Below are 55,951 nucleotides of genomic sequence, written 5' to 3'. Positions count from 1 at the left end.
CCGGAATGGTGGCCGGTGTTTGATCGGAATGGCGGCCGGCTTCACGTCGGAATCCGCAGGCGCATCTCGAGCGCAAGCTGCTGCTCGGCAACCGCAAGGCGGATAAACACGCTAGGTAGCGCCTGCCCAAGCCGAATTTACGCTGCCTCACCCCAGCCATTTCTCATAGTCGGCCACCAGCAGGTGCACCGGGGCGACATCCTCGTCGATGTTTGAGAAGCGGCCGATCGGCTCGCGGAAGACATTGTCGGTGAGATCGTCGTTGACGGTCGACACCTCGCCGATCAGCACGTCCTTGCCCTCGGCCCAGAAGGCATGCCAGACGCCGGGCAGCAGCGTGACGCTCTGGCCAGGGTCGAGCTTCAGCAGGCCGCCCGCCGGCAGCCTGTGGATGGTTCCATCGACCGGGACCGACACTTCGGCCCTGGGGTCGATGCCGCCGTCGCGGTCGTGCATGAACAGTTCCAGCACCAGCTTGCCGCCACCCCGGTTGATGATGTCCTCAGCCTTGATGTTGTGACGGTGCATCGGCGACAGCTGGTCCTTGCGCGAGATCATGATCTTCTCGGCATAGAGCATGCCCATGCCCTTCTTCATGTCCTCGTAGCGGCCGTTGCGCACGGTGAACAGGAAGAGGCCGAGCTCGTCGAATTTTTCCTGGCCATAGTCGGTGATGTCCCAGCCGAGCCGCGAGGTGAAAATCGCGGATGAATCAACCTGGCGCGCCTTCATCTCCTCGGGCGACCAATAGGCGAAGGGCGGCATGATGTAGCCGAACGAGCGGATGAAAGCGTCGGCTTCGCGGATGATGTCGTTGATGGCGGAGCGTTTCATGATCGTGACCCTTCGTATCAATTTTTTCGACAAATCGCATAGCCGAACGCCGCCGCGGTGTCGATCCATCTCGCCGTTCCCGTGCCTTGCGCCACGCGCCGATGGCCCACCGATCCGGTCCGCTGGCCGCGTGACATCACGCGCTTTCAGGCTCATAAACCCTGCGAATTCTCACAGGGATAGAAGATGCCGACCGTCCATGACCTTGATACGCCGTCGATCCTGATCGACGCCGCGCGCGCCGAAGCCAACATTGCCCGCGCACAGGCCCATGCCGACAGGAACGGGCTGAAGCTCAGGCCGCACATCAAGACGCATAAATTGCCCTATTGGGCAAAGAAGCAGGTCGCGGCGGGTGCCGTTGGCATAACCTGCCAGAAGATCGGCGAGGCCGAGGTGATGGCCGATGCCGGGCTGTCCGATATTTTCCTGCCCTACAACATTCTCGGCCGCGCCAAGCTGGAACGATTGAAGGCGCTGCACGGCCGTGTGACCCTGTCGGTGACAGCGGACAGCACCGACACGCTGGAAGGGCTCGCGGCCACTTTCACCGATGCCGGCCATCCTCTCCAGGTGCTGGTCGAATGCGACACTGGCATGGGCCGCTGCGGCGTGCAGACGGCTGATGAAGCTCTGGCGCTGGCAAGGCTGATCGACAAGGCCGGTAGCCTCGCTTTCGGCGGGCTGATGACCTACCCGGCCGCCGGCCGCGCGACCGAGGCCGAAGCCTGGCTCGCCAATGCCAAGCAGGCGCTGGCCGCTTCGGGTCTCGCCTGCGAGCGCATCTCCAGCGGCGGCACGCCGGATATGTGGCGCTCCAGCGATGCCTCGGTCGTCACAGAATATCGGCCAGGCACCTACATCTATCTCGACCGCTATCAGGTCGCCAAAGGCGTCGGCACATTGAACGATTGCGCGCTGACGGTGCTGTCGACGGTGGTCAGCCACCCGACACCAACACGCGCCATCCTCGACGCCGGCAGCAAGGCGCTGTCGAGCGACACGCTCGGGCTAAAGGATTTCGGCGAACTGCTCGGCGCTTCCGACGCAAGGGTCACCGGGCTCAGCGAAGAACATGGCACTGTCACGCTTTCCGGTAACGCGAAGCTGCGCATCGGCGAGCGCGTGCGCGTGGTGCCCGACCATTGCTGCGTCGTCACCAATCTGTTCAACTCGGTCAACCTGATCGACGGCGAGACCGTGCTCGAAACGCTGCCGGTGGCAGCGCGCGGACTGATGGCCTGAGCGCTACGGCCGGCAACAGATGGATCAGACCGGTTGCCGCTCCGCCTGCCGAGCCGCTACCCGCCGCATGGCGATCACCCGGCGACGGCGAATTTCGGTGCGCATCGCCATCAGGTGCAGCGCGAAGAACAGCGCCGTGAAGCCGACAGCCATGACCAGCAGCGGCCAGAGCAGGCTGGGGTCGATGGTCGGGCCGTCCAGCCGGAACACCGAGGCCGGCTGATGCAGCGTGTTCCACCAATCGACCGAGAATTTGATGATCGGTATGTTGATGAAGCCGACCAGCGTGATGATGGCGGCGGCCCAGGCGGCGCGGCTGGCATCGTCGAGCGCACGGGTCAGCGCGATGATGCCGAGATACATCAGGAACAACACGAAGACCGAGGTCAGGCGCGCGTCCCACACCCACCAGGTGCCCCACATCGGCTTGCCCCAGATCGAACCGGTGATCAGCGCCAGCGCGGTGAAGACGGCGCCTATGGGCGCGGCCGATTTCAGCGCGACATCGGCCAGAGGGTGCCGCCAGACCAGCGTGCCAAGGGCCGAGACCGCCATCAGCGAGTAACACATCATGGCGAGCCAGGCGAAAGGCACATGGATGTACATGATGCGCACGGTGATGCCTTGCTGGAAGTCCTCAGGCGCGGCGAAGCTCATATAGAGGCCGACGGCGAGGACGAGCGCGGCGATCGCCGCCAGCCATGGCACGATCTTGTCGGCCAGCCCAACGAAGCGCGTTGGGTTGGCGAGGTCCATCCAGCCGCTCAGGCGTGAAGTCGTGTCGCTCATGCGGCTTTACATAAACCGTCGGCGCGATCGGGGCAATCGAGGGGCGGTGTCGCAGGCTTGGTTACCATCCCCTTGCGGGGAGGGTCGCTGCGAAGCAGCGGAGTGGGGGGCGGCGCTGCCCCCACCCGGACCTTCGGTCCGACCTCCCCACAAGGGGGAGGTAAGGATGATATTTACGCGGCCTCGCCCTGCACGGAGCGGCTGAGGCGGCGGACTTCCTCGTCGTTGAGCAGGCCGCCGGCACGCAGCAGGCTGGCGAAGCGGCCGTTGCGCAGCGACAGTTCGGCGAAGCCGCCCATCTCGACCACCCTGCCCTTGTCCATGAACACGACCAGATCGGCGTCGCGAACGGTGGTCAGGCGGTGGGCGATGATGAAGGTTGTGCGGTCGCGACGCAATTCGTCGATCGCTTCCTTGACCCGGTCCTCGGTCTCGACGTCGAGCGCGCTGGTCGCCTCGTCGAGCACCAGGATCGGGGCGTCCTTGAGCACAGCGCGAGCGATGGCGATACGCTGGCGCTCGCCGCCCGAGAGCTGGCCGCCACGTTCGCCAACCACCGTGTCGTAACCGCTGCTCTTGGCCAGGATGAAGTCCTGCGCGGCAGCTGCGATGGCCGCGGCATGGATCTCGTCATTGCTCGCATCGGCACGACCGACGCGGATATTGTCCTCGATCGAGCGGTTGAGCAGCCCGGCATCCTGGAACACGGTGGCGATCGAATGGCGCAGCGACTTGCGGGTCACGGTCCGGGTATCGATGCCGTCGATCAGGATGCGGCCCGTAGATGGCGAGAAGACGCGCTGCAGCAAATTGATAAGCGTGGTCTTGCCGGCACCCGTCGGTCCGACGATGGCGACGGTCTGGCCGGCCTGCACCTCGAAGGACACGTCGCTGACGCCCTGCCCCGAATTGGCGAATTCGAAGCCGACATCCTCGAAGCGGACATGGCCGGTGACATTGGTGAGGTCGCGCAGGCCATCCGGCTCGGCGGCATCGGCGGCCGAGTCCTCGAGCTTGTAGAACTCCTCGAGCTTGGCGCGAGCCTCCGAAATCTGGTTGGCGAAAGCCGACATCTGGTCGAGCCGCGAGATCAGCAGCGTGGCGAAGCCGGTGAAGGCGATGACATCGCCAACGCGCAACTGGCCGTGGGTCACCAGATAGGCGCCGATCAGAAGCACCACCATCATCGAGATGGTAGACGACAGGCGATTGAGCGCATTGGCGATGGCCCACCAGTCGAGCACCGGGTTCTGCGCGTCGAGCAGGTTCTTGACGTATTGACGCAGAGTCTCGGCCTCATGGCCAAGGCGGTTGTAGCTCTGGAGAACGGCGACGTTGCTCACGGAGTCCGTCACATGGGCGAACACCTTGTGGTAGTGGCGCTCGACGGCTGCCTGGCCCGCCTTGGTGCGCTTCATCACCAGACGGCCGATGCCGACATAGAGCACGCCAAGCGCGAGCAGCACCATCGACATACGCACATCCATGCTGAGTGCGGTCGGCACGAGCAGGACGAGCGCGACAGCCGTGGACAGATGCTGGCGCATGAATTCGAGCCACAGGCTGAACAGCGTCTCGACGGCACGCAGCAAAGTGTGCAGGGCGTTGGACGTGCCGCGCTGATGATGCCAAGCGAGCGGCATGGTTATGACGCGCTCGAAGGACTGGCACAGCACTTCGCTGCGCCGGGCGTGAGCAAAGCGATCGGCGCCGCGCGCCACCAGGACGAAAGCGATGACGTTGAAGGCGCCCAAACCAGCCCACACGGCGAGCGTGGAGAATACCGAGCCATGCTCGGAAATGGCATCGATCACCCGGCCGAACATGATCGGTTCCAGGATGGCGATGGCGGCGAGCGCGACATTGGCGCCACAAATCAGCGCGACGCGCCTCTTGTCGGCGGCCAGATAGCCCAGCGCTCTCCAATAGATCTGCAGAAGTGACACTTCAGCTACTCCGCCAATTCTCTACTGTGCTCAATGCCGTATTGTGCACTGCACCATTGCTTGACACGTAACGGTTGACGCGTCGCAAAACAATGCCCGTCTATCGCTTCCGTTCCGATTTAGCGAACAAAAGATGACGACGATGCGAAATCTGACGTGATCACCTAACGGTTTGAGATAAAAGGTGAAATGTCAGCCTTGCGGCAAAATCATGGCAGCGGATGACCAGTGCCACATTTTTAATCACAGCAGGCTCGCATGACTGGCCAGGCGACGCCAGGCAGATGCCGTCAGCGATCGCGGGCAAGTAAACATTGGCGGCATCGCGCGTCCCGAAGGACGCGCGACCTGTTGAACTAAGATATTGATTTTACGCCGGTATCTTGACCACGACTTCGGTCTGGGTGCCAGCCTTGGGTTCGAAGGAAGCGGACTTTGTTTTCGAACCATCGACTTCAAGCGAGATCGTCTTGGTTTTTTTGTCGCGAACGACATGAACCTTGATTTCGGCGCCCAGCATCTTGAGCGAAGCCTGGTAGCCATCCCAATGGCTGGGCAATTTCGGCCGGAACGTGATCTGCTTGCCGCGCCGTTCGATGCCGAGGATGCCTTCCACCGCAGCCCGGTAGAGCCAGCCCGCCGAGCCGGTGTACCAGGTCCAGCCGCCGCGCCCGCCCTTGTCGTCTCCGGCATAGATATCGGCGGCCACGACGTACGGTTCGACGCGGTACTGCTCGGCCGAGGCCTCGTCGGATGCGTGGTTGACCGGGTTCAGCATCGAGAAGCAGCGATAGGCTTCGTCGGTCTGCCCCATCTCGGCCAGCGCGATGACGAACCACGTCGCCGCGTGCGTGTACTGGCCGCCATTCTCGCGCACGCCCGGCGGATAGCTCTTGATGTAGCCGGGGTCCTTTTGCGTCTTCGAGAAGGGTGGCGTGAACAGTTTGACGATCTTGAGCTTGTCGTCGACGAGCAGGCTGGTCGCCTGCTGCATCGCCGTCGTCGATCGTGCCGGGTCGCCCTCGCCTGAAAGCACGCTCCAGGACTGGGCGATGGAGTCGATCCTGCACTCTTCGGAGGTGCGCGACCCCAAAGGCGTGCCGTCGTCGAAACTGCCGCGCCGGTACCACTCGCCGTCCCATGCCGTGCTCTCAAGCGCCCGCTTCAGCGCCTCGGCATGCTTTGCCCAGGCCTGCGCGCGCTTGCTGTCGCCTTCGCTCTTGGCGACGGTGGCGAAGTCGCCAAGCGTCTTCAGCAGGAACCAGCCGAGCCACACGCTCTCGCCCTTGCCGTGCTCGCCGACACGGTTCATGCCGTCGTTCCAGTCGCCACCAAGGATCAGCGGCAGGCCGGCCGGACTGCTGCGCTTGATGGCAAGGTCGAGCGCTCGCGCGCAATGGTCGTAGAGCGACACGGTCTTCTTCGAGACTTCGGGAGTGAAGAAGGCGTCATGCTCGCCCTCGCCGAGCGCCTGCCCATCGATGAAGGGCAGTTGCTCCTTGAGGATGGCGGCGTCGCCGGTCACACTGAGATAGCGAGCCGTCGCGTGGGCCAGCCAAACCACGTCGTCGGAGATCATGGTGCGCACGCCAGCCCCGGTGCGCGGCAGCCACCAATGCTGCACGTCGCCCTCCGGGAACTGCCGACGCGCGGCGTTGAGGATCTGGTCACGCGCCAGTGTCGGATCATGCGCCAGCAGCGCCAGCGTGTCCTGCAACTGGTCGCGGAAGCCGAAAGCGCCGCTTGCCTGATAGAAAGCCGAGCGGGCGCGGATGCGGCAGGCAAGGCTCTGATAGGGCAGCCAGTGATTGACCATGGCATCGAGCGCCTTGTCCGGCGTCTCGACCTGGATGGTGTCGAGGAAGCCGCGCCACTCGCGCTCATTGTCGGCCAGGCGCAGGTCGAAATCCTTGCCTCGGTGCGCTTGCACCAGCGCGCTCGCCTGCGCGGGGGTTTCGGCATCGCCGAGCAGCCAGAGCAGCGTGACGTCGCCGCCGGCCGGGATCTCGACGTCGCGGGCGATCGCCGCGCAGGGATCGTCGCCGGCTTCGACACGGCCCGAGAGGGCCGCACCGGTCAGCACCGCCTGCGGCAGCTCGCTGGATCCGTGCCGGCCGAGGAACTCCGAACGATCCGTCGTCACCGAATGGACAGCGGCATCGGCGGCGAGGAAAGCCACCCGCTCGCTGAAGTCGAGCCCATAGGGGTTTTGCGCCAGCAACGCGCCAGTCGCCCCGTCGCGGGAGGGGACGATGGTAGCGGCCGTGCGCGACCGGTGTCCGCCCAGCACCCATTCGGCATAGGCGTAGACGCGCAGCCGCGCCGGCACCGAGCCTGAATTCTGGATGCGCAACCGCGTGATCTTCACCGGATCGACGGGGTCGACCACATGGGTCAGGTCCATCGACAGCGGCCCGCGCCTCGAGCGGAAGGTGGAGAAGCCCTGGCCGTGCCAGGCCTCGTAGGTCATCGAAGGATCGCGCACCACCGCGGCGATCGGCGAGAACGCCCTGCCGCTGGTCTGATCGTAGATGTAGATGCCCTCGCCCGGGCGGTTCGAGACCGGGTCATTCGACCACGGCGTCAACTGGTAGTCGCGGCTGTTGCGGCTCCAGGTGAAGGCAGCCCCCTCGGCGGAGGTGTGGAAGCCGAACGAGGCGTTCGCGACGACATTGATCCAGGGTTGCGGCGTGGTGCGCCGGCCAGCCAGGCGCACCACATAGTGCCGCCCGTCGCCGTCGAAACCGCCAAAGCCGTTCCATTGGCTGAGGCCCGAGCCATCGGCGCTGACATCCGCCACGTTTTGCGAGGCGAATGCGTGCGCAGTCGGCGCCGGGATTTCGCGCGGAGCCGGCAAGCCGGACGCCGGCAGTCCATCGCGCGCCTGCAAGGCAGCCGCCTCGGCCCGCTCGATCTGATCGAAGATGGTGCCGTTGCGCGTATGCAGCACCACCCGGGCGACGGCGAGCAGCGTCTTGTAGGTGGTCTCTTCCATCAAGTCGCGGCGCACCGCGAAAATGTGCTGGCGGGGGCCGAGTTCCTTGCCGCGCAGACGGCTGTTTTCACACAGCGTCTCGACCGCGCGCTGCAGGTCCTGGACATAGGACGAGGCCTGCTCGTTGACGACAACGAAGTCGATCATCATGCCGCGGGTGCGCATATATTCCTGGAAGCGCAGCGCCTGCGCCACGATTTCCAGATCGGCGACGTCGCCGATCCTGACCAGGAAGATCGGGAAATCGCCCGAAATGCTGGTCGGCCACAGGCTCGACTGCTTGCCGAGGCCCGAAGCGATGGATTCGGCCGGCAGGCGCAGGAACGCGTCGGGGTAGATCAGGTAGCGCGCCAGTTTCTGCACATTGGCGGCGTCGGTCAGGCTGAGGCTCATATGGCGGGTCTGAACCTGGCTGCGCGTCCAGGCAAGCATGGCCTGGCGGGCAAAGCTCTCCTGATGGTCGAGGCGGTTTATCGCCTCCTCCAGCTCGGTGCGGTTGGCCCCGACCACGGTCCAGAAGGTCAGCGATACCTTCTTGTTGGCGGGCACGCGCACCTGGCGGCGCAGCGAGGCGATGGGATCGAGCGTGAAGCCCGAATGACCGCCGAGCCTGGCGCCCGGATCGAAAGCGGCGGCATCGACGATCGAGCGGCCACGGCCGATAAAGGCGCGCCTGTCGGTCTCGGCCTCGGCGTCGCGCGCCGGTCCGGATGGATCGGTGACGAAATGCGCCAGGGTGATATCGGGCTCGCTGGTTTCACGCTTGCGGCGCGTGGCGAAGATCGCTCCGTTGTTGGCGGCGATCTCGGTCTCCACGAACATCTTCGAGAAGGCCGGATGCGCGTTGTCGGAGGCCTCCGAACCCAGCACCAGCTCGGCAAAGGACGTCACCTCGATGAAACGATCGGACGTGCTTTCATTGTAGAGCGTGATGCGACGGCCTTCGCCATTGCCTTCGGAAATGACGATGCATTCGACCTCGGAGCGCAACGTGCCGACCAATTTGACGAAGCTCGCCTTGTCGTCGGAGAACAGGGTCTGCACCTTCTCCTCGGCCGCGCGCTTTGGCTCCGCCGTTGCCGACCACCAGTCTCCAGTGCTGACGTCACGCAGGAAGATGTAGGAACCCAGACGGTCCTCGACCGGGTCCGGCTGCCAGCGCGTAACGGCAAGATCGCCCCAGCGGCTGTAGCCGGAGCCGGTTGCCGTCACCATCACCGAATAACGGCCGTTCGACATCACATTGGTCGAACGCAGCGCCCGCAAGGGATCGAGCACGATGCGGGTGTCGGGGCTCTCGGTTTCGGTCTCGTCCTTGGCGCGCTCGTCCGCCTCGGTCCTGACGGTCGCGGTCGGGATGTCGCGCGGCGCCCTTTCCTGCAGCAGGAGTTCAGCCGATTCAATGACCGGGTCGCTGTGGAAACGGTCGCGCAGGCGACCCTCGAAGATCGCGTCGGCGACCGCCGCGATCGACATGCCTGAATGGTGCGCATAGTAATTCAGCACGACCGCGTGGTTGGTGCCCTCAGGCACGCGCTGCGGCGTGAAATCGACCGCATCGTAGAAGCCATGCGGGCCAAGCGCACCGATGTCGCGCAGACGCGCCAGATTTTGCACGGCTTCGCGCGGGTTGAACTGCGCCGCCAATATGGTGGCGTATGGCGCGATCACCGTGTTCTGGCCAAGACCGCGCTTCAGCCCAAGCCCGGGCACGCCGAAATTGGTGTACTGGTAGGTCAGTTCGCGGTCGCGGGCGTTGTAGGCCGCTTCCGAAATGCCCCAGGGCACGTTTTTCTGGCGGCCGTACTGGATCTGGCGCTTGATGATCAGCTTGCTGGTCTGGTTCAGGATCGAGCCCTGCGCCTCCTTCATCACCAGCGGCGGCATCAGATATTCGAACATCGAGCCCGACCAGGACATCAGCGCGCCCTGGAAGCCGATCTCGACGATCGGGCGGCCGAGCCGGAACCAGTGCTCGGTCGGCAGGTCGCCCTTGGCGATGGCGAACAGGCTGGTCAGACGCGCCTCGGAGGCGAGAAGGTCGTAGCAGCTTTCGTCGAGCTGGTGCTCCTCGACCCGGTAGCCGATCGACAGCAGCTTGCGTTCCGGCCGCATCAGGAAGGCGAATTCCATCTCGAAGGCGAAACGACGGGTGCGCTCGCGCAAGGTCAGGAGCTTGGCGCGCAGCGCTTCGACGGCGTTGTCGTCGCTGTGGGCATCGTGGACATGCGCCTCGCAAGTGGCTTCCAGCCGCGCCGCCCAGTCGACGATGACGTCGCTCGGGGCCGAGGCCGCCTCGGTGTGGATGGCGGTCGCCAGCTTGCGGATCTCGCCCGCCAGCACGGCGAGGTTGATGGTGCGGATCGAGGCCATTTCCGGCTGCGCCTTGATCGTCTCGACGGCGCGCCGCATGCCGTCCAGGCGGTCGACGAGACGCTGGCGCAGAGGCCTGAGTTGACGGCGGTCGTCCGGCAACTCGTCAAGGCTTTCGCTCAGGATGGTCACCGTGTCGAGAATGCCTTCGAAATCACCCTGGAGGTGAACGGAAGGCGCTTCCGCCCATTCGGCGCAGGCCGCAGCCACCGCCACCAGGTGGCCGGCGAGATTGCCGCTGTCGACAGCCGAAATATAGAGCGGGTAGAGCGGCTTCAACGTCGTGGTGTCGTACCAGTTGAAGAGATGGCCGCGGTGGCGCGGCATACTCTCTATGGTCGTCATAGTGGCGTCGATGCGGGTGATGGCATCCGACAGGCTGATCCAGCCGAAATCGCGCGCCGAGACCACCGACAGGAGATAGACGCCGACATTGGTCGGCGACGTGCGCGGCGCCACGACCGGTGCCGGGCTTTCCTGGAAATTGTCCGGCGGCAGATTGTGATGCTCCGCCGTGACAAAGCTTTCGAAATAGTGCCAGGTGCGCCGCGCAATAGTGCGCAGCGTGTGGATATCGGCCTGTGATATGCGCAGCCGGTCCTCGGTTTCGGCCGAGCGGCTGATCCAGCTGGCGATCGCCGGCGAGCCGATCCAGAACAGGGCGAAGAAGAAGGCGACGAAGGCGCCGGTGGAATCGGCCAGCACCGGAATGGCCAGGCCGACGAAGCCGATGATCACGGCGCCGTACATCATGCCGTAATAGGAGCCGACATCGTTGTCGCCGGCCTTGTGCGCCTGGGAAGCAGTGCGCCATTCCAGAAGATTCTGGCGGCTGACGAACAAGCGGTAGAGCGTGCGCACGATGGCGTCGCCCATCATCCAGGCGTTGTGCGCCATCAGCACGATCTTCAGCGCCACCATGGCGGTGCCGAAGGCGACGTCGCGCGCCAGCGCCGAGAAATGGCCGCGCGGCGTCTGGTCGCCGCTCTTGGGCAGGATGGCGTTGACGACGTCGAAGGTCGGCGCCATGAACAGGCTGAGGATCAGCAAGGCCTGCCATTGCGCCGCCTGCGTGAAGGGCAGCAAGGTCCAGCCGGCGATCGCAGCCATCACCCAGAAGATCGGCGTCAGCGAGCGGCGCAGATTGTCGACCATCTTCCAGCGCGACAGGGCCGGAACGCCGGAGCGCGGGTCGAGGATAAAGCCCAGCAGCTGCCAGTCACCGCGTGCCCAGCGATGGTGGCGCGAGGCGTCGACCGAGTAGCGGGTCGGATAGTCCTCGACCAGTTCGACGTCGGTGACAAGTGCCGCGCGCGCCAGCGCGCCTTCGAGCAGATCGTGGCTGAGGACGGTGTTTTCCTCGATGCGGCCTTGCAGGGCGGCTTCGAAGGCATCGACGTGATAGAGGCCCTTGCCGGTGAAAGACCCGTCGCTGAAGACATCCTGATAGAGGTCGGAGACGGCGAAGACATAGGGGTCGAGGCCGCGATTGGCCGAGAACACACGCTGGAAGAACGAGGCCTCGTCGCCTGATGTCAGCGAAGCGGTGATGCGCGGCTGCAGGATCGTGTAGCCGGCGGTAACGACGCGCCTGGCGGCGTCGAAATGCGGGCGGTTGAGCGGATGGCAGAGCTTGCCGACGAGGCTTGCCACCGCATCGCGCGTGGTGCGCGTGTCGGCGTCGAGCGTCATCACGTGGACGACTTTTTCCGGCAGCGGCACATCGAGCGGCAGGAACGTGGTGTCGCTGTCGCCGCGCAGCAGAAGATCAAGCTCGTGCAGCTTGCCGCGTTTGCGCTCCCAGCCCATCCAGGCCCCTTGCGCGGCGTTGAAGAGGCGGCGGCGGTGCAGGATGTAAAAACGCGGCGCGCCTTCGCTGGGGTAGCGGGCGTTGAGACGGGCGATCTCGGCCCGGGCATATTCGAGAATCTCGGTGTCGGCCGCATCGATCTCGATCTTGCTGTCGGGCCAGTCCGACAGCAGCGCGAAATGAATCTCGTCCACCAGATTGGCAAGGTAATGCACTTCGAGGTTCCGGATGTTTTCCTCGACATCGTCGCGCGAGCCGATGAGCGAAGGCACAACCACCAGCGTGCGCGCCTCTGGCGGCACACCGTGCCTGTAATCGTAACCGATCAGGCGCGTCGGCTTGAGGAAGAGCGAGACAACGGTGTTGAAGAAGGCCAGCGCGCCTTCGCTCGCCGGCACGGCAAACAGCGCCAGCATCAGGACGATCGAAGTCACCGACAGGCCGAGATTGGCCAACGCATTGCCGGTGAGGACAAGAAGCAGCGCCGTCAGCGCGAAGACCGGCAGGACAATGCCCAACCATCCGGTCTTGGTGAAGGTCCGCTTGACCGTCTGGCTGATGGTGGGCCGATAGTCGATCGCCTTTTCCAGCTCCAGACGGCGCGGACCGACCAGGAAGAAGCCGACATCGGTATGCACGGACGGAGCAGGAGCGGAACCATCGCCATCGCCGGCCGATGCGTGTTCGCTGGCGGCGTGCTCACCAATGGCCGGGCCCGCCAGTTCGATTGCCTTTTCGGCGACGCGGTATTCCGACAGGTTCGAGCGGCGCGCCAGTTCCTCGATCGCGGTGCGGTATTGGTCGCGCGAGAAGAAGTCGAGCGCGGCAAAATCGGTGCGCTCGCGCAGCACGGTGTCGATGCGGCTGACGCCTTCGAACCACACCGTCCAGTCGACGTCATTGATGAGGCGCAGGCCGCGGATGATGTTGCCGGTCGTCACATTGCCGCTGGACAGCGTGTGGTGCTCGGAGATGATGATCTCCTCGGCATCGGAGCCGGTCTTTTCGAGCTCGCCTTCCAGCCATTTCAGGGCCTTGCCGGCATTCTGCGAGCCATCGCGCAAGCGGTAGAGAAGCTGCGTGGCAAAGGTGGTGTCCTGCGCATGGGCGCTGAAATTGGCGAGGATCGCCTGGCGGTCGGCGCTCTCGTCGGTCGCCAGTACCTTGTCGGCCACATCGTTGGCGATCTGGCGCATCTGGCGCGTGCGATTGACCCTGACGGCCAGCCGGCGAAGATTTTCGATCAGCACGAAGCGCAGAAGCGATGGCAGCGCCCAGAGTTCACCGATCTTCAGCGGTTCGACCGACTGAAAGCCCTGGACGATGGACTTGAACATGGTCGCCGAGACGGAACTGTCCGAATGCGCCACATAGGTCCAGGCTAGCGCCAGCGCGCGCGGCACGGTGCCGCCATCGGGCAGTTTCAGGGTCGGCAGCTGACGATAAAAGCGGCGCGGCAGGTCGCGCTTGACCTGGAAAATGGTCTCCTCGACCAGATAATTGTTGTCGAGCAGCCATTGCGCGGCCGGGGTGATGGTTTCACCCTTGGCCTGCGCCGCATTGGTCGAACGGTAGACTTCGAGGATCTTCTTGGCGCTGTCGCGGATGCGGGCCTGGAAATCGAACGGGATCAGGCCGAACAGGTCGGCGAGATCACCTTTGGCAAGGCTTTCGCCGAGCAGCCGCAGGCGCTCCTCCGGCAGGAATGTCGACCTTATCGGCTCTTCCGTGATGGCCGGAAAGCTCGCGCTTGTCTTCTCGATCTGGGCAGGATTCGTCTGAATATTCATTGAAAATTCCGTAAGCGGGCACTCAGCGGCGTCACCGCCACGGCAATGGCCCTAAAACCGGTTCAAATGCAATTGGTTGCATCAACCCCTATGCCCGAAAGTTTGTTTCCGCACCACGACAGAGCGTCATCTTCCGACCAAACTCAAAGACGAGCGCCCCTCGCTCCCGTCGGGTTAGATCGGCGGAGAGGATTCGGGCTTTTTCGTGATGCCGGCAAGAGCTTACGCTATATTTCGCCGGCATTGCGATCATGTTTGGAAACAGGCGGTAACCGTTGACGCGAAAGCGTCAGGCGGCGGCGGTTATCCGCACCACGAACAGCGCCGTATCCCGCGCCGGCTCGACCCGCAGGGCGGGAGCATCCGGCCCGAGCAGCAGCGTGTCGAGCGGCCCGAGGCGAATTGACCCAGCCTCTGGGAAGAAAGCTTCGCCCTTGTGGCAAAGGATGAGGGTCGAACCGGCCCGGGTCGCGATGTCTACAGGCCGTGAAATCGCCAGACGCTCGACCGAATGCAGCGTGCGGCCGCGGCGCGTCATGACATTGAGGTCGGTGATCGGGCCGGCGATCAGCGCGGCACTGGTCGGCAGGTCGGCCGGAAAGAAAAAGGGCTGGGAAGCCGGTGTCAGCCGCGCGGCCGGCCGGCCGGCGATATCGAGCACGATCCCCTCGCCTTCCAGCACCGACAGCGTGCGGTCGATACCGGCAAAGCTGGAAAACGGCCCGCTGCCCTCGACGCGGGCCATCGACACGCGCCAGTCGAAACCGTCGAGGCCGGCACCGTCGGGCGAGACGGCGATCTCGGTCGTCGTGCCGCCGCCGTTCTTCCACGGCATGACGCGGTAGTCGGCGGCACGAAGAATGCGCATGATCTCAACCTATCAGCCGAGAATGCCGGGCAAATTGAGCTGATGCTCCTTGGCGCACTCGATGGCGATGTCGTAGCCGGCATCGGCGTGGCGCATGACGCCCGTCGCCGGATCGTTCCACAACACGCGCTCCAGGCGCCTGGCGGCGTCCTGCGTGCCGTCGGCGACGATGACCATGCCGGCATGCTGGGAAAACCCCATGCCGACGCCGCCGCCATGATGCAGCGACACCCAGGTGGCGCCCGACGCGGTGTTGAGCAGCGCGTTCAGTAGCGGCCAGTCGGAGACGGCGTCCGAGCCGTCCTTCATCGCTTCCGTTTCGCGGTTCGGCGAGGCGACCGAGCCGGAATCGAGGTGATCGCGGCCGATGACGACCGGCGCCTTGAGTTCGCCCTTGGCCACCATTTCATTGAAGGCGAGCCCCAGCCGGTGGCGGTCGCCGAGACCGACCCAGCAGATGCGCGCCGGCAGACCCTGGAACGAGATGCGCTCGCGCGCCATGTCCAGCCAATTGTGCAGGTGGGTGTTGCCAGGCGTCAGTTCGCGCACCTTGGCGTCGGTCTTGTAGATATCCTCGGGATCGCCGGAGAGCGCGGCCCAGCGGAACGGGCCGATGCCGCGGCAGAACAGCGGGCGGATATAGGCCGGCACGAAACCGGGGAAGGCAAAAGCGTTCTCGAAACCTTCGTCCTTGGCGACCTGGCGGATGTTGTTGCCGTAATCCAGCGTCGGCACGCCGGCGTTCCAGAAGGCCACCATCGCCTCGACATGCTCACGCATGGACGCGCGAGCCGCCTTCTCGACCGCCTTCGGGTCGCTGACGCGCCTCTCGCGCCATTCGGCCATGGTCCAGCCCTTCGGCAGGTAGCCGTTGATGGGGTCGTGGGCCGAGGTCTGGTCGGTGACCATATCGGGGCGGATGCCGCGCCTGAACATTTCCGGCACGATCTCGGCGGCATTGCCGAGCAGACCCACGGACTTCGCCTCCCCGGCCTTGGTCCAGCGCTCGATCATCTCCATCGCCTCGTCGAGCGTCTCGGCCTTCTCGTCGACATAGCGGGTGCGCAGGCGGAAATCGATGGAGTCCGGGTTGCATTCGATCGCCAGGCAGCAGGCGCCGGCCATGACGGCAGCCAGCGGCTGGGCGCCGCCCATGCCGCCGAGGCCGCCGGTCAGGATCCACTTGCCCTTGAGGTTGCCGCCATAATGCTGGCGGCCCGCCTCGACGAAGGTCTCGTAAGTGCCCTGCACGATGCCTTGCGTGCCGATGTAGATCCACGAGCCGGCCGTCATCTGGCCGTACATCATCAGGCCCTTTTTATCGAGCTCGTTAAACTTATCCCAGGTCGCCCAGTGCGGCACGAGGTTGGAGTTGGCGATCAGCACACGCGGCGCATCGGCGTGGGTGCGGAAGACGCCGACCGGCTTGCCCGACTGCACCAGCAGCGTCTCGTCCTCGCCAAGCGTCTTCAGCGAGGCGACGATGCTGTCGAAATCGTTCCAGGTGCGCGCCGCCCGGCCGATGCCGCCATAGACGACCAGTTCGTTGGGGTTCTCGGCGACATCGGGGTCGAGATTGTTCATCAGCATGCGCAGCGGCGCTTCGGTCGTCCAGTAGCGGGCATTGAGCTTATCGCCGCGGGGGCTGCGCACTTCACGGATGTTGTGGCGAGGATTGTTCATCATTGTCCCTTTCGGATGGCGGCGGGTCAGCGCCCTGCCCAGTCAATGGCGGTTTGAAGGATCTTGGTCAGTGTGGCGCGCATCGGCGCGGCAAACTCGGCGTCATAAGGCACCGGCCAATTGTCCGGCTCGCCCTTCGCCTCCGGCTCGCGCAGATAGCCGCGATCGGCGAGTTCCATCTGCAACGCATGGTAACCGCCTTGCGGATTGCCGAAGTAGCGCGTGATCCAGCCGCCCTTGAAACGACCGTTGACGACATAGCTTTCACCGCTTTCGGCCATGATCTGGCCGACCAGGTTCTGCAGCGTCGGATCGGCGGTCTGGCCGTCATTGGTGCCGAGGTTGAACACCGGCAGCGTGCCGTAGAACAGGCGCGGCAGCACCGAACGGATCGAGTGGCAATCGTAGATGACGATTTCTTCGTGCAGGCCGCGCAGCCTAACGGCCTGGGCCGCCAGCATTTCATGGTAGGGCACGAAATAGGATATGCGGCGCTGGTCGATCTCCGATGGCGTCGGCTCTTCGCCGGGCAGGTAAAGCGGATCGCCGTCGAAAGTCTCCGTCGGGCAAAGCGTCGTCGTGGTCTGCCCCGGATAGAGCGAAGCGCCGGAAGGATCGCGGTTGACGTCGATGACCGTGCGCGAGATCGACGTATGCACCACCGTCGCGCCGAGGCCGGCGGCAAAATCGTAGAGATTGTCGATCCACCAGTCGCAATCGCGGCGGCCGAGCCAGGGCGAGACCAGCCGGTTGTCGATTCCGGCGAGATCGGTGCCGGTGTGCGGGATGGACACCAGAAGAGGCGCCGTGCCTTCCGTTACTGTCAGCCAGTCGGTCATGTCAGGCTCCCGAGATCGAAGGCAGTGTCACCGCGCCGGCTGCCCTGATCGTCGCACCGCTGCGCACCATGGCGATCGCCTTTTCCATGTCGGGGTGGAAATGCCGGTCGTTGTCGAGATGCGGCACCTCAGCCCGGACCAGTTTGCGTACCGCTTCCAGCGCATTGCTCGACGCCAGCGGCTGGTGGAAATCGCAGCCCTGCGTGGCGGCCAGCAATTCGATGCCGATGACCGCGGTCGCGTTCTCGACCATGCCGATCAACCGGCGCGCACCGTGCGCGGCCATCGAGACGTGGTCTTCCTGGTTGGCCGAGGTCGGGATGGAATCGACTGATGCCGGATAGGCCTTCTGCTTGTTTTCCGAGACAAGTGCGGCCGCCGTCACCTGCGGGATCATGAAGCCGGAGTTCAGGCCAGGCTTGGGCGTCAGGAAGGCCGGCATGCCTGATAGCGCCGGATCGACCAGCATGGCGATGCGGCGTTCCGACAGCGAGCCGATCTCGCAGACGGCCAGTGCGATCATGTCGGCGGCGAAAGCCACCGGCTCGGCGTGGAAATTGCCGCCGGAGAGCGCGGTGTCGTCCTCGGCGAAGATCAGCGGATTGTCGGTCACGCCATTGGCTTCGGTGCCGAGCGTATCGGCAGCCTTGCGCAAGACATCGAGCGCGGCGCCCATCACCTGCGGCTGGCAGCGCAGGCAGTACGGATCCTGCACCCGCTCGTCGCCGACACGATGCGATTCACGGATGGCGCTGCCGGCCATCAGATTGCGCAGCGCCTCCGCCGTCTCGATCTGGCCGCGGTGCTTTCTCAAGAGATGGATGCGGGGGTCGAAAGGCGCGTCGGACCCCTTGGCGGCATCGGTCGACAGCGCGCCGGCGACCAGCGCCGACTGGTAGAGCACTTCGGCCTCGAACAAAGCGGCGAGCGCATAGGCGGTCGAGAACTGCGTGCCGTTGAGCAGCGCCAGGCCTTCCTTGGCGCCAAGCGTCACCGGCTCGAGGCCGTGCGAGACGAAGGCGACCTTGGCCGGGAAACGGCCATGCGGGGTAAAGCATTCGCCGACACCGATCATCACCGCCGTCATGTGCGACAGCGGTGCGAGATCGCCGGACGCTCCGACCGAGCCTTGCGCCGGCACCACCGGGATGACGTCGTTGGCGAGCATCGCTTCCAGCAAATCGATGGTTTCGGGGCGCACCCCGGAGGCACCTTGCGCCAGGCTCGCAAGTTTCAGCGCCATCATCAGCCGGGCAACGGCAACCGGCATCGGCTCGCCGACGCCGGCGGCGTGCGACAGCACGATGTTGCGCTGCAAGGTCTCGAGATCGGCGGCGGGGATGCGCACGCTCGCCAGTTTGCCGAAGCCGGTGTTGATGCCATAGACCGGCTCGCCCTTGGCGACGATCCGCGCAACGGCCTCGGCGCTCGCCTTGATTTTTGGACGGCAGGCCTCATCCAGCTTCGGCACGGCGCCACGGTAGATGGCGCGCCAGTCGGCGAGCGTCGCATTGCCGGGCTTCAAGGTCAGTTCGGTCATTGTCCTCTCCAGATGCGGGCATGCAGCGGGTTGAAGCCCATGCGGTAAACGAGTTCGGCGGGGCGCTCGATGTCCCAGACCGCCAGGTCGGCGGATTTGTCGGCTTCCAGCGTGCCAGTCTGCTTCAACAATCCCAGGGCACGCGCCGCCTCGCGGGTGACGCCGGCGAGGCATTCATCGACTGTCAGGCCAAAGAGAGTCGCGGCCATATTCATGGTGAGCAACAGCGAGGTGAGCGGCGAGGTGCCGGGATTGCTGTCCGTCGCCACCGCCATCTTCACACCATGACGGCGGAACAGGTCGATCGGCGGTTTCTTGGTCTCGCGGATGAAGTAATAGGCGCCGGGCAGGATGGTCGCCACCGTGCCGGCCTTCGCCATCGCGGCAGCCCCCGCCTCGTCGGTGTATTCGAGATGGTCAGCTGACAGTGCCCCATAGCTGGCGGCAAGCGCGGCGCCGTGCAGGTTGGACAGCTGGTCGGCGTGAAGCTTGACCGGCAGGCCCAGGGCCTTGGCGGCATCGAAAACGCGCGCCATCTGCTCCGGCGAGAATGCTATGCCTTCACAAAAACCGTCGACCGCATCGGCCAGTCCGTCGGCGGCAACCGCGGGAACAATCTGCTTGGCGACCAGATCGATAAAAGCGTCCTTGTCTCCCTTGGCTTCAGGCGGCAAGGCGTGGGCAGCCAGACAGGTCGTACGGATCGTCACCGCCCGTTCGCCGCCCAGCCGGCGGGCGGCGCGCAGCGACTTCTTCTCATTGTCGAGGTCGAGGCCATAGCCCGATTTGATTTCGACTGTCGTGACGCCTTCGGCCATCAGCGCATCGAGGCGCGGCAGCGTCTGGGTGACGAGCTCGTCCTCGTTTGCCGCGCGTAGCGACTTGACCGAGGACACAATGCCGCCGCCGGCCCGGGCGACTTCTTCATAGGTGGCGCCGGCCAGCCGCATCTCGAATTCGTTGGCGCGGTTGCCGGCATAGACAAGATGCGTGTGGCAATCGATCAGGCCCGGCGTGATCCAGCGGCCCTCGCAATCGACGGTCTCCGCGCCCTGCCCCGCCGAAGCCGGCATGTCCGCTTCGGCACCGGCATAAACGATGAGACCATCGCGCACGGCGATCGCGCCTTTCTCGACAATGCCGAGGCCGGCCACACCATCGGCCATGGTCGCCAGGCGCGCATTGCGCCAGACACGATGGCCGCTCTTCCCGTTTGCTCCACCCATCATCTTTTCCATTTGAAAGGACGGCGATTATGTATATACATATTGAAACGCGACGCAAGTGGTCTCGTCGCACAGGCATGCAGATTTGGAGACGGACGTGACGGCGATCTTTGCGGAACAGGCGCTGCTGCCGAATGGCTGGCAAGGCAATGTCAGGATCGCGCTCGATGGCGGCCGCATCGCCTCTGTCGAAGCGGGCGCAGCACCGCGGGCCGGCGACGAGCGCTGCGCCATTCTCGTGCCGGGCATGCCCAACCTGCACAGCCACGCCTTCCAGCGCGGCATGGCCGGCCTGGCTGAGCTTCGCGGCCCTTCCGCAGACAGTTTCTGGAGCTGGCGCGAGGTGATGTACCGCTTCGCGCTGTCGATGACGCCCGACCAGGTCGAAGCGGTCGCCGCGCAGCTGTATGTCGAGATGCTGGAAGCCGGCTTTTCCCGCGTCGGCGAATTCCATTATCTGCACCATGACCGCGATGGAAACCCCTACGCCAATCTCGCCGAGATGGCCGAGCGCATTGCGGCGGCAGCCGGCGAAACTGGCATCGGCCTGACCCTGCTGCCGGTGTTTTATGCGCACTCCTCCTTCGGCGGCGCGGCTCCGAACGAAGGCCAAAGGCGATTCATCAACGATGTGAATCGGTTCTCCCGGCTTGTTGAGGAGTCTCGCGAATCGGTTCGCGTGTTGAATCAGGCTGTTGTCGGTGTCGCGCCGCACAGCCTGCGCGCCGCCACGCCGGAGGAATTGACCCAAGTTGCTGCCTTGGCGCCGAATGGGCCGATCCACATCCACGTCGCCGAACAAGTCAGGGAGGTCGAGGACTGCCTCGCCTGGTCCGGCGCGCGCCCTGTCGAATTCCTGCTGGCCAACACCGAGGTCGATCAGCGCTGGTGCCTGATCCACGCCACGCACATGACCGATGCGGAAACGATCGGCATGGCCAAGAGCGGCGCCATTGCCGGGCTTTGCCCGATCACCGAGGCCAATCTCGGCGACGGTACGTTCGCCGCGCCGCTTTTCAGGGAGCATGGCGGCCGCCTCGGCATCGGCTCCGATTCCAACGTGCTGATCGGCCTGCCGGATGAGCTGAGGCAGCTCGAATATTCGCAGCGCCTCGCCCATCGGGCCCGCAATGTGCTGGCCGTCGCCGGTGGTTCGACCGGGCGTGCGCTGTTCGATGCCGCGCTTGACGGTGGCAGCGTGGCGCTCGGCGCCGGCGCCTCGCAGATCGCCGCCGGGAGAGCCGCCGATCTCGTCTCGCTCGACGCCAAGAGCCCCTCGCTGGCCGGCAAGACCGGCGACGCGATCCTCGACGCCTGGATCTTCGCCAATGGCAGCAAGGTCGACTGCGTCTGGGTGCATGGGCAGAAACAGGTTAGCGGCGGCCGGCACGCCAGGCGCGAAGCCATCGCCGAGCGCTTTCGCGCCGTGATGACGGCGCTTTCGGCATGAGCACGGTCGAGACGGCAGATGCGGACAGCGGCGGTTCGCTGCATCAGCGCATCCTGTCCGACATCAGCGAAAAGATCCTGTCGGGTGCCTGGGCGCCCGGACATCGCATTCCGTTCGAGCACGAACTGACGACCGAGTACAATTGCTCGCGCATGACCGTGAACAAGGCGCTGTCGCAGCTGGCCAAGGCCGGGCTGATCGAACGCCGCCGCCGCTCGGGCAGCTTCGTCCGCCGGCCGCAGTCGCAGGCAGCGGTGCTGGAACTGCACGACATCAGGATCGAGGTCGAAGCGCTTGGCCTGCCTTACCGATACGAGCGGCTTGAACAGTTGAAGCGCCGCAGCAACGCGGAGGACAGAGCGCTGCTCGGGCTTTCCGCCGCCGGGTCGGTGCTATGGATCGAAGGCCTGCATTTCGCCGGCCAACGGCCATTCGCACTCGAGCAGCGCCTGATCAATCTTTCCGCGGTTCCGGAAGCCGGGGACGAAGAGTTTCTGGAGATCGCCGCCGGCCCCTGGCTGATCGGCCGCGTGCCCTGGAGCGAGGCCGAACACCGCATCCGTGCCATGGCCGCCGATAAGGCTATCGCCGACGCGCTCGACATCGATCCGGGCGCGCCCTGCCTGGTGGTCGAGCGCCGCACCTGGAGCGCTGAACACCCGGTTACCCATGTGCGGTTTATCTATCCGGCGGAAAGCCACACGCTGGTGGCAAGATTCACGCCGTCGCACGGGTGAGGCCTCTTACCCTCCCCCTTGTGGGGAGGGTCGCTGCGAAGCAGCGGGGTGGGGGTCGGCGCCAGCCCCCATCCGGACCCGCGGTCCGACCTCCCCACAAGGGGGATTTAGAAGGCCGGCCGTGTTTTAGATCGCCGCCGTGACAATAATCTCGACCAGATATTCCGGGCCGGCGAGCTTGGCTTCGCCGGTGGCGCGGGCTGGGGTGTGGCCCTGCGGCACCCATTTGTCCCATTCAGAATTCATCTCGGCGAAGGTGCCCATGTCGGCCAGCCAGATGATCGCCTGAACGATCTTGGTCTTGTCGGTGCCGGCCTTGGCCAGCAATTCGTCGATGGTCGTCAGGATGTCGCGGGTCTGCGAGGCGACGTTACCGCCGGGCTCGCCGACCTGGCCGGCCAGATAGACGGTGTTGCCGTGGATGACGATCTGGCTCATGCGCGGGCCAACATCGATGCGACGAATGCTCATGGGAGGTTCCTTCCTGTTAGGGGTGGGGCCTGTTTAGAGTTGGCTTGGGCTTCGGGCAAGGCCGCCGGCGCCAAATCCCCTTGGACCAGCGAGAAGCGCGATTCACGGCAAGTTGAGCCGCCGGTCGCAATTCCGCTCGATTGGCTTGTTGACTAATGTAATAACATCACATATCCAATCGGCCCCTGTCCGCGGCCGGATTTTGCTGCTTCCACGGAACGACATGACCCAGACCTGCCTGACATTCCGTGACCTGACGCTGGGCTATAACAGCCACCCGGCGATCCATCATCTCGACGGCACGATCCGCAAGGGCTCGCTGACCGCCGTGGTCGGTGCCAACGGCTCCGGCAAGTCGACGCTGATGAAGGGCATTGTCGGGGTGTTGAAGCCGATGGCCGGCGAGGTTGTTCGCGCGCCAGGCGTGCGCGCCGCCTACCTGCCGCAGCAATCGGAACTGGACCGATCCTTCCCGGCGCGCGTCGTCGACCTGGTCTCGCTCGGTCTCTGGCCGAAGCGCGGCATGCTCGGCCGCTACACATCAGAGGATCGCGCGGCGGTCAGCCAGGCGCTGATGGCGGTCGGCCTTGGCGGCTTCGAGAAGCGGCCTATCGATACGCTGTCGGGCGGCCAGTTGCAGCGAACGCTGTTTGCCCGGGTGCTCTTACAGGATGCCGACCTCATCCTGCTCGACGAGCCGTTCAATGCCGTCGATGCCAAGACGGTCGGCGATCTGATCGCCCTGATCAAACGCTGGCATGGCGAGGAGCGCACCATCATGGTCGTTGTCCATGATCTCGAACTGGTCCGGCAGAATTTCCCCGAAACCCTGCTTTTGGCCCGCCAGGCGATCGCCTGGGGCGAAACGCGCGAGACGCTGAAGCCGGAAAACCTGCTGCGAGCCCGCCGCTTCCACGAAGCCTGGGAGGAGAACGCGCCCTGGTGCGAGCCGGACGGGCACGCCCACGATCATGCGCATGGGCACGATCATCATGGCCATGATCACGACCATCACCATGACGTCGGACCGAGGGCCGCCTGATGGACGCGCTCTACGGTCTTTTCATCGCGCCCTTCGCCGATTTCGGCTTCATGCAGAGGGCGCTGTTCGGCTCGCTGATGCTGTCGCTCGGCGCCTGCCCCATCGGCGTCTTCCTGATGCTGCGGCGCATGAGCCTGTCGGGCGACGCCATGGCCCATGCCATCCTGCCGGGCGCTGCCGCCGGCTTCCTGTTCTACGGGCTGGAAATCCTGCCGATGACCATCGGAGGGCTGATCGCAGGCATCATCGTGGCGCTCGGCGCCGGTGCCGTCTCGCGCTTCACCATCCAACGCGAGGACGCCTCGATGGCGGCCTTCTATCTGATTTCGCTCGCCATCGGCGTGCTGATGGTGTCGATCCGCGGCTCCAGCGTCGATCTCATGCATGTGCTGTTCGGCACGGTGCTGGCGCTCAACAATGAGGCGCTGACCCTGATCGGCGGCATCGTCGCGCTAACACTGGTCAGCCTCGCCATCTTCTGGCGGGCGCTGGTCGCCGAATGCCTCGATCCGCTGTTCCTGCGGTCGGTCAGCCGGATGGGCAGCCCGGTGCATTTCATCTTCCTTGGCCTCGTCGTGCTCAACCTCGTCGGCGGTTTCCAGGCGCTGGGCACGCTTCTGTCGGTCGGACTGATGATGCTGCCGGCAGCAGCCGCCCGCTTCTGGACGGTGCGCGTCGAGCCGATGTGCGTGCTGGCCGTGCTGATCGGCTTTGCCTCCTGCATCGCCGGATTGCTGTTGTCCTACCACGCCTCTCTGCCGTCCGGCCCGGCCATCATCCTGTCGGCTGGCGTCGTGTATTTCGCCTCGATCCTGTTCGGCACGCGCGGCATCCTGCGCGCCCGCATCATCCATCACCGTCACAGAACAGCCTGATCCCCCGCCCCTGAAGGAGACCGCTTATGCTGAAATCCATCCGTGCCGCCCTGGCGATGAGCGTTATAACATTAACCGCCCTTGGCGCATCGTCGGCTTTCGCGTCGCCACTGAAAGTCGTCGCCAGCTTCACGGTCATTGCCGACTTTGCCAAAAACGTCGGCGGCGATCGTGTCGACATCACCACCATCGTCGGCCCGGATGGCGATGCCCATGTCTATGAGCCGAGCCCCGCCGACGCGGTCGCCATGGCCAAGGCCGATATCGTGCTGGTCAACGGCCTGCATTTCGAAGGCTTTTTGCAGCGGCTGGTCGATGCCAGCGCCACCAAGGCCTCGATCGTCACCTTGACCACGGGCGTGACGCCGATCGACTTCAAGCCTGAGTTCGCCGACGCGGCCGAAGGCGCCGGAAGCGGCAGCGGCAAGACTGTTACCGACCCGCATGCCTTTCAGTCGATCGCCAATGCCAAGATCTATGTGAAGAACATCGCCGAGGCTTTCTGCGCGGCCGACAGCGAGGGCTGCGTCAGCTACCAGACCAATGCCGCCGCCTACACCAAGAAGCTCGACGCGCTGGAAGGCGAAGTGAGGGCCGCGATCCAGTCGATCCCCGAGGCAAAGCGCGTCGTCATCACCTCGCATGACGCCTTCGGCTATTTCGAGCACGAATACGGCCTGATCTTCCTCGCCCCACAAGGCATCTCGACCGATTCCGAACCGTCGGCCGCCGATGTCGCCAAGCTGGTCGAGCAGGTGAAGCAGGACAAGGCGGAGGCGATCTTCGTCGAAAACATCACCAACCCGCGCCTGATCGAACAGATCGCCAACGAGACCGGCATCAAGGTGGGCGGCACGCTCTATTCGGATGCGCTGTCGCAGCCCGACGGCCCGGGCTCGACCTATATCGACATGATGCGCAACAACATCCGTCAGATCAAAGGCGCGATCCTCGGCAGTTGAGGAGCGCCGTTCCCGGAAAGGCGGAGCCGGTCTCCGCCTTTTCTCGGCTAAGGCCTTCCAGCCCGAACTGTGTCGCGGTCTGCCCAATCCGTTTCCGGACTGGGCGGCTTGAGTTGGAATCCTCGCCGGAAACGTCTATCTCTGCAGAACGATTTCCGCCGGCGGATTGCCGGCCACGTCGGGGAGTGGCAAGACTCCCCGCAAATCAGATTGCGAGGATGCTGCGATGGAATACCGCGAAATCAGCGACGATTATTCGGTCTCTGGCCAGATCCAGCCCGAAGATGTCGCCGCCATCAAGGAAGCCGGTTTCAAGAGCGTCATCTGCAACCGGCCGGACGACGAGCAGCCCGGCCAGCCTTCGGCCAAAAGCATCGGATCGGCGGTCGAAGCCGCCGGCCTCGCCTTCCGCTATATCCCCGTCATAAGCGGCCAGATCACCGCGGAGAATGTCGAGGACCAGGCCGAGGCGCTGGACGAATTGGAAGGCCCGGTGTTCGCCTATTGCCGCTCCGGCGCGCGCTGCACGAATCTGTATGGGCTGATCCAGCAGTCGAAGGGCTAAATCGGCAGCGCGCCGGTTTCCTTCAAGGTTTCAAGCACTATCGCCGTCTTCACATGCTGCACGGACTCGTGCGGCAGGAGCACGCCGTTGACGAACTCCGACAGCGACTTCAGGTCAGGCGTGACAACCTTCAGGATGTAATCCATCTCGCCGGTCAGCGCGTGCGCCTCCTGCACTTCCGGCAGCCGCGCCACCAGTTCACAGAAGCGTCGCGCATTGTCGCGGTTGTGGGTGGCCAGGGTCACCGAGATGACGTTGACCAGCGAGAAGCCGAGCTTGTCGCGGTCGAGCACTGCCCGATAGCCCTTGATATAGCCGTCCTCCTCCAGCCGCTGGCGGCGGCGCGAGCATTGCGATGCCGACAGGTTCACCCGTTCCGAGAGATCGTTGTTGGTCAACCGCGCATCACCCTGCAGGAGCGCCATTATCTTGCGGTCAAACTGATCAATGCGCGCGTCATCCATGGTTTTGTCTCTCATCATGCATGCTTCGCGCATGACATCATCATTTCAAGCGTTTGAATGCAAGCACCATGCGTCGGCTCCGCGTTATGATGGCATCAGATGGCCTTTTCGGGCCAAGCCAGCTTTGGAGGAATGCCATGGGTCCCTTCCCGCACGACGCCCCGCCCGCCAGGATCAGCAAGGACAACCCGGCCGGCACCGATGGTTTCGAGTTCGTCGAATTCGCGCATCCCGAGCCGCAGAAGCTGGCCGAACTGTTCACCCGCATGGGCTATGTGGCGGTGGCCAAGCATCGCAGCAAGGACATCACCGTCTGGCGCCAGGGCGACATCAACTATGTCGTCAACGCCGAGCCGGGCTCGCATGCGATGAAGTTCGCCGACAAGCACGGCCCGTGCGCCGCCTCGATGGCCTGGCGCGTGGTCGATGCCAAGCATGCGTTCGACCACGCCGTCTCGAAAGGCGCCACGCCTTACGAAGGCGCAGACAAGGCGCTCGACGTTCCGGCTATCGTCGGTATCGGCGGTTCGCTGCTCTATTTCATCGACGCCTACGGCAAGAAGGGCTCGGCCTACGACGCCGAATTCGAGTGGCTCGGCGCGCGCGATCCGCGGCCGCAAGGCGTCGGCTTCTATTATCTCGACCACCTGACCCACAATGTCTATCGCGGCCAGATGGACAAATGGTGGGATTTCTACCGCGAACTGTTCGGCTTCAAGCAGATCCATTTCTTCGACATTGACGGCAAGATCACCGGCCTGGTCAGCCGCGCCATCACCTCGCCCTGCGGCAAGATCCGCATTCCGCTCAACGAATCCAAGGACGAGACCAGCCAGATCGCCGAGTATCTGAAGAAATACAATGGCGAGGGCATCCAGCACATTGCGGTCGGCACCGACGAAATCTACGCCGCCACCGACAGACTGGCCGAGAACGGCCTGAAGTTCATGCCCGGCCCGCCGGAAACCTATTACGACATGTCGTACGACCGGGTGAACGGCCATGACGAACCGATCGAGCGGATGAAGAAGCACGGCATCCTGATCGACGGCGAAGGCGTGGTCGATGGCGGCATGACCAAGATCCTGCTGCAGATCTTCTCGAAAACCGTGATTGGGCCGATCTTCTTCGAATTCATCCAGAGGAAGGGCGACGAAGGCTTTGGCGAAGGCAATTTCCGCGCTTTGTTCGAATCGATCGAGCAGGACCAGATCAAGCGCGGCGTGATCAAGGTGGACGGCAAGGCGGCGTAGGACCGACTCAATCAGCCTTCTTGCGTCGCGATCAATTATGACCTAAATTATGGTCATAAAGGATCGAACCATGAATGTTTCCATCGCCGAGGCCAAGGCTAAATTGTCGGAGCTCGTCAGCCGTGCGGAAGCCGGTGAGGAGATCGTACTCACGCGCCACGGCAAGGTGGCCGCGCGGATCGTACCGCCGGCAGTGGCCGCCCCCCTGCCGCGTATCGGCGCCTTGAAGGGCAAGATCTGGATTGCGGATGATTTTGACGAGCTCGGTCCTGAATGGGACGAGTACGTGAAATGACGGTCGGCCCGTTTCTCGCCGACACCCATATCATCCTCTGGTCGATTTCGGACGATCGACGTCTCAGCGAGCAACACCGCGCTATCCTGGCTTCGGACGCGGTGGTGTTCGCGAGCGCGGCAAGTGTTTGGGAAATTGCCATCAAGCGTTCGATCGGGAAGCTCGACGCGCCGGATGATCTGCCAACGCTGCTTCCAAGGATGCAATTTCAGCCGCTCGCCGTAACCCTCCAGCATGCGAACGCCGTCAGCGGTCTACCTCACCACCATGGTGATCCATTCGACAGACTGCTGATTGCGCAGGCGCAGGTGGAGAACCTGACCATCCTGACATCCGACCCGCACTTCGTCCGCTACAATGTCGCTCTGGCCTGATTGGCGAAATACCCAGCCTCACAACCCCAGCCGCTCGACCTCCGCCTTCCTCAGCTTGAGGTCGTAGTCGAGCAAAAACTCGTCCAGTTGCGGCGGCGCGACCGAGGTGCCGGAGAGCATGGCGTGCACCTGGCCGCGATGGTGGATGTCGTGCAGGAAGACATGGGCCAGGATGTCGCCGATGCGCTCGGGAATCATGCCGTCCGCGCGCCGGTCAGTGATGACGTGGCGGTCGAGATCGGCTTCCGTCAACCCGTCGCAGAAGGCGATCAGCCGCCGGTCGGCTGCCACCTGCGCGGCAAACAGCGCGTTGGGTTCGTCGAAGGGCACGAACTCATCATGGGCTGCGGCACCGACGCCGCCCTCTTCGAGAAAATCGAGATAGAGGTGATCGACCGCGAGAATATGGTTGAGCGTCGCCTTGATCGACGGGAAGAAACTGGTGCGCTCGGCCTCGAACTCACCGGGCATGAGCGCAAGCACGGCGCGATAGAGCCGGTCGTTCGACCAGAGATTGTTACCGGCCATGCGGCGCAGATGATCCAGAAGATTCACCGCTGAAACCTCCCACGTCCCCTATCCCTGATATTTCTCAACCTTCTGCTCGATGGCGCCGAAGATCGAATGGCCCGTACTGTCCTTCATCTCGATGCGCACCGTGTCGCCAAAGCGCAGGAACGGCGTCTTGGGCTCGCCTGATACAATGGTCTCAATCATGCGCAGTTCGGCGATGCAGGAATAGCCGGCGCCCCCCGCGGAGATGGGCTTGCCCGGCCCGCCGTCGAGCTTGTTGGAAACCGTCCCGGAGCCGATGATGGTGCCTGCCACCAGCGGCCTTGTGCGGGCGGCATGCACGATCAGCGCCGGAAAATCGAAGGTCATGTCGACGCCTGCATTGGCGCGGCCGAACGGCTTGCCGTTGAGGTCGGCAAGCAGCGGCAGGCTGACCTTGCCGCCGTCCCAGGCATCGCCCAGTTCATCCGGCGTCACCGCGACCGGCGAAAAAGCCGAGGATGGTTTCGACTGGAAGAAGCCAAACCCCTTGGCCAGTTCCGGCCCGGTCAGCGCGCGCAGCGTCACGTCGTTGACCAGCATGACCAGCCGGATCGCGGCGCGCGCCTGTTCGATACTGGCGCCCATCGGCACGTCGTCGACAATGACGGCGACCTCCGCCTCCATGTCGATGCCGAAGGCCTCGTCGGCCATGCGGATGGGATCGCGCGGCGCAATGAAGGCGTCCGAGCCGCCCTGGTAGATCAGCGGATCGGTCCAGAAACTCGCCGGCATCTCGACGCCGCGTGCCTTCCGCACCAGTTCGACATGGTTCACATAGGCAGACCCGTCAGCCCATTGATAGGCGCGCGGCAACGGCGAATGCGCGTCGTGCTCATGAAAACGGGCTGAAGGCACCGCATTGTTCTCCAGCGATTCCGCGATTGTGCCGAGATGCGGCGAGACCCTGCGCCAGTCGTCGAGCGCCGCCTGCAGCGTGCGCGCCAGGAAAGAGGCATCGGTGTACTGCGTCAGGTCGCGCGAGACGACGACGAGTTTCCCGTCGCGCGTCCCGTCCTTCAATGTGGCAAGCTTCATGTGTCCTCCCGTTCGTTATTCGTAATGTTTGCCGGCATAGAGAATCCTGGCCGCGGCTTTCCAGGGATTTTCATCCGCCAGGAATGCCGGGTTATGTCTCCCATTGTCTTCGACGCAGGCGACAGCTGATTCAAGAAATGTGGCTATCGAATTGTTTTCCCAGCCATTCCAGCTAATGTCAGGTCCCGACGGCTGCAACGCTTTCTTGCGGTCAGAATCCTCGCGATCCTTGCGCAGCGCGTCGATGAAGCGGACAAAAGACGGCAAGTCCCGCACGTCGTTGAGGAACGAAGAGAGCTGCGCCCAGGATGTCTCTCCGGACTTGCGTACCTCTTCCCAAAGCTCGTCGTCGGCCATCGTTACTCCCGGAACCCCACAACAAGGCCGTCGCGGGCGATCGTCAAGTCGCCGGCCCATGTTTTCCTGACGGCGGCAAGCCAGTCGTCCTCGCCGATCTCGGCATCGTCGGCGGGAATGAGGTGGTTGAGCACCAGCCTCTTCACGCCGGCATCGCTGGCGATGCGCCCCGCCTCCTCGGCAAAGCTGTGGCTGGCGAGCAGATGTTCTCTGAGCCGGGCGCCATTGCCGGTTCTGGCAACCAACCGCTCGATGCCCTCTTCCAGCATGGCTTCGTGGACGAGAAGATCAGCACCCTTGGAGAAATCGGCGAGCGGCGGAAAGAAAGCCGTATCGGCGGAGAACACCACGCTTTTGCCGCCTTGGTCGAAGCGCAAGGCAAAACAGTCGGTCACTGGCGGATGATCGACGCGAAGCGCCGTTACCTCCAGGCCGCGTTGATCGAGCACATGGCCCTCGGCGAATTCGCTGACCGAAACCAGTTCGCGAATATCAGGCCGGCCCTCATCGACGATGCGGATTTCGATATCGAACTCCATTGCCTGGCAGAAGCGCCGCCAGTAACGGCCGGTGCCGGGCGGACCGAACACATCGACCGGCGTCGCCAGTCCCGCCGTCCAGGCGGTGTGGAGCAACGGCCCGAGTTCCAGCAAATGGTCGGAATGCAGATGCGTGATGAAGATCAGGTCGAGCGCCTTCAGGCTGATCCCGGCATCGACCAGGCCGCGCGTCACGCCGAGCCCGCAATCGACGACGATGGTTCGCCCACCGATCTCAAGCAGCGACGAGCTCGGCCATGGTCCGCCCGGCCGCAGTGCTGGGCCGCCCTTCGAGCCCAGCAGCACCAGCCGGTCAGGCATTGGCTTGCCGCTCAAGACCAGTCGCCCTCGGGCGTGCCATTGAAGCGCTTCTTCAGGTCGGCCCAGCAGTCGATGTAATTGTCCTGCCTTGTTTCCAGTTCGGCGCCGTAGCGGGTCAGCATCTGCGGGAAACGGGTCTCGAACATGAAGGCCATTGTGTTATCGAGCTTGACCGGTTTCAGCTCCGCGCGCGAGGCCTTTTCGAAGCCAGGCGCATCCGGGCCATGGGCCAGCATCAGATTGTGCAGGCTGATGCCGCCGGGAACGAAGCCTTCCTCCTTGGCGTCGTACTGGCCGTGGATCAGCCCCATGAACTCGCTCATGATGTTGCGGTGATACCAGGGCGGGCGGAACGTATCTTCCGCCACCAGCCAGCGCGGCGGGAAGATGACGAAGTCGATGTTGGCGGTGCCTTCCTCGCCGCTCGGCGCCGTCAGCACGGTGAAGATCGACGGATCGGGGTGATCGAACAGGATGGCGCCGACCGGCGAAAAGGTCGCCAGATCATATTTGTAGGGCGCGTAGTTGCCATGCCAGGCGACGACGTCGAGCGGCGAGTGGCCGATCTCGGTGACATGGAAATTGCCGCACCATTTCACGATCAGCCGGCACGGCGTTTCCTTCTCCTCGAACCAGGCGCAGGGTGTCTTGAAGTCGCGCGGGTTGGCCAGGCAATTGGCGCCGATCGGGCCACGGTCGGGCAAGGTCAGCTTGGCGCCGTAGTTTTCGCAGACATAGCCGCGCACTTCGGCATCGACCAACTCAACCTTGAAGACGAGTCCGCGCGGCAGCACGGCGATCTCGCCGGGCCGAAGCTCGATCACGCCCATCTCCGTCACCAGACGCAAGGCACCGACCTGCGGCACCACCAGCAACTCGCCATCGGCGTTGAAGAAATGATCGTCGACCATCGATGTGTTGGCGACATAGACATGGGCAGCCATGCCGGTCTGCCCGAGTACGTCGCCAGCCGTGGTAATGCTGCGCATGCCTTGAATAAAATTAGTCGGCTCCTTCGGCATCGGCACCGGATTCCAGCGATACTGGCCAAGCGCCAGTTCGTGGTCGCCGACATTGGGAGCTGTCTTCCACAAGGGATAAGCTACCGCCTTGAAACGTCCGGTGTGCTTGACGCTCGGCCGGATGCGATAGAGCCATGAGCGCTCATTGGTGCCGCGCGGGGCGGTGAAGGGCGAGCCCGAAAGCTGCTCGGCGTAGAGGCCGTAGGCCGGCCGCTGCGGCGAGTTCCGCCCCTGCGGCAGCGAGCCGGGCAAGGTTTCGGTCTCGAAATCGTTGCCGAAGCCCGGCATGTAGGAAAAGGCCATCGCTTCCTCCCTTGCGCGTCCGGCAGGCGCCAGCCGGATTGACCAAACTCGTTTCATTTGTAACCATCAGAAATGTAACTATCAATGCCACCATGGCGCGCAGGGAAATGACCCATGGAACCGGAGATCCTGGAACTCGAAAGCTTCCTGCCCTACCGGTTGTACCGCCTTGCCGATGCCGTCAGCCGCGAATTCTCGCGGATATACAAGGACAGTCACGGGCTGACGCGCCCGGAATGGCGCACGCTTTCCGGACTTGGCCAGCGCGGGACGATGACCGCGACAGAACTCGGCGAGCAGTCTGCCATGCACAAGACCAAAGTGTCGCGCGCCGTGGCGGAGCTCGAACGCCGGCGCTGGCTGACGCGAACTCCCGATGAAAACGATCGCCGTGTCGAGCATTTGACGCTTACCAAGGCGGGCCTTGCCGCCTATCGTGAGATGGTGCCGTTGGCGAAGGCGTTCGAGCAGGCGTTGCTTGCCAAGTTGGGCGCCGACGAACGGGCCGCTATCGTCAAGGGTGTCTTGTCGCTGGAAATCGCATTGGGTACGAGACAGCGGCTTTCTCCGGGAGAATGCAAGACGGTCGCTGCGAAGGGGTAGCGCGCTCAAGCAGCCATGGGTCTCGCGATCCCTGCTTGTCCGACGGCGGATTTTGTGCGCCTGTTGTCGACTGGCGGATGATCCATGAACGAATGGGGGGGTGGATGAAGTCGCTGATTGCGAAGCCGGTGGCCGTGGTCGTCTTGCTGTTTGCCCGCGCGATCACCGCCGTGCGGCCGTTCTGGCACGAAGGCAGGCTGCCTCGCCGTCGCTCGATCTTCTTTGCCAACCACTCCAGCCATGGGGATTTCATCCTGATCTGGGCTGTCCTGCAGCCGCGCCTGCGTCGACGGGTCCGTCCCGTAGCGGGCGCCGACTACTGGCTGAAATCAAAACTCCGAAGCTTCATCGGGCGCGACGTTTTCAATGCCGTCCTGATCGATCGCAATCGCGACGCACGCACGATGGATCCCGTCGAGAGCATGGGGGAGGCGATGCGGGAAGGCTCCTCGCTCATCCTCTTCCCGGAAGGCACGCGCAACCAGTCCGATGCGTCCTTGCAGCCATTCAAATCCGGCCTGTTCCATTTGGCGGCGTTGCACCCGGACTTCGAATTGGTGCCGGTATGGATCGCCAATCTCAACAGGGTGATGCCGAAGGGGGAGTTCGTGCCTATCCCATTGATCTGCACAGTGACGTTCGGCGAGCCAATGCATCTGGCTGATGGCGAGGACAAGGATATGTTTCTCGAGCGGGCACGGGAGGCGCTGCTCGCGCTGGCGCCTAAAAAGGCTGCGGAATGAGCGCGACCCACTTCGACATGATGGTTCTCGTGCTCGGCGTCTGCGGGATCCTGCTCGTGGCCTCGTTCGTAGGCCATGTCCTTGAGCGACGCTTGTCGCCAGATGGTTCGAATCCGGCCATCGAGAACCTCAACGCCCGAATCAATGCCTGGTGGGTGATGGCGATCCTCATCGCCATCGCGTTCGTCGCCGGGCGCATCGGCGTTCTGTTGCTTTTCGGCTTCTGTTCCTTCGCCGCCCTTCGCGAGTTCGTGACGCTGACCAATACGCGGCGCGCCGACCACTGGGCGCTGGCCACCGCGTTTTTCGTCGTGTTGCCGTTGCAATACGCCCTGCTCTGGATCGAGAATTACGAAATCTTTTCCGTTTTCATCCCAGTCTACGCCTTCCTGTTGATGCCCATCATCTCCGCGGTCCGGGGCGACACGCAGCACTTCCTGGTCCGAATCGCGGAGGTGCAATGGGCGCTGATGATCTGCGTCTTCTGCGCCTCGCACGTCCCGGCTCTTTTGACGTTGCACATTCCCGGCTACGAGGGCCGCAATGTGCTTTTGATAGCCTTCCTCGTCATCGTCGTTCAGTCGAGCGATGTGCTGCAATATATCTGGGGGAAGATGATCGGGCGTACCAAGATCGCACCAAGGCTTTCGCCGTCCAAGACTGTTGAAGGTTTCGTCGGCGGCATTGCCTGCGCCAGCCTCGTCGGCGCTGGCCTGTGGTGGATCACGCCGTTCTCTCCGCTTCAGGCCGGCGCAATGGCCTTCCTGATCACGTTGATGGGTTTTTTCGGCGGCCTTGTCATGTCCGCGATCAAACGCGACCGCGGCGTGAAGGATTGGGGCCATCTGATAGACGGCCATGGCGGCCTGATCGACCGGCTGGATTCGGTGGTTTTCTCTGCTCCGATATTCTTCCACCTTACGCGCTATTTCTGGTCGCCCGGATGAGGCACTGATGAACACAGGCGATCGCAGACCCCTTGCAAGCCGCGACACGCGCTGGGCACAAGCGACGGCCAGACGTCTCGCCGCACTGTCGGTGACCCCCAACCAGATTTCGCAGGCCAGTATCCTCGCCGGCGCGCTGGCCGGCACCGCTTTCTGGCTCGGCGGGCAGAGCGACGGCATGGTGCGTTTGCTGCTCTTGCTGGGCGCTGCGCTGTTCTGCCAACTGCGTCTGCTGTGCAACCTGTTCGATGGCATGGTCGCTGTCGAAGGCGGCAAGGCATCGGCCGATGGGCCGTTCTGGAACGAGTTCCCGGATAGGAGCGCCGACATCGCCATCATGGTCGGAATAGGCTATGGCATCGCCATGCCCGGCCTTGGCTGGGCAGCCGCCTGTTTTTCGGTTCTTACCGCCTATGTTCGGGAACTGGGGCGGGCCAATGAAGGACCGAGCGATTTCTCCGGCCCGATGGCCAAGCAGCACCGCATGGCGGTTGCAACGATCGCCGCACTGCTGACTTCGGTGGAATTTCTCTGGAATGGCCGCAACGAGGTCCTGATGCTCGCGCTTGCCATCATCGCGATCGGCTCCGCCGCAACCGCGCTGCGCCGCGCCTGGCGACAGGTGCGATGGCTGAAAGCCAGACGACCCTAGAGCGTTTTACCGCCCTAGGGAAACCGCTCACACTTTTCCTGGAATTGCTCTAGGGTTTTTGCTGGCTACGGTTGTCGGACGCGCCTACCAGTCCATCACCACCTTGCCTGAACTGCCGCTCCGCATCGCATCGAAACCCGTCTGGAAATCATCAATGCCGATGCGGTGGGTGATCAGGCCGGTCACGTCGAGCGGCCCCTGGACCAGGGCAATCATCTTGTACCAGGTCTCGAACATCTCGCGGCCATAGATGCCCTTGAGATGCAGCATCTTGAAGATGACCTTGTTCCAGTCGATCTCGAAGCCGGTCGGCGCGATGCCGAGGATGGCGATCTTGCCGCCATTGTTCATGGTGTCGATCATGTCGCGGAAGGCGGGTGCAGCGCCCGACATTTCCAGGCCGACGTCAAAACCCTCGGTCATGCCGAGCGCCGGCATGACATCGCGCAGCTTTTCCTTCGAGGCGTCGACGACATGCTGGACGCCAAGCTTCTTCGCCAGCGCCAGCCGCACCGGGTTGATGTCGGTGATGACCACTTTTCGCGCGCCCACGCATTGCGCCACCAGCGCGCCCATGATGCCGATCGGCCCGGCGCCGGTGACCAGCACGTCCTCGCCGACCAGGTCGAAGGACAACGCCGTATGCACCGCATTGCCCAGGGGATCGAAGATCGCGGCGATCTCGTCCGGCACATCGTCGGGGATCGGCACGACATTGTGCTGCGGGATCGCCAGATACTCGCCGAAGGCGCCGGGACGATTGACGCCGACGCCGAGCGTGTTGCGGCACAGATGCCCTCGCCCCGCGCGGCAGTTGCGGCAGTGGCCACAGACGATGTGGCCCTCGCCCGAGACGCGCTGGCCGACCTTGTATTCGGTGACCGCGGCGCCAAAATCGGCCACCGTGCCGACAAACTCATGGCCGGTCACCATCGGCACCGGCACGGTCTTCTGTGCCCACTGGTCCCAATTGTAGATGTGCACGTCGGTGCCGCAGATCGCGGTCTTCCTGACCTTGATCAGCACGTCGTTGGGGCCGATCTCCGGCACCGGCACCTCTTCCATCCAGATGCCTGGTTCGGCCTTGGCCTTCACCAGCGCCTTCATCATGTTCGACATTCTTTTGTCCCTTGAATCTCTTGATCCGGAATCGCTTTTCGGCGCCGGCTGCTCAGGAAATGACGCCCAGCTCCCTGCCGACCGCGCCGAAGGCCTCGACCGCCCTGTCGATATCGGCGCTGGAATGCGCCGCCGACATCTGCGTGCGGATGCGCGCCTGGCCCTTCGGCACCACCGGGAAGGAAAAGCCGATGACATAGATGCCGCGCTTCAGCATGCGCGCCGCCATCTCCTGCGCCAGCGTCGCCTCGCCCAGCATCACCGGGATGATCGGATGATCGGCGCCGGCCAGCGTGAAGCCAAGCTTGCCCATCTGCGACCTGAACCGCGCCGCATTGGCATAGAGGCGCTCGCGCAAGGCATCGCCATCGCGGACCAGCTCGAACACCTTGATCGAGGCACCGGCGATGGCCGGCATCAGCGTGTTGGAGAATAGATAGGGCCGCGAACGCTGGCGCAGCCAGTCGACCACTTGCCTCTTGCCCGACGTGTAACCGCCGGAAGCGCCGCCGAGCGCCTTGCCCAGCGTGCCGGTGATGATGTCCACCCTGCCCTCGACGCCGCAATGCTCGGCCGAGCCGCGGCCTTGTCTGCCGACGAAGCCGACCGCATGGCTGTCGTCAACCATGACCATGGCATCGTATTTGTCGGCAAGGTCGCAGACGCCCTTCAGGTTGGCGATGATGCCGTCCATCGAAAACACGCCGTCGGTGGCGATCAGTCTGAAGCGGCAATCCCTGGCTTCCTTCAGCCGCGCCTCGAGATCGGCCATGTCGTTGTTGGCGTAGCGGAAGCGCCTGGCCTTCGACAGCCTGACCCCATCGATGATCGAGGCGTGGTTCAGCGCATCCGAAATGATCGCGTCTTCCTCGCCAAGCAGCGTCTCGAACAGGCCGCCATTGGCGTCGAAGCAAGAGCCATAGAGGATGGTGTCTTCCAGGCCAAGAAAGGACGAGATCGTCGCTTCGAGCTCTTTGTGTTCCTCCTGCGTGCCGCAGATGAAGCGCACCGAGGCCATGCCATAGCCATAGCGGTCCAGAGCCTGCGAGGCCGCCTTTCGCAGGTCGGCGCTATCGGCGAGGCCGAGATAGTTATTGGCGCAGAAGTTCAGCACCTTCTCGCCGCCGACCTCGATCTCAGCCGACTGCATCGAGGAGATCACCCGCTCGGACTTGTAGAGGCCGGCCGATTTGAGCCCGGCAAGCTCGCTGTCGATATGGGAGAGAAATGCTGCGGTCATGATCGGGCCTCGTTTGACGTGGCCAGACTGTCGTCCCGCCCGCGCAAAAAATCCATCGCAAAAGCGACCGGATGGGGTGGCCGGGCACCATCGGATGAGACGCATGGGCACAGCCCGGGCCACCACCAGGGAACACTCGCGCCAATCAATGTTCAAATGCCGGCCGGCAGCGAAAGGAGCCGATAACCATTTCGCGATCTTTCCGCGTCTTCCCCTTGCCGTCCGGCTGTGGGTTTCCGGTCCTGTTAACGTTTTCGGTTCAATGGTGGTCATACAGGAATCCGTTGGCGAGAGGGCCGCCCCCGAACATGTCGCAGCAGCCGGTGCAAACCGTTTCAGGCAAGCTCATACTGCTGATCAAGGCCGGCTATTGGCTGGCGCTGCTGATCATTGCAACCATGGTGGCCGCCTCCTTCGTCCTGCTCCAGCAGACGATGGCCACGCAGCAGCACAACAACACCTTGCTCGACATTGTCGGCACGCAGAAGACCCTGTCGCAACGCATCGTCTTCCTGGCCAGTGCAACGGGTGCCGCCTCGCGCGACAAGCGGCCGGCATTGGTCAGCGCACTGAAGCAGGCCACCGCCGAGTTCGAGACCAACTACGATCTGCTGCTCGAGCAGACCGGCGCGGATCCGCAATCGCCGGCCAAGCTCGATCCGAAGTCGATCGAGAGCGTGCTTTTCGCCAAACCCTTCCATCTCGATTATTTCTCGGTTGGGCTGATCGCCAATGGCGACCGTCTGATCTCGGCCCTAGAATCGCAACTCAATCTCGACAATGACGGCTACAAAGGCGGCGCCGAACGCGTCAACCTCGATGCCTCGGTCGCCAACGCCACCTTGTCGGGCTATGCCGCGCTCGGACAGCGCATCAGCGCCGATGCCGACGCGCGCTCCGAAAAGCTGCTCGCGCTCCACCGCACGCTGTTCTACGCCACCCTCGGCGTCATCCTGCTGGTGGCGCTGTTCATCTTCAGGCCGATGTCCAACGCGATCCTGCGCAAGACGCGTGAACTGGTCGATGCGCGCAATTCGATGGCCTTCATCGCGGTCCATGACGGCCTGACCGGGCTGCACAACCGCACCTTCCTGACCGATCATTTCGACACGCTGATCAAGGGCGCGCACCGGCGGCGTGAACGGCTGGCGGTGGTCCAGCTCGACCTCGACCGCTTCAAGCAGATCAACGATACGCTCGGCCACGCCGCCGGCGACTATGTCCTGGTCGTCACCGCACAGCGCATGCGCGATTCCTGCCGGGCGTCGGATCTGTGCGCGCGGCTCGGTGGCGACGAATTCGTGATGATCCTCAACGGAGCGGGCAGCACCGAAGACATCAACATGCTCGCGCGACGCATCCTGGCGCACATCAACGAGCCGATCGTCTTCCAGGGCACCACCATCCTTCCGGGTGCCAGCGGCGGCATCGCCGTCTATCCGATCGACGCCGACAACGCGCAGGACCTGCTCGTCCATGCCGATCTGGCGCTATACTCCGCCAAGAAAATGGGCGGCGGCAACTTCTCGTTCTTCTCGGAGGAGTTGCGCCGCGAGCTCGACTACCGCAAGCAGCTCGAACACGACATCAAGGTCGCCATCTCCGAGCGGGCATTCCAGGTTTATTTCCAGCCGCAGGTCTCCTTGACCGATGGCACGATCAGCGGCATCGAAGCCCTGGTGCGATGGAACCATCACGAGCGCGGCATGATCTCGCCCGGCGAATTCATTCCGGTTGCCGAGAAATGCGGCTTCATGCCGGAGATCGGCCGCATCGTGATCAGCAAGGCGATCAACGAAGCCGCCGAATGGAACCGCGCCGGGATTGCCTTCGGGCGGCTTGCCGTCAATGTCTCGGGCACCGAGCTGCGCGAGCACGATTTCGATGCGTTTCTGTTCGAGACGCTGGAAAAGGCCGGGCTGCCGCCGCAGAAACTATCGCTGGAAATCGTCGAATCCGTCATTCTCGACGATGAGAAGACAGGCATCGCGGCGAAGCTGCGTCACATCAGGGCCGCCGGCGTCCATCTGGAACTCGATGATTTCGGCACCGGCTATGCGTCGCTCAGCCACGTCAATCCCAATGAGATCGACCGGCTCAAGATCGACCGCCGCTTCGTCCAGAACATCCATGAGAATGGCGACAACTCGAAGATCGTGCGCGCCATCACCGAGCTTGCCCGCGGCCTCGGCATCTCCATCGTCGCCGAGGGTGCTGAAACCGAGGCCGAACTCGACTCGCTGTTGGCGATCGGCTGCGACCAGGTGCAGGGCTATTCCATCGCCTTCCCGATGCCGCAGGACAAGGCGTTGGAATGGTTGACCGCCCGCATGCCGAAAAAGGCCAAACTGCGGGTCCTGCAGGGCAGTCTGGCGTAGCGGTCCGGCTTGACAATCAGCCGCCGAGATGGCGGCCTGTCGCGGCAACAACCGGATCGTTCGGCTTATGACATTCTTTCGGTTTGTCCTGGCGGCCATCCTGATGTCCGCGCTGCCGGCCCATGGGGCGGACCGCACCATCTATCTCACCTTCGACGACGGCCCGCTGAACGGCACCGGCAACATCCTCGACGTGCTGGAGGCAGAGCAGGTTCCGGCAACATTGTTCATGGTCGGCATGCATGCCGAAGCCAGTGCGTCCAACAAGGCGCTGGTGCGGCGCGCCAAGGCCATGCCGCTGGTGACGATCGGCAACCACAGCTACAGCCACGCCTATAATCACTACCGGCACTTCTATGGCGACACGGAAGGGGTGGTTGCCGACATGCTCATGGCGAATGCCGTGCTGGGCCTGAAGCCCGCGGTGCATGCGCGACTGCCCGGGCGCGATGTCTTCCGGCTGCCGTCGATGTCAAAGGACGACAACTCGCTCGGACCCGCGCAAGCCGGCCGCGAGGACCCCGACTACGAATTCGTCGCCGCTTCCGGCTTCTATCTCTATGGCTGGGACCACGAATGGGTGCACAAGGACAGCGGCGAGCCGGTGCAGAGCGTCGACCACCTGGTCAGCGAGATCGATCATCTGTTCGGCTATGGCCACTTCGCCGAACCGGGCAAGCTGATCCTCTTGATGCATGACGAGATGTTCCAGGACGGGTTTGACGGCAAGACGAAGCTCACCGACCTGATCACCGCGCTGAAGCTGCGCCACTACGCCTTTGGAACGATCCCGAACTATGACAACTGAGCCAGTGGTCCGGTATTCCTAGCTTGCGACATTGTCGCGCAGCGTGGCCAGTACCTTTGCAAACTCCGCCAGGCGCTCGTCGGGCAGGCCTGTGCGAAGCCGCTTGTCGAAGGCAAGCGCGGCCTGTCGCAATTTCTCGAACAGCGCTTCTCCCGCTTCCGTCAATTCGACCACATGGACCCTTCGGTTGACGGGATCACGGCGGCGCGTCAGCAGACCCTGCGCTTCCATCGCATTGAGGTGGTGGGTCAGTGTCGCGCCCTGGATGCCGATCATGCCGGCGAGTTCGCGCTGATTGGCGAGTTCGCTCGACTTGACCGACAGCAGCGTGAGCCAGACCGGCAAGGTGCCGCCCGCTTCGACCAAAGCGGCGTCGAAGGCCTGGGCGACAAGTTTGGCGGTGCGGCCGAGATTCATGCCGACTGGCGGGCGTTCAAAAGGCGTCATTGCCGGACACTAGACGGTGTTCTCCCCAGATGGAACTGACTCCCACCTTATACATTGACATCTAACAGTTAGATATCTAACTGTTAGCAGACCAATAGGCGAGAGAGGAGAGCCGTCATGCAATATGTCTACATCGTCGTCATCGGGCTTCACGTCATGGCAGGCGTGTTCTGGGCCGGCACCACCGTCACGCTCGCGCGCGATCCCGAGATCAAAGCGGAACGCTTCATCCAACCGCAGATGGGCGCGGCCGGCATGGTTTTCCTGACCGGGGCGCTGCTGTGGTATTTCTTCCATGGCGCCTATTTCGGCTCGATGGAAATGGTGCTGGCACTCGGCATACTGGCGGCTTTCGCCGCCGCCGGCGTGCTCGGCGCCATGGTCAGGGCGCCCAGCCGGCGGCTTGCCGACGCCAATGCGGAAATGGAAACCCAGTTGCGCGCCAGAATGGCGACGGGCGAACGCATCGCCGCACGGCTGCTGGTGGTCACGGTGCTGTGCATGGCTATCGCCAGGATGGTCTGAACTCCGTCCGCACCGCCATGTTACCGTTCGCACGTTATCCGGCGACGAGCCAGTGACGTGCGGGCGCGCGGCCGGATCGGCATACATGGGCTCTCGTATGCAGCTCCGACCGCGCGCCACCAACGCCAACAATTGCGCCGACCTGGGCGGAGCCGTGCGTCAGATCCGCAGGCCGAACCTGATGCCGTCATAGATGGCGGCATGGATGTTGCGCGAGGCGACCGCATCGCCGATGCGCAGCAGCACGAAACCAGATCCTGGATTGCGGACCGGGAAAATGTCGCCACCGCCGACCAGGCGTTCGTAGTCGATCGCACCGCCATTCTTCGATAACGGCTTCAGGCTGAGGTAGAGATCGTCAAGCGGCGCCGTGCCATGTTCGACCACCACCTGGTCGACCTTGCGTTCCCCACGCCAACCATCGGCAAAATCCGAAGCAAGTTCGGCGATCAGCTGATTGCCCTCGCGCCGCACCGAGCGCAGGCGCGTGTTGATGGTGATGGTGACGCCTCTTTCCTGGAAGGCGTGCATATACGGCACGTGGTTCATGCCGCCCATTTCTGGAGCAAAGAAGCGCTCCGGCGAGACCAGCTCCAGCCTCGCACCGCTGTTGGCGATCAGTTCGGCCGCCCCCATGCCTTGATGGCCGCCATTGTCGTCAAAGAGCAGCACGTTCTCGGCAGGCTTGACGCTGCCGGCCATGATGTCCCAGCTCGACGTGACGAGATTGTCGCCGGCTGTCAGCGGCGGGTTCTGCGGCAGGCCGCCGGTGGCGACGACCACCACTTCGGGTGCCAGCGCCAGAACATCGTCCTTTTCCGCCCAGGTGTCGTAGCGGATCTCGACGCCAAGTCGGTCGAGTTCGGCCAGCCGCCAGTCGATGATGCCGATCAGCTCCTTGCGGCGCGGATTCTGCGTTGCCAGACGCACCTGGCCACCCGCTTGCGAGGATGCCTCCAGGATCGTGACCTGATGGCCGCGCTCGGCCGCGACACGCGCCGCCTCCAGTCCGCCGGCGCCGGCACCGACGACGACGACTTTCCGCCTGGGGCCTTCGGTCTTGACGATGATATGCGGAATCTCGGCCTCGCGGCCGGTCGCCGCGTTGTGGACGCACAGCGCCTCGCCGCCTTCGTAGATGCGATCGAGACAATAGGTGGCGCCGACGCAGGGGCGGATCTCGTGCTCACGGCCCTCCATCACCTTCCTGATGATGTGCGGATCGGCAATATGCGCACGGGTCATGCCGACCATGTCGAGCTTGCCGGTGGCGATCGCATGGCGCGCGGTGGCGACATCGGAGATGCGCGCCGCATGAAAGGTCGGGAACTTCGTCGCCGCCCTCACCTCGCCGGCAAAATCGAGATGCGGCGAAGACCGCATGCCGGTCACCGGAATGACCTTGGTCAATGCCGCGTCGCTCTCGATCGAACCGCGGATGATGTTGAGGAAGTCGACCTTGCCGGAGCCGGCCAGCCGCCTGGCGATCTCGATGCCTTCCTCCTTCGACAGGCCTTGCGAAAAGTCCTCGTCGGCGACCATGCGGATGCCGACGACGAACTTTTCGCCGACCGCCGCGCGCACCGCGTCGAGCACCATGTTGGTGAAGCGCAGGCGATTGTCGAGCGAGCCGCCATACTCGTCGTCGCGATGATTGGTAGCCGGTGACCAGAAGCCATCCATCAGATGGCCGTAAGCCTCGAACTCTATGCCGTCGAGGCCGGCGGCCTGACAGCGCTGCGCGGCCGACGCATAATCGGCAACGATGCGTTCGATGTCCCAGTCCTCGATGGTTTTCGGGAAAGCGCGGTGCGCCGGCTCGCGCACCGGCGAGGCCGAAAGCACCGGCAGCCAGTCGGCCTTGTTCCAGCCGGTTCGGCGGCCTAGATGGGTGATCTGGATCATCACCTTGCAGTCATGCTCGTGGCAGGCCTCGGCGAGTTCGGCCAGCCACGGCACGATGCGGTCGTCATAGACATGCAGATTGCCGAAGGCCGCGGGACTGTCGCGCGAAACGATCGCCGAGCCGGCGGTCATGGTCAGCGCCATGCCACCCCTGGCCTTCTCGGCATGGTAGAGCCGGTAGCGCTGTTTCGGCATGCCGTCCTCGGAATAGGCCGGCTCGTGGCTGGTCGACATCACCCGGTTCTTCAGCGTCAGATGCTTGAGCTGGTAGGGCTGGAGAAGCGGGTCGTTGCTGGTCATCGTCTTCCTGCGGTTTCAAATTGTGCTGAGCAGCAAGTGCTGCCGCATTTCCTATTTAAGCATCGGATTCGTCCGAAAATCGCTGCGCACCTTTCGGTCCGATGCTAATGAGCGGCAAATTCGAAGGAACCCCGCCCATGATCGATACAAAAACCCTTACCCAGCTCGGCGCGCACGTCGAGACGCCACAGAGCCCCGAAGCAGCGGTCCTGGAAACCGTGCCGTTTTCGCGCGGCGACGGCCCGCCGGCGATCGTGCGCTTCACCTGCCCGGAATTCACCTCGCTTTGCCCGGTGACGGGCCAGCCGGATTTCGCCCATATCGTCATCGACTACGCACCCGATGCGGCTTTGGTGGAATCGAAGTCGCTGAAGCTGTTCATGACCTCGTTTCGCAACCACGGCGCCTTCCATGAGGATTGTACCGTCATGATTGGCCGTCGCATCGTGGCAGCAACCAAGCCGCTGTGGTTGCGCATAGGCGGCTATTGGTATCCGCGCGGCGGCATTCCGATCGACGTTTTCTGGCAGACCGGCTCTCCACCTGAAGGCGCCTGGCTGCCGGACACCGGCGTCGCCCCCTATCGCGGGCGCGGCTGAGCCCCCTCATTCGCACTGATACTGGCTGAGCGCCCATTCGCCGGTCACCGAAAGCAGGTCGGAGATCTTCCAGTCGCCATCGACCTTCTTGAGCTTCCATTCGAGACGGTGCTGGTTGCCGGCGACGACGAAGGCGACGATGACCTTGGCTTGATCGCCGTTCACGGCCTCGATGCTCTTCAGGCTCTTGTCGATTGCGAGCCTGTCGTAGTCGGCATTGTCGAGCGCCATGTTGGGGTCGAGGCATTCGCCCTGCCCCGACGCCCGCAACGCATCACTCTTGTCGAGCACCGTCTTGGCCGGATCGACGAAATTCTTGCGCTGGGCCGGATCGAGCTCCAGCCCGATATGTTCGTAGAACGGCTTGACCACCGCTGTCGGCGAACCCGGCAACACGGGCGCGGACGGCTCGGATGGCGGCCATGCCAGGGGTGGCGTTGCCGGTTCCACCGCACCGCCGGGTGCATTGGCGGGCGGCGACCCGCCATCGCCCGGCGCGGTCTGCGCCGGGGCGTTTGCCGGTGGGGCGCCGAACAAGCCCTGTGCGTCGGCGCCATTCAAGCCCGCCGCCAGCAGGCACATGGCCGACAGTGCCAAAGCGTAGCGGGCCATGGCATTACTCCGGATCTTGGCCCGCCATACATTCGAGCTTGCTCAGCGTCCAGTCGCTCGTCTTCGAAGCAATGTCCGACACCTTCCACTTGCCATCCACCTTCTTCAGCGACCAAACCATCTCGCGTCTGGAATCATCGCCTTCCGGGAAAAGATTGAACGTTGCCGTAACCTCGGCCACGCCTCCATCCACCGCCTCGGACAGTTTCAGGGTCTTGGAGACGGTCTTCTGGTCGAAATCCTGCGCATCAAGACCGGGATCGAAGTCGATACAGGCGACCTGGTCGGGATTCTTCCTGGTCGCCTGGTCGTTGAGATCGAACAGTTTCGTCACCGGCTCGGTGAAGCGATCCCGGTATTGTGCATCGGCCTCGAATTTGACCGCCGGAGCATAGAAAAACCTCACCGCGTCGGACGCCGGTCCGGCGAAGGCGGCCGCGGGCAAGGCTGTCGCGAGGGCGGCAAGGATCACTGTCCGTCTCATGCAGAATCTCCGGCTTTTGATGGCTTGAAGCAATCAACACCACACATCCTGCATACCGGCTTTTTTGCGGATCATGAAGTCCCTGCCTGGCCTGCTTTCAGCCGTCCAGCCAGACGTTCTGGAGGTCCATCTCGAAGGTCTGGTGGACGCCGTAGTTCTTCACCTTCTTGTTGGTGTGGCTATACAGCTTCTGCCAGAACGGCTGGATGATGACGCCGGAATCCTGCAGGATCTGCTCGACGTCCTTCATCACCTCCTTGCGCTTGGCTACGTCGATCAGCGAGAGCGCCTGTTTGAGCTTGGCGTCAAAATCGGGGTTGGAATAGGCCGTTTCATTCCACGCCTCGCCGCTGCGATAACCCAGCGCCAGCACTTGGACGCCGAGCGGGCGCATGTACCAGATGGTCATCGAATAGGGATATTTCGTCCAGTCGTTCCAGAAGGTCGACCCCGGCAGCACGGTGCGCTTCACCTTGATGCCGGCATCGCGCAATTGACCGGCGATCGCATCGCCGGTGTTCTTCTGCCAATCGTCCTCGATGGTGATCAGTTCGTGCTCGAAGTCGGCCTGACCGGCTTCCGCCATCAGTTTCTTGGCGCCGGCGGCGTCGCGCTCCTTCTTGGGCAGAGCATAATATTCCGGATGGATAGGGCTGACATGGTGGTTCTCACCGACCGTGCCGCGCCCTGCATAGCCGAGCTGCAAGACGGCATTGTTGTCAACGGCCATCTGCAGCGCGTTGCGTACCCGCTTGTCGTCATAGGGCTTGTGCGTGATGTTGGTGCGGGCAACGAGTGTCGTTGCCGTCGCGACCTCGGATTTCTGCAGGCCCATCTTGTCGAGAATATCGATGAAGTCGGCCGGGCTCTCGAAATTGAGGTCGATCTCGCCGGAATCGAAGGCGTTCACCGTGGCATTGAAGTCGGTGCCGTAGTCGACGAAGTCGACGCCGTCGAGCGGCGCCTCGCCGCCCCACCATTTGCCGTTCTCGCGGCGCTTCACCACCGCCTTCTGGCCGACATCGTAGGAGACGAGTTCGAACGGTCCCGTACCGATCGGCTTCTTGACCGGATCGGCGCCGTCGGCATCGAAATTGCGGTGCACGATAAGCGCAGGATAGTCGGTGAAGTTCGGGATCAGCGAAATGTCGGGTTCGCTGAGCTTCAGCTTGACGGTGTGGTCGTCGACCTTGCTGATCGCGCCGTCCCGCGCCTTGCCGGTCTTCGCGTCGATCAGCGCGCCGACGCGCGCGGCCATCGAATTGCCGGCGACGCCTTTCTCGCACCAGCGCGCCAGATTGTGGGCGACGTCATCGGCATTGAAGGCATCGCCATTGTTCCAGGTGACGCCCTTGCGCACATGCAGGACATATTCGGTAGCGTCGTCGTTGATATCCCAGCTTTCAAGCAGCACCGGCTCGAAGGTGAATTGCCTGGTGTAGCGTACCAGCGGCTCCAGCCAGCTGCGCGAAATGTTGGCCAGTTCCACCCAGTCGTAGGTGCGCGGGTCCTTCTGCGCCTTGACCGACATCGAGACGCGCAGCGTGCCACCTTTCTTCGGCTCCTCGGCCAGGGCCTGTCGTGGCGCGGCAAGACCGATCATGCCATAGGCAAGAGCCGTCGATGCACCGAATGCGCTTGCCAGCGCCAGGAACTCACGCCGGTCCATGCGGCCGGCCCGCGCCTCCTGCGCCATGGCTTCGATCGCGCTTGGAACTCGATCACCATTGCTTGTGAAAAGTGCCATTTTCTTCCTCCCTTATGGTGTTCGTCGGGTCTTCGCCCTTTTTCGTCAACTCACCGTGTCCGGCAGCTTCTCCTCGCGCTGCGCGATCAAATCCCTGAGACCCTCGGCAATACCCTCGTCGAGTTTCGGCTCCTCGTAGTCGGCGAGCATGTAGCGTGCCTTCTCGCGGCCGCGCGTGTCGTGGTCCTTCGCCCCTTCGGCGTTCCACTGTTCGTAGGAGTTGAAGTCCATGATCGAGGGCATGAAGAAGGCGGACTCGAAATGTTCGAGCGTGTGCTGGGTGCCGAGGAAATGGCCCTGCGGCCCGACCTCGCGGATCGCCGCCATGGCTTCCTTGAAATCGTCGAAGGAGAGCCCGCCGGCATATTTGTACCAGCCGACAAGCTGCTCGCAGTCGGTGGCGAATTTCGAATAGCCGCAAGTCAGGCCGGCTTCCAGCCAGCCGGCGGAATGCCAGATGTAGTTGGCGCCCGACAGGATAGCGGCATGCATCAGCATGTTCGCTTCGTAACCCGCCTGGGCGTCGTTCAGCTTGGAGCCGACATGGAAGCCGGAGGTACGCCACGGCAGGCGATATTTCCGCGCGAGAGCCCCCATCAGATACATCATCTGGGCGGCCTCTGGCGTGCCGCCCATCGGCGCGCCGGTCTTCATGTCGACGGTGACCATGAACTGGCCGTAGACCTGCGGCGAGCCTGGGCGGATGAGCTGGGTCAACGCCACGCCGGCAAGTGCCTCGGCGTTGACCTGCGCCACCGCGCCGACGGCAGAAGCCGAGGTCGAAGCGCCGCACAGCGCGAAAGGCGCCAGGATCAGCGGCTGGTTGTGGCTCGCGTAGACCCGCATGGCGTCGATCATGGTGGCGTCCCATACCAGCGGCGAATTGCAATTGGTAATCGCCACCAGGACAGGGTTGTCGCGCACGAACGCCTCGCCGAAGACGATGCCTGCCATCGCCATCGTGTCCTCGGCGCGCTCCTTCGACGTCACGATGCCCATGAACGGCTTGTCGGAATGCTTCAGCGCCGAATGGATGATGTGCAGATGCCGTTTCGGGACAGCGATTTCCATCGGCTCGCAGATGACCGAGCTCGAGGAATGCAGCGCCGGCGCCATATAGGCCATTTTGTGGAAATTGTTGAGGTCGGCGAGCGTGCCGTAGCGCCTGTTGTTGTCGAGGTCGCGGACGTAGGGCGCGCCATACATCGGCACGAAGATCGAGTTGTTGCCGCCGACGCGCACCGTGCGCTCGGGGTTGCGTGCGTTGAGCGTGAACTCCGACGGAACCTTCGAGACGAGCTCCATCAGCAGCGCACGGTCGATGCGGACACGCGTCTCCCTGACATCGGCGCCGGCCGCCTTCCAGAGCTCGATCGCGCCATCGTCGCGGAATTCGCAGCCCACCTCCTCGAGGATTTTGAGCGATTCCTCGTGGATCAGTTCCACCGCCTCGTCCGGAACCATCTGATAGACGGGAATCTTGCGCACAAGGGTCGGGAACGAGGTTATGGGCGCCCCTCGCAGGGCCTTGCGCCCAAGGCGGCCACCGCTTCGGCGGCTGGTGTGTTCGGTCAACTCAGCGGCCGGCGCGTTCATGACAACTCCGTCTTTTCATCTGCGTCAATTTAGTAAGACCGAACATGGCTGTGACGCTGGAAAATCCTGATCTCTTGTATAAGCTCTGCTTATGCGAAGCCTGCGCCACCTCCTGCCCTCCGCCGGCAGCCTGATCGTCTTCGAGGCGGCCGGTCGGCTGTCGAGCTTCACCGCCGCCGGGCGCGAGCTCGGCATGACGCAAGCCGCCGTCTCCTATGCGGTGCGCGGGCTGGAAGAACAGCTCGGCGCCAAGCTGTTCCAGCGCCGCCACCGGCAGGTCAGCCTGACCGAAGCCGGCGAACGCTTCCACGCCGATGTCTCGCTGGGGCTGTCGCACATCCGCAAATCGGCCGAGGACCTGCGCCTGCAGGCAACCGGCGGCCACGTGACGCTTGCCGCCTCGACCGCTTTCGGCTCGTTCTGGATGATGCCGCGCCTGCAGCAGTTCCGCGACGAATTGCCGGGCATCGACCTGCGCATCCAGACCGCCGACCGCGACCTCGACATCATCGCCGAAGGCATCCCGCTGGCCGTGCGTGGCGGCGAACCCCGGGACTGGCCGGATTATCATTCGCTGCCGCTTGCCGATGAGGAGATCTTCCCCGTCGCTGGCGCCAGCTACCTGGCCAAATTCGGCATGCCGAAGACCGTCGGGGACCTGGCCACGCACCGGCTCATCCATCTCGAGGAGCCATACCGCGAGGCGGCCAGCTGGGACGAATGGTTCCAGTCAGCCGGCGGCAGCCTCAGTGATACCGCGCGCGGCCTGCGCATCAATGATTACGGCCTGGTCATCCAGGGCGTGATGGAGGGGCAAGGCATCGCGCTCGGCTGGCGGCACCTCGCCGAACGGCTGCTGGCAACCGGACTGCTGGTGCAGGTGACGGATCACGTGCTCAAAACCGGCAAGGCCTTCTATATCGTCTGGCCGAAGAACCGGGAACTCAGCGACAATGCCCGCAAGGTCAGGGATTGGCTGGCCGCGCAGGCGTGAAACCGTTTCACGGTTCCACCGCAGTTCACCCTCGCCCGCACGACACGAATCCGCCTATACTGTCGCCATGCCCATCCGCCAGCTTTCCGAAACGATGATCAACCAGATCGCCGCCGGCGAAGTCATCGAGCGTCCGGCAAGCGTGGTCAAGGAACTGGTCGAGAATGCGCTCGATGCCGGCGCCTCACGCGTCGAAATCGTCACGGCGGGCGGCGGGCTGAACCTGATCCGCGTCACCGATGACGGTTCCGGCATCCCCGAGCCGGAGCTTTCGCTGGCTATCGCGCGCCACTGCACCTCCAAGCTCGCCGAGGATATCAACGACATCCGTTCGCTCGGCTTTCGCGGCGAGGCGCTGCCCTCGATCGGCTCGGTGTCGCGGCTGTCGATCCGCTCGCGCACGGCCTCGGGCGACAGTGCCGCCGAGATCGGCATAGAGGGCGGCCGCGTGCTGCCCGTCAGGCCAGCGGCGGCCAACCGCGGTACCACCGTCGAAGTGCGCGACCTGTTCTTCGCCACGCCGGCACGGCTGAAATTCATGAAGGGCGAGCGGGCCGAAAGCTCGGCCACCAGCGATGTGGTCAAGCGCATCGCCATCGCCTTCCCGGCCGTGCGATTCACGCTGGCCGGTTCCGACCGCTCGACGCTGGACTTGCCGGCGACCGATGACAGTCCGGAAGGCAGCCTGCGCCGCGTCGCCCAGGTGATGGGGGCGGAATTTCCCGACAATTCCATCGCCATCGACGCGATGCGCGAAGGCGTGCGCCTGACCGGCCATGTGTCGATCCCGTCCTTCACCCGCGCCAACGCGCTGCAGCAATATGCCTATGTCAATGGCAGGCCGGTGCGCGACAAGCTGATCGCCGGCGCCATCCGCGGCGCCTTCGCCGATGTGCTGCCGCGCGACCGCCACGCGGTGACGGTGCTGTTTCTTTCGCTCGATCCGGCCATCGTCGACGTCAACGTCCACCCGGCCAAGGCCGATGTGCGCTTCCGCGACCCGGGCCTGGTGCGCGGGCTGATCGTCGGCGCCATCCGCCAGGCTCTGGCCGATGCCGGCATCCGCTCAGCCACGACCGGAGCCGCCGGCATGATGGCGGCGTTCCGGCCGGGCGCCGCATCCTATGATCATGGCGGCCCGGCCAACGGCCATCGCAGCTATGAAGCGGCCTACCGCGCGTCCGGCTCCGCCGGCTTCGACCCCGCGCGCTCGCCGCAGCGGCCGCTCGACATGCAATTCGGAGGCTTCGAGCGTGCCGGCGCAAAGAATGGCGGATTTGGTGAACCAGGCCAGGCGGCGTTCGATACCGGTCCGCTTGCCAGCGCCGATGCGCGCGCCGGGCAGAGCGAGGCGGCCGAGACGCTGCTCGGCGCGGTGCTCGGAGCGGCCCGCGCGCAGGTGCATGAGAACTACATCGTTGCGCAAACCAGGGATTCGCTCGTCATCGTAGACCAGCACGCGGCGCATGAGCGGCTGGTCTATGAGGCGCTGAAGAACGCGCTGCATTCGCGCCCCGTGCCCTCGCAGATGCTGCTCCTGCCCGAAATCATCGACCTGCCGGAAGAGGATGCCGAGCGCCTCGCCATGCACTCCGAAACGCTGGCCCGCTTCGGCCTCGGCATAGAGCGTTTCGGCCCGGGCGCCGTCGCGGTGCGCGAGACGCCGTCAATGCTGGGCGAAACCAATGTCCAGCAATTGGTGCGCGACCTCGCCGACGAGATTGCCGACAACGACACGGTCGAGACGCTCAAGGAAAGACTGGACAAGATTGCCGCCACCATGGCCTGCCACGGCTCGGTGCGTTCCGGCCGCCTGCTCAAGGCCGAGGAGATGAATGCGCTGCTGCGCCAGATGGAGGCGACGCCGGGTTCCGGCACCTGCAACCATGGCCGCCCGACCTATATCGAGCTGAAGCTGGCGGATATCGAGCGGCTGTTCGGGCGAAGATAAGCCTGTGAGCGGCGAACAGACGGTCCAGTTCCAGTTCGAGGCCGAGGTGATCCACTGGAGGGGCCCTTCGCCTTACTTCTTCGCGCCAATACCCGAGCAGCATGGCGAAGAGATCAAGAAAGTCGCGAAGTTCGCGACCTATGGCTGGGGGGTGATACCTGTCGAGGCGACCATTGACGACTTCACGTTCGGCACATCTCTGTTTCCCAAGGACGGAAGCTATCTTTTACCGCTGAAGGACGACGTCCGGCGCAAGTGCAATCTAACGGCAGGCGATTCGATTTCCGTTTCCGTCGCGATACACCTTCGCGGACGATAAGGCGGCTCCGTGCCCTTGCTCCAGTTCCCTGTCAGGACATCGCGGCGACAGTCCGTTATCTGGTGGGGCCAAGAAACTCCGGCGCGGCTCCCGTCTTGATTCGAGAAAAGCAGACAACCCTTTGATCTAACGCTTCAAATTCACCACGATGACGCCGCCGAGCGCCAGCGCGCCGCCGAGCATGCCGAGCAGCGTCGGCACTTCACCCAGCCAGAAGAAGCCGATCAGGGCGGACATCGGCGAGACCAGATAGAGGAAGTTCGAGGCACGTGCGGCCGGCAGACGCGACAGCGCAGTTGCCCAGGCGGCATAGGCGATCAGGCTGGGCACGATTCCAAGGAAGATGACGGCGCCGAGGCCGGCGGTGTTGGCGACTGCTGCTTGCGCAAAACCGCTCGGCAGAAAGGGGGACAGGCAAAGTGCGCCAAGGATCATATTCGAGGCCGAGATGGTCAGCGGGTGATGGCGGGCAAACAGCGGCTTCTGGACGATGGTGTTGACGGCCGAACAGAGCGCGGAGCCAAGCACGAGCAGTGCACCAGCATTGAAATGCAAGCCTTGTCCGTCTGCCATTGCGATGACGCCGATGCCGGCGAAGGATATCGCGGTGCCAGCCCAGGCCCACCTTGAAAAGCGTTCGCCGAGTAGAGCCATCGCCATTATGGCGGTGAAGATCGGGCTGACATTGATGATGAAGCCGGCGGCACCGGCCGAGACGGTCAGTTCGCCGAAGTTGAGCATGGCAGTGTAGAGCGCGACGAAAATGGCTCCGCCAAAGACGAGACGCCACACCTCGTCGAGCCTGGGCAGCGCCGGACGCTTGACGGCAAGGAAAATCGCCGCCGGCACCGCGGCGATGGCAAAGCGCAGGGCGCCCAGTTCCAGCGGCCCGAAGGCGGTAAGGCCGGCGCGGATCGCCGGAAAGGCGGAGGCCCAGCCGACCACCGTCAACCCCACGGCGATGGCGGCGGTGGTGTCCATCCGCTGTGTCTGATTCAACGTGCCCGTCATCGCGCTCATCCCATTGTCCTCGTGCTGTTCCCGTCCTGGAGGCCACAAAACGCCTTTTCCCGCTTATTGACAAACGACCAAATCGAGGATCACCTGTGACTATGGATCACAGCTCAGACACAATGGTGCCGCTCGAGACCCTGCGTGCCTTCGACGCGGCGGCGCGCACCGGCAGTTTTTCGGCGGCCGCCGAGAAGCTCAACCTCACCCATGGCGCCATCAGCCGGCAGATCGCCAAGCTCGAGGACTGGCTGGGCCTGAAAGTGTTCGATCGCGGCGCGCGCGGCGTGACGCTGACGATCGAGGGCAACCGGCTGCATCTGCGCACATCGGAGGCTTTCGCACTGATTTCGAGCCATTCCGACCGCTGGGTCGAGCCGCGCGGCACGGCGGTGGTGCGGCTGACCTCGATCCCCTCGGTCAGCGGGCTGTGGCTGATGCCGCGCATGGCGGCACTGGAAAACAATCCCACCAAGCTGCGCATCGTGCTCGATGTCGATATCCGTCAGGCCGACCTTGCCGATGAAGGCATCGACCTGTCGATCCGTTGCGGCCGGGGCGGCATTCCGGGCCGCGTCTCGATACAGTTGTTCGAGGAGCATGTCTTTCCTGTCGCGTCGCCGGAACTGGCACGCGAGATCGGTCGCGGCGACCCGGCCCGGCTGCTCAAATTCCCGCTGATCAACGATTCCGACGCCTCCGCCTGGCGTGCCTGGTTCGCCGCGCAAGGCATGGATTATCGCCCGCGCCCGCAGGACCGCCGCTTCGAGGATTACAATCTGGTGCTCGACGCTGCCGCCTACGGGCTCGGTATCGCGCTGGCGCGTCCACCGCTGACCGGGCATCAGTTGCAGTCGGGTCGAATCACGGCGGTCGACGAGCGCACCGCGCTAAGTCCTGTGTCCTATTGGCTCGACCGGCCGCTGGGGCGGCCACGCAGCGCAGCGACGGACCTTGCCCGCCGCATCGCGCAGCAGGCCGGATTGGCGCCGGACAAGATCGAAGCGTTTATCGAAGCCGAGCGATAGGTCTGCCGACCGATTCGACGTTCAGCGGAGCAGCAGCAGAACGAAGCCGAAGACCATTGTTGCCAGCAAACCGGTCATGATCGAAACAAAGCCGATCCTCACCAGCAGGCCCTCGGGATTGGGTACCGCGGCGGCGTGAGATTGATTGGCTGGCCTTCGCCGTCCCGACGGCATCCCCAGGGCGGCGGCGTTTTGCGGGACCGGAACCTGTAGCGGGATAAACGACAGCAAGGACAACCCTGCGGCCCTGGCGGGCGCGTTGTCATTGGCCGTTGCCGCGGGCGGCACGACGCCGCGCTGCGTGTCGGCTTCGGGCGTCGGTCTCCTTGCCGCGACCGTTGCCAACACCGCCTCGTCGCGCGTGTCGAGCTGGGCCTGATAGGCCTCGACGATGCCGGAAGATGCAATCTGCTGTGATTTGACGGCCATCGGCGCCGCCGGCATCGCCAGCAAGGCGGGTGCCGTGCGTTGGGCGAACAATGAGGGCGCGGCAGGCTGGACCAGTTCCCTGACCAGCGCCGTCCTGACCGGATCGGCCTTCGCCAACGGCACGGGTTGCGGCGTCATCGCCTCCTTGAGCAGGGAAGCCAGGCGGGTGGAAGAAATATCCATCATGCCCCCGATAAAAGCGCTTTTCAGTGTGCCGTAGCGCTTCAGCATTGTCCGAGGCTTGTCGCAAGCTTGACCCGGCCGCAGATTTGTGGCGATGAAATCTGTATGACACTCGGCACCACCGCATGATGAACCGTTTCGAAGGCCCGGGCGGCAAGGAAGCCCGCATCCGCTACCTCGATGGCGATTTCCAGGTCACCAGCCCAGGCTCGTTCGTGCGCTGCGCGGTGACCGGGGAACACATCCCCTTGGACGAGCTGAAATACTGGAGCGTCGCCAGGCAGGAGCCTTACGTGAACGCCACCGCTTCGCTGCGCCGCGAAATCGAAGTGCATCCGGAGCTGCGCAAGCGAAGCTAGCTTCTCAGCTTGCGCTGCCGCCAGGCATCGAGCGTTTCCTCGATGATGCGTTCGGGCACATGGTCGAGCTCGAAAACCGTGTCGATTTCCAGCACCTCGAGCCAGTCGAGAAAGTCCTGTGAGGCGCCGTGGCGCAACCGGGCGGCGTCCTTGGCCGTGGTGATGAGCCCCAGCCCTACGGCGCGCGCCACCGCCGCCAGCTCGGCGAGTTCGTCCTCGGCGTAGAAATGATGGTCCGGAAAGGGTTTTGCGAGGACCACCTCGCCGCCGGCCTCGCGCACCGTGTCGAAGAATTTGTCGGGATGGCCGATGCCGGCGAAGGCGAGGAACCGCTTGCCGGCAAGCCCGGCCTTGCTGCTGGGCTCCGTGTGCGCCTCGAAGATCGGCCGGCCGGCGCGCGCCGCCTGGCGCACC

The 55,951-nt window shown here is 63.8% G+C and carries 50 protein-coding genes (1 of these 50 running past the window's edge); 23 read left to right on the top strand and 27 right to left on the bottom strand.

What is annotated here, in order from left to right:
- Positions 1 to 147 precede the first annotated feature (147 nt).
- Positions 148 to 834, bottom strand: a complete 687-nt coding sequence (locus tag QQK95_RS09680) for a D-lyxose/D-mannose family sugar isomerase (protein WP_284271469.1) — start codon at positions 832 to 834, stop codon at positions 148 to 150.
- Positions 835 to 1,020: 186 nt separating this feature from the next.
- Between QQK95_RS09680 and QQK95_RS09675 the strand changes: the two genes are divergently transcribed.
- Complete coding sequence (locus QQK95_RS09675) at positions 1,021 to 2,079, top strand: D-TA family PLP-dependent enzyme (protein ID WP_284271468.1); 1,059 nt, start codon at positions 1,021 to 1,023, stop codon at positions 2,077 to 2,079.
- A 24-nt stretch (positions 2,080 to 2,103) separates the two neighbouring features.
- Here the strand turns inward: QQK95_RS09675 and QQK95_RS09670 are convergent, their stop codons facing one another.
- From QQK95_RS09670 to hutI, 8 genes are all read right to left on the bottom strand, one after another.
- Positions 2,104 to 2,868, bottom strand: coding sequence for a heme ABC transporter permease (locus QQK95_RS09670; protein WP_284271467.1), 765 nt, complete (start codon positions 2,866 to 2,868; stop codon positions 2,104 to 2,106).
- A 173-nt stretch (positions 2,869 to 3,041) separates the two neighbouring features.
- A complete protein-coding gene (locus QQK95_RS09665) occupies positions 3,042 to 4,814 on the bottom strand; it encodes a glucan ABC transporter ATP-binding protein/ permease (protein ID WP_284271466.1) in 1,773 nt (590 codons plus the stop codon).
- A gap of 370 nt (positions 4,815 to 5,184) precedes the next feature.
- Positions 5,185 to 13,782 carry a GH36-type glycosyl hydrolase domain-containing protein gene (locus QQK95_RS09660; RefSeq protein WP_284271465.1) on the bottom strand — a complete coding sequence of 2,866 codons (8,598 nt, stop codon included), beginning with the start codon at positions 13,780 to 13,782 and terminating at the stop codon, positions 5,185 to 5,187.
- Between the two features lie 289 nt (positions 13,783 to 14,071).
- Positions 14,072 to 14,650, bottom strand: a complete 579-nt coding sequence (locus QQK95_RS09655) for a HutD/Ves family protein (RefSeq protein WP_284271464.1) — start codon at positions 14,648 to 14,650, stop codon at positions 14,072 to 14,074.
- A 12-nt stretch (positions 14,651 to 14,662) separates the two neighbouring features.
- On the bottom strand, positions 14,663 to 16,336 hold the full coding sequence (hutU, locus tag QQK95_RS09650; RefSeq protein WP_284271463.1) for a urocanate hydratase: 1,674 nt from the start codon (positions 16,334 to 16,336) through the stop codon (positions 14,663 to 14,665).
- Between the two features lie 23 nt (positions 16,337 to 16,359).
- Complete coding sequence (gene hutG / locus QQK95_RS09645) at positions 16,360 to 17,172, bottom strand: N-formylglutamate deformylase (protein WP_284271462.1); 813 nt, start codon at positions 17,170 to 17,172, stop codon at positions 16,360 to 16,362.
- A gap of 1 nt (position 17,173) precedes the next feature.
- Positions 17,174 to 18,712 carry a histidine ammonia-lyase gene (hutH, locus tag QQK95_RS09640; RefSeq protein ID WP_284271461.1) on the bottom strand — a complete coding sequence of 513 codons (1,539 nt, stop codon included), beginning with the start codon at positions 18,710 to 18,712 and terminating at the stop codon, positions 17,174 to 17,176.
- The gene (gene hutI / locus QQK95_RS09635; protein WP_284271460.1) at positions 18,709 to 19,938 is read right to left on the bottom strand and encodes an imidazolonepropionase; all 1,230 of its coding nucleotides are present in this window, start codon (positions 19,936 to 19,938) and stop codon (positions 18,709 to 18,711) included. The genes hutH and hutI overlap by 4 nt, the downstream gene beginning before the upstream one ends.
- 97 nt (positions 19,939 to 20,035) lie before the next feature.
- On the opposite strand from hutI, the gene QQK95_RS09630 reads away from it, so the two are divergent.
- Positions 20,036 to 21,388 carry a formimidoylglutamate deiminase gene (locus QQK95_RS09630; protein ID WP_284271459.1) on the top strand — a complete coding sequence of 451 codons (1,353 nt, stop codon included), beginning with the start codon at positions 20,036 to 20,038 and terminating at the stop codon, positions 21,386 to 21,388.
- Positions 21,385 to 22,125, top strand: coding sequence for a histidine utilization repressor (gene hutC, locus QQK95_RS09625; protein WP_284271457.1), 741 nt, complete (start codon positions 21,385 to 21,387; stop codon positions 22,123 to 22,125). The genes QQK95_RS09630 and hutC overlap by 4 nt, the downstream gene beginning before the upstream one ends.
- 126 nt (positions 22,126 to 22,251) lie before the next feature.
- On the opposite strand, the gene QQK95_RS09620 is transcribed toward hutC, so the two are convergent.
- Positions 22,252 to 22,596: a RidA family protein gene (locus tag QQK95_RS09620; protein ID WP_284271455.1), complete on the bottom strand. Its 345-nt coding sequence runs from the start codon at positions 22,594 to 22,596 to the stop codon at positions 22,252 to 22,254.
- Between the two features lie 223 nt (positions 22,597 to 22,819).
- Here QQK95_RS09620 and aztA point away from each other — a divergent pair, with 223 nt between their 5' ends.
- The 4 genes from aztA to QQK95_RS09600 all read left to right on the top strand — a co-directional run bounded on the left by aztA (position 22,820) and on the right by QQK95_RS09600 (position 26,040).
- Positions 22,820 to 23,638: a zinc ABC transporter ATP-binding protein AztA gene (gene aztA / locus QQK95_RS09615; RefSeq protein ID WP_284271453.1), complete on the top strand. Its 819-nt coding sequence runs from the start codon at positions 22,820 to 22,822 to the stop codon at positions 23,636 to 23,638.
- Entirely contained in the window at positions 23,638 to 24,513 is an 876-nt protein-coding gene (gene aztB / locus QQK95_RS09610; protein ID WP_284271451.1) for a zinc ABC transporter permease AztB, read from the top strand. Before aztA ends, aztB begins: the two co-directional genes overlap by 1 nt.
- Before the next feature lie 26 nt (positions 24,514 to 24,539).
- Positions 24,540 to 25,475, top strand: coding sequence for a zinc ABC transporter substrate-binding protein AztC (aztC, locus tag QQK95_RS09605; protein ID WP_284271449.1), 936 nt, complete (start codon positions 24,540 to 24,542; stop codon positions 25,473 to 25,475).
- Positions 25,476 to 25,701: 226 nt separating this feature from the next.
- Entirely contained in the window at positions 25,702 to 26,040 is a 339-nt protein-coding gene (locus QQK95_RS09600) for a protein tyrosine phosphatase family protein (protein ID WP_140888737.1), read from the top strand.
- Here the strand turns inward: QQK95_RS09600 and QQK95_RS09595 are convergent.
- Positions 26,037 to 26,504 (bottom strand): Lrp/AsnC family transcriptional regulator, encoded by a 468-nt coding sequence (locus QQK95_RS09595; RefSeq protein ID WP_284271478.1) that lies wholly within the window; start codon positions 26,502 to 26,504, stop codon positions 26,037 to 26,039. The two genes, QQK95_RS09600 and QQK95_RS09595, sit on opposite strands and share 4 nt — an antisense overlap.
- Before the next feature lie 137 nt (positions 26,505 to 26,641).
- On the opposite strand from QQK95_RS09595, the gene hppD reads away from it, so the two are divergent.
- The 3 genes from hppD (at position 26,642) to QQK95_RS09580 (ending at position 28,426) form a co-directional block, all read left to right on the top strand.
- Positions 26,642 to 27,757: a 4-hydroxyphenylpyruvate dioxygenase gene (gene hppD / locus QQK95_RS09590; protein WP_284271443.1), complete on the top strand. Its 1,116-nt coding sequence runs from the start codon at positions 26,642 to 26,644 to the stop codon at positions 27,755 to 27,757.
- Positions 27,758 to 27,827: 70 nt separating this feature from the next.
- Positions 27,828 to 28,052 carry a type II toxin-antitoxin system Phd/YefM family antitoxin gene (locus QQK95_RS09585; RefSeq protein WP_284271440.1) on the top strand — a complete coding sequence of 75 codons (225 nt, stop codon included), beginning with the start codon at positions 27,828 to 27,830 and terminating at the stop codon, positions 28,050 to 28,052.
- A complete protein-coding gene (locus tag QQK95_RS09580) occupies positions 28,049 to 28,426 on the top strand; it encodes a type II toxin-antitoxin system VapC family toxin (protein WP_284271438.1) in 378 nt (125 codons plus the stop codon). Before QQK95_RS09585 ends, QQK95_RS09580 begins: the two co-directional genes overlap by 4 nt.
- Positions 28,427 to 28,444: 18 nt before the next feature.
- On the opposite strand, the gene QQK95_RS09575 is transcribed toward QQK95_RS09580, so the two are convergent.
- Genes QQK95_RS09575 through hmgA form a run of 5 tightly spaced genes read right to left on the bottom strand, consistent with a single transcriptional unit; the run spans position 28,445 to position 32,558 of the window.
- On the bottom strand, positions 28,445 to 28,981 hold the full coding sequence (locus QQK95_RS09575) for a DinB family protein (protein ID WP_284271436.1): 537 nt from the start codon (positions 28,979 to 28,981) through the stop codon (positions 28,445 to 28,447).
- Positions 28,982 to 29,002: 21 nt separating this feature from the next.
- A complete protein-coding gene (locus tag QQK95_RS09570; RefSeq protein ID WP_284271434.1) occupies positions 29,003 to 30,016 on the bottom strand; it encodes a fumarylacetoacetate hydrolase family protein in 1,014 nt (337 codons plus the stop codon).
- A gap of 15 nt (positions 30,017 to 30,031) precedes the next feature.
- Complete coding sequence (locus QQK95_RS09565; RefSeq protein ID WP_284271431.1) at positions 30,032 to 30,373, bottom strand: DUF7660 family protein; 342 nt, start codon at positions 30,371 to 30,373, stop codon at positions 30,032 to 30,034.
- A 2-nt stretch (positions 30,374 to 30,375) separates the two neighbouring features.
- Positions 30,376 to 31,233, bottom strand: coding sequence for an MBL fold metallo-hydrolase (locus QQK95_RS09560; protein ID WP_284271477.1), 858 nt, complete (start codon positions 31,231 to 31,233; stop codon positions 30,376 to 30,378).
- 11 nt (positions 31,234 to 31,244) lie between these two features.
- A complete protein-coding gene (gene hmgA, locus QQK95_RS09555; protein ID WP_284271429.1) occupies positions 31,245 to 32,558 on the bottom strand; it encodes a homogentisate 1,2-dioxygenase in 1,314 nt (437 codons plus the stop codon).
- Between the two features lie 114 nt (positions 32,559 to 32,672).
- On the opposite strand from hmgA, the gene QQK95_RS09550 reads away from it, so the two are divergent.
- The 4 genes from QQK95_RS09550 (at position 32,673) to QQK95_RS09535 (ending at position 35,503) form a co-directional block, all read left to right on the top strand.
- Positions 32,673 to 33,161 (top strand): MarR family winged helix-turn-helix transcriptional regulator, encoded by a 489-nt coding sequence (locus QQK95_RS09550; RefSeq protein WP_284271427.1) that lies wholly within the window; start codon positions 32,673 to 32,675, stop codon positions 33,159 to 33,161.
- 104 nt (positions 33,162 to 33,265) lie between these two features.
- Entirely contained in the window at positions 33,266 to 33,904 is a 639-nt protein-coding gene (locus tag QQK95_RS09545) for a lysophospholipid acyltransferase family protein (protein WP_284271425.1), read from the top strand.
- A complete protein-coding gene (locus QQK95_RS09540; protein WP_284271423.1) occupies positions 33,901 to 34,851 on the top strand; it encodes a phosphatidate cytidylyltransferase in 951 nt (316 codons plus the stop codon). Before QQK95_RS09545 ends, QQK95_RS09540 begins: the two co-directional genes overlap by 4 nt.
- Positions 34,852 to 34,855: 4 nt before the next feature.
- Positions 34,856 to 35,503: a CDP-alcohol phosphatidyltransferase family protein gene (locus QQK95_RS09535; RefSeq protein WP_284271476.1), complete on the top strand. Its 648-nt coding sequence runs from the start codon at positions 34,856 to 34,858 to the stop codon at positions 35,501 to 35,503.
- A gap of 84 nt (positions 35,504 to 35,587) precedes the next feature.
- On the opposite strand, the gene tdh is transcribed toward QQK95_RS09535, so the two are convergent.
- Both tdh and QQK95_RS09525 read right to left on the bottom strand, forming a co-directional pair.
- Positions 35,588 to 36,622 (bottom strand): L-threonine 3-dehydrogenase, encoded by a 1,035-nt coding sequence (gene tdh, locus QQK95_RS09530; protein ID WP_284271420.1) that lies wholly within the window; start codon positions 36,620 to 36,622, stop codon positions 35,588 to 35,590.
- A 52-nt stretch (positions 36,623 to 36,674) separates the two neighbouring features.
- Positions 36,675 to 37,862, bottom strand: coding sequence for a glycine C-acetyltransferase (locus QQK95_RS09525; protein ID WP_284271418.1), 1,188 nt, complete (start codon positions 37,860 to 37,862; stop codon positions 36,675 to 36,677).
- A gap of 308 nt (positions 37,863 to 38,170) precedes the next feature.
- Between QQK95_RS09525 and QQK95_RS09520 the strand changes: the two genes are divergently transcribed.
- Together QQK95_RS09520 and QQK95_RS09515 are read left to right on the top strand one after the other, a co-directional pair.
- A complete protein-coding gene (locus tag QQK95_RS09520) occupies positions 38,171 to 40,240 on the top strand; it encodes a putative bifunctional diguanylate cyclase/phosphodiesterase (RefSeq protein ID WP_322418742.1) in 2,070 nt (689 codons plus the stop codon).
- A 67-nt stretch (positions 40,241 to 40,307) separates the two neighbouring features.
- Entirely contained in the window at positions 40,308 to 41,048 is a 741-nt protein-coding gene (locus QQK95_RS09515) for a polysaccharide deacetylase family protein (protein ID WP_284271416.1), read from the top strand.
- An 18-nt stretch (positions 41,049 to 41,066) separates the two neighbouring features.
- On the opposite strand, the gene QQK95_RS09510 is transcribed toward QQK95_RS09515, so the two are convergent.
- Entirely contained in the window at positions 41,067 to 41,495 is a 429-nt protein-coding gene (locus tag QQK95_RS09510; RefSeq protein WP_284271415.1) for a MarR family winged helix-turn-helix transcriptional regulator, read from the bottom strand.
- Positions 41,496 to 41,612: 117 nt separating this feature from the next.
- On the opposite strand from QQK95_RS09510, the gene QQK95_RS09505 reads away from it, so the two are divergent.
- Positions 41,613 to 42,020 carry a hypothetical protein gene (locus QQK95_RS09505; protein ID WP_284271412.1) on the top strand — a complete coding sequence of 136 codons (408 nt, stop codon included), beginning with the start codon at positions 41,613 to 41,615 and terminating at the stop codon, positions 42,018 to 42,020.
- A 159-nt stretch (positions 42,021 to 42,179) separates the two neighbouring features.
- Here the strand turns inward: QQK95_RS09505 and QQK95_RS09500 are convergent, their stop codons facing one another.
- Entirely contained in the window at positions 42,180 to 44,225 is a 2,046-nt protein-coding gene (locus QQK95_RS09500) for an NADH:flavin oxidoreductase (protein ID WP_284271409.1), read from the bottom strand.
- 137 nt (positions 44,226 to 44,362) lie between these two features.
- On the opposite strand from QQK95_RS09500, the gene queF reads away from it, so the two are divergent.
- Positions 44,363 to 44,824 (top strand): preQ(1) synthase, encoded by a 462-nt coding sequence (gene queF / locus QQK95_RS09495; RefSeq protein ID WP_284271406.1) that lies wholly within the window; start codon positions 44,363 to 44,365, stop codon positions 44,822 to 44,824.
- 6 nt (positions 44,825 to 44,830) lie between these two features.
- Here the strand turns inward: queF and QQK95_RS09490 are convergent, their stop codons facing one another.
- From QQK95_RS09490 to QQK95_RS09475, 4 genes are all read right to left on the bottom strand, one after another.
- Entirely contained in the window at positions 44,831 to 45,436 is a 606-nt protein-coding gene (locus QQK95_RS09490; RefSeq protein WP_284271404.1) for a hypothetical protein, read from the bottom strand.
- 4 nt (positions 45,437 to 45,440) lie between these two features.
- Positions 45,441 to 45,920 (bottom strand): DUF3828 domain-containing protein, encoded by a 480-nt coding sequence (locus QQK95_RS09485; protein ID WP_284271402.1) that lies wholly within the window; start codon positions 45,918 to 45,920, stop codon positions 45,441 to 45,443.
- A gap of 97 nt (positions 45,921 to 46,017) precedes the next feature.
- Positions 46,018 to 47,667 carry an ABC transporter substrate-binding protein gene (locus tag QQK95_RS09480; RefSeq protein WP_284271400.1) on the bottom strand — a complete coding sequence of 550 codons (1,650 nt, stop codon included), beginning with the start codon at positions 47,665 to 47,667 and terminating at the stop codon, positions 46,018 to 46,020.
- Between the two features lie 45 nt (positions 47,668 to 47,712).
- Positions 47,713 to 49,263, bottom strand: a complete 1,551-nt coding sequence (locus QQK95_RS09475) for a trimethylamine methyltransferase family protein (protein ID WP_284271398.1) — start codon at positions 49,261 to 49,263, stop codon at positions 47,713 to 47,715.
- 91 nt (positions 49,264 to 49,354) lie between these two features.
- Here QQK95_RS09475 and QQK95_RS09470 point away from each other — a divergent pair, with 91 nt between their 5' ends.
- The 3 genes from QQK95_RS09470 (at position 49,355) to QQK95_RS09460 (ending at position 52,527) form a co-directional block, all read left to right on the top strand.
- Positions 49,355 to 50,257, top strand: a complete 903-nt coding sequence (locus QQK95_RS09470; protein ID WP_284271395.1) for a LysR substrate-binding domain-containing protein — start codon at positions 49,355 to 49,357, stop codon at positions 50,255 to 50,257.
- A 67-nt stretch (positions 50,258 to 50,324) separates the two neighbouring features.
- Positions 50,325 to 52,208 (top strand): DNA mismatch repair endonuclease MutL, encoded by a 1,884-nt coding sequence (gene mutL / locus QQK95_RS09465; RefSeq protein WP_284271393.1) that lies wholly within the window; start codon positions 50,325 to 50,327, stop codon positions 52,206 to 52,208.
- Positions 52,209 to 52,212: 4 nt separating this feature from the next.
- The gene (locus QQK95_RS09460) at positions 52,213 to 52,527 is read left to right on the top strand and encodes a DUF1905 domain-containing protein (protein WP_284271392.1); all 315 of its coding nucleotides are present in this window, start codon (positions 52,213 to 52,215) and stop codon (positions 52,525 to 52,527) included.
- A gap of 126 nt (positions 52,528 to 52,653) precedes the next feature.
- Here QQK95_RS09460 and QQK95_RS09455 read toward each other — a convergent pair whose 3' ends face one another.
- Complete coding sequence (locus QQK95_RS09455; protein WP_284271390.1) at positions 52,654 to 53,547, bottom strand: DMT family transporter; 894 nt, start codon at positions 53,545 to 53,547, stop codon at positions 52,654 to 52,656.
- Positions 53,548 to 53,639: 92 nt separating this feature from the next.
- On the opposite strand from QQK95_RS09455, the gene QQK95_RS09450 reads away from it, so the two are divergent.
- The gene (locus tag QQK95_RS09450; protein WP_284271388.1) at positions 53,640 to 54,566 is read left to right on the top strand and encodes a LysR substrate-binding domain-containing protein; all 927 of its coding nucleotides are present in this window, start codon (positions 53,640 to 53,642) and stop codon (positions 54,564 to 54,566) included.
- A 21-nt stretch (positions 54,567 to 54,587) separates the two neighbouring features.
- Here the strand turns inward: QQK95_RS09450 and QQK95_RS09445 are convergent, their stop codons facing one another.
- On the bottom strand, positions 54,588 to 55,226 hold the full coding sequence (locus QQK95_RS09445; RefSeq protein ID WP_284271386.1) for a hypothetical protein: 639 nt from the start codon (positions 55,224 to 55,226) through the stop codon (positions 54,588 to 54,590).
- A gap of 77 nt (positions 55,227 to 55,303) precedes the next feature.
- On the opposite strand from QQK95_RS09445, the gene QQK95_RS09440 reads away from it, so the two are divergent.
- On the top strand, positions 55,304 to 55,537 hold the full coding sequence (locus QQK95_RS09440) for a DUF2093 domain-containing protein (protein WP_284271384.1): 234 nt from the start codon (positions 55,304 to 55,306) through the stop codon (positions 55,535 to 55,537).
- Here the strand turns inward: QQK95_RS09440 and lpxK are convergent.
- Positions 55,534 to 55,951, bottom strand: the end of a protein-coding gene (lpxK, locus tag QQK95_RS09435) for a tetraacyldisaccharide 4'-kinase (RefSeq protein WP_284271382.1). Its footprint extends 608 nt past the window's final position; the window shows 418 of its 1,026 coding nt (coding positions 609-1,026); its start codon lies off the right edge, out of view; its stop codon occupies positions 55,534 to 55,536. The genes QQK95_RS09440 and lpxK overlap by 4 nt on opposite strands.

It is taken from the genome of Mesorhizobium huakuii, assembly GCF_030160235.1.
Classification (GTDB): Bacteria; Pseudomonadota; Alphaproteobacteria; order Rhizobiales; family Rhizobiaceae; genus Mesorhizobium; species Mesorhizobium huakuii.
The sequence above is the reverse complement of the archived record's forward strand: the minus strand, read 5'-3'. Positions and strand labels throughout refer to the sequence as shown.

Excerpts from the sequence above, each read along its gene's own strand:
- QQK95_RS09680 (WP_284271469.1), bottom strand. The coding sequence starts at position 834 with ATGAAACGCTCCGCCATCAACGACATCATCCGCGAAGCCGACGCTTTC.
- QQK95_RS09675 (WP_284271468.1), top strand. The coding sequence starts at position 1,021 with ATGCCGACCGTCCATGACCTTGATACGCCGTCGATCCTGATCGACGCC.
- QQK95_RS09670 (WP_284271467.1), bottom strand. The coding sequence starts at position 2,868 with ATGAGCGACACGACTTCACGCCTGAGCGGCTGGATGGACCTCGCCAAC.
- QQK95_RS09660 (WP_284271465.1), bottom strand. The coding sequence starts at position 13,782 with ATGAATATTCAGACGAATCCTGCCCAGATCGAGAAGACAAGCGCGAGC.
- QQK95_RS09655 (WP_284271464.1), bottom strand. The coding sequence starts at position 14,650 with ATGCGCATTCTTCGTGCCGCCGACTACCGCGTCATGCCGTGGAAGAAC.
- hutU (WP_284271463.1), bottom strand. The coding sequence starts at position 16,336 with ATGATGAACAATCCTCGCCACAACATCCGTGAAGTGCGCAGCCCCCGC.
- hutG (WP_284271462.1), bottom strand. The coding sequence starts at position 17,172 with ATGACCGACTGGCTGACAGTAACGGAAGGCACGGCGCCTCTTCTGGTG.
- hutH (WP_284271461.1), bottom strand. The coding sequence starts at position 18,712 with ATGACCGAACTGACCTTGAAGCCCGGCAATGCGACGCTCGCCGACTGG.
- hutI (WP_284271460.1), bottom strand. The coding sequence starts at position 19,938 with ATGGGTGGAGCAAACGGGAAGAGCGGCCATCGTGTCTGGCGCAATGCG.
- hutC (WP_284271457.1), top strand. The coding sequence starts at position 21,385 with ATGAGCACGGTCGAGACGGCAGATGCGGACAGCGGCGGTTCGCTGCAT.
- QQK95_RS09620 (WP_284271455.1), bottom strand. The coding sequence starts at position 22,596 with ATGAGCATTCGTCGCATCGATGTTGGCCCGCGCATGAGCCAGATCGTC.
- aztA (WP_284271453.1), top strand. The coding sequence starts at position 22,820 with ATGACCCAGACCTGCCTGACATTCCGTGACCTGACGCTGGGCTATAAC.
- aztB (WP_284271451.1), top strand. The coding sequence starts at position 23,638 with ATGGACGCGCTCTACGGTCTTTTCATCGCGCCCTTCGCCGATTTCGGC.
- aztC (WP_284271449.1), top strand. The coding sequence starts at position 24,540 with ATGCTGAAATCCATCCGTGCCGCCCTGGCGATGAGCGTTATAACATTA.
- QQK95_RS09600 (WP_140888737.1), top strand. The coding sequence starts at position 25,702 with ATGGAATACCGCGAAATCAGCGACGATTATTCGGTCTCTGGCCAGATC.
- QQK95_RS09595 (WP_284271478.1), bottom strand. The coding sequence starts at position 26,504 with ATGGATGACGCGCGCATTGATCAGTTTGACCGCAAGATAATGGCGCTC.
- hppD (WP_284271443.1), top strand. The coding sequence starts at position 26,642 with ATGGGTCCCTTCCCGCACGACGCCCCGCCCGCCAGGATCAGCAAGGAC.
- QQK95_RS09585 (WP_284271440.1), top strand. The coding sequence starts at position 27,828 with ATGAATGTTTCCATCGCCGAGGCCAAGGCTAAATTGTCGGAGCTCGTC.
- QQK95_RS09580 (WP_284271438.1), top strand. The coding sequence starts at position 28,049 with ATGACGGTCGGCCCGTTTCTCGCCGACACCCATATCATCCTCTGGTCG.
- QQK95_RS09570 (WP_284271434.1), bottom strand. The coding sequence starts at position 30,016 with ATGAAGCTTGCCACATTGAAGGACGGGACGCGCGACGGGAAACTCGTC.
- QQK95_RS09565 (WP_284271431.1), bottom strand. The coding sequence starts at position 30,373 with ATGGCCGACGACGAGCTTTGGGAAGAGGTACGCAAGTCCGGAGAGACA.
- QQK95_RS09560 (WP_284271477.1), bottom strand. The coding sequence starts at position 31,233 with ATGCCTGACCGGCTGGTGCTGCTGGGCTCGAAGGGCGGCCCAGCACTG.
- hmgA (WP_284271429.1), bottom strand. The coding sequence starts at position 32,558 with ATGGCCTTTTCCTACATGCCGGGCTTCGGCAACGATTTCGAGACCGAA.
- QQK95_RS09550 (WP_284271427.1), top strand. The coding sequence starts at position 32,673 with ATGGAACCGGAGATCCTGGAACTCGAAAGCTTCCTGCCCTACCGGTTG.
- QQK95_RS09545 (WP_284271425.1), top strand. The coding sequence starts at position 33,266 with ATGAAGTCGCTGATTGCGAAGCCGGTGGCCGTGGTCGTCTTGCTGTTT.
- QQK95_RS09540 (WP_284271423.1), top strand. The coding sequence starts at position 33,901 with ATGAGCGCGACCCACTTCGACATGATGGTTCTCGTGCTCGGCGTCTGC.
- tdh (WP_284271420.1), bottom strand. The coding sequence starts at position 36,622 with ATGTCGAACATGATGAAGGCGCTGGTGAAGGCCAAGGCCGAACCAGGC.
- QQK95_RS09525 (WP_284271418.1), bottom strand. The coding sequence starts at position 37,862 with ATGACCGCAGCATTTCTCTCCCATATCGACAGCGAGCTTGCCGGGCTC.
- QQK95_RS09520 (WP_322418742.1), top strand. The coding sequence starts at position 38,171 with ATGTCGCAGCAGCCGGTGCAAACCGTTTCAGGCAAGCTCATACTGCTG.
- QQK95_RS09515 (WP_284271416.1), top strand. The coding sequence starts at position 40,308 with ATGACATTCTTTCGGTTTGTCCTGGCGGCCATCCTGATGTCCGCGCTG.
- QQK95_RS09510 (WP_284271415.1), bottom strand. The coding sequence starts at position 41,495 with ATGACGCCTTTTGAACGCCCGCCAGTCGGCATGAATCTCGGCCGCACC.
- QQK95_RS09505 (WP_284271412.1), top strand. The coding sequence starts at position 41,613 with ATGCAATATGTCTACATCGTCGTCATCGGGCTTCACGTCATGGCAGGC.
- QQK95_RS09500 (WP_284271409.1), bottom strand. The coding sequence starts at position 44,225 with ATGACCAGCAACGACCCGCTTCTCCAGCCCTACCAGCTCAAGCATCTG.
- queF (WP_284271406.1), top strand. The coding sequence starts at position 44,363 with ATGATCGATACAAAAACCCTTACCCAGCTCGGCGCGCACGTCGAGACG.
- QQK95_RS09490 (WP_284271404.1), bottom strand. The coding sequence starts at position 45,436 with ATGGCCCGCTACGCTTTGGCACTGTCGGCCATGTGCCTGCTGGCGGCG.
- QQK95_RS09485 (WP_284271402.1), bottom strand. The coding sequence starts at position 45,920 with ATGAGACGGACAGTGATCCTTGCCGCCCTCGCGACAGCCTTGCCCGCG.
- QQK95_RS09480 (WP_284271400.1), bottom strand. The coding sequence starts at position 47,667 with ATGGCACTTTTCACAAGCAATGGTGATCGAGTTCCAAGCGCGATCGAA.
- QQK95_RS09475 (WP_284271398.1), bottom strand. The coding sequence starts at position 49,263 with ATGAACGCGCCGGCCGCTGAGTTGACCGAACACACCAGCCGCCGAAGC.
- QQK95_RS09470 (WP_284271395.1), top strand. The coding sequence starts at position 49,355 with ATGCGAAGCCTGCGCCACCTCCTGCCCTCCGCCGGCAGCCTGATCGTC.
- mutL (WP_284271393.1), top strand. The coding sequence starts at position 50,325 with ATGCCCATCCGCCAGCTTTCCGAAACGATGATCAACCAGATCGCCGCC.
- QQK95_RS09455 (WP_284271390.1), bottom strand. The coding sequence starts at position 53,547 with ATGAGCGCGATGACGGGCACGTTGAATCAGACACAGCGGATGGACACC.
- QQK95_RS09450 (WP_284271388.1), top strand. The coding sequence starts at position 53,640 with ATGGATCACAGCTCAGACACAATGGTGCCGCTCGAGACCCTGCGTGCC.
- QQK95_RS09445 (WP_284271386.1), bottom strand. The coding sequence starts at position 55,226 with ATGCTGAAGCGCTACGGCACACTGAAAAGCGCTTTTATCGGGGGCATG.
- QQK95_RS09440 (WP_284271384.1), top strand. The coding sequence starts at position 55,304 with ATGATGAACCGTTTCGAAGGCCCGGGCGGCAAGGAAGCCCGCATCCGC.